At 59.4% G+C, this 57,671-nt stretch carries 47 protein-coding genes and 2 pseudogenes; 23 read left to right on the top strand and 26 right to left on the bottom strand.

Annotated features, from left to right (window positions below; all coding sequences use genetic code 11):
- The 8 genes and pseudogenes from NKI88_RS25940 to NKI88_RS31870 all read left to right on the top strand — a co-directional run.
- Positions 1-1,922 (top strand): SPM autocatalytic domain-containing protein (locus NKI88_RS25940; RefSeq protein WP_352658257.1); only part of this gene is annotated, 1,922 nt, incomplete at its 5' end.
- A 72-nt stretch (positions 1,923-1,994) separates the two neighbouring features.
- Positions 1,995-2,363, top strand: coding sequence for a hypothetical protein (locus NKI88_RS25945; RefSeq protein ID WP_352658259.1), 369 nt, complete (start codon positions 1,995-1,997; stop codon positions 2,361-2,363).
- 81 nt (positions 2,364-2,444) lie between these two features.
- Positions 2,445-3,155: a lytic transglycosylase domain-containing protein gene (locus tag NKI88_RS25950; protein ID WP_245263024.1), complete on the top strand. Its 711-nt coding sequence runs from the start codon at positions 2,445-2,447 to the stop codon at positions 3,153-3,155.
- A gap of 98 nt (positions 3,156-3,253) precedes the next feature.
- A complete protein-coding gene (locus NKI88_RS25955) occupies positions 3,254-4,453 on the top strand; it encodes an ABC transporter substrate-binding protein (protein WP_352658261.1) in 1,200 nt (399 codons plus the stop codon).
- A 13-nt stretch (positions 4,454-4,466) separates the two neighbouring features.
- Entirely contained in the window at positions 4,467-5,174 is a 708-nt protein-coding gene (locus tag NKI88_RS25960) for a thermonuclease family protein (protein ID WP_352658263.1), read from the top strand.
- Positions 5,175-5,339: 165 nt separating this feature from the next.
- The gene (locus NKI88_RS25965; RefSeq protein WP_352658265.1) at positions 5,340-6,092 is read left to right on the top strand and encodes a GGDEF domain-containing protein; all 753 of its coding nucleotides are present in this window, start codon (positions 5,340-5,342) and stop codon (positions 6,090-6,092) included.
- Between the two features lie 418 nt (positions 6,093-6,510).
- The gene (locus tag NKI88_RS25970; RefSeq protein ID WP_352658267.1) at positions 6,511-6,771 is read left to right on the top strand and encodes an SOS response-associated peptidase family protein; all 261 of its coding nucleotides are present in this window, start codon (positions 6,511-6,513) and stop codon (positions 6,769-6,771) included.
- A 691-nt stretch (positions 6,772-7,462) separates the two neighbouring features.
- Positions 7,463-7,637: pseudogene (locus NKI88_RS31870) on the top strand (sunset domain-containing protein); the annotation flags it as partial.
- Here the strand turns inward: NKI88_RS31870 and NKI88_RS25975 are convergent.
- The 4 genes from NKI88_RS25975 to NKI88_RS25990 all read right to left on the bottom strand — a co-directional run bounded on the left by NKI88_RS25975 (position 7,565) and on the right by NKI88_RS25990 (position 9,762).
- A complete protein-coding gene (locus NKI88_RS25975) occupies positions 7,565-7,756 on the bottom strand; it encodes a hypothetical protein (protein ID WP_023699954.1) in 192 nt (63 codons plus the stop codon). The pseudogene NKI88_RS31870 and the gene NKI88_RS25975 sit on opposite strands and share 73 nt — an antisense overlap.
- 1,145 nt (positions 7,757-8,901) lie before the next feature.
- Positions 8,902-9,147 (bottom strand): hypothetical protein, encoded by a 246-nt coding sequence (locus tag NKI88_RS25980; RefSeq protein ID WP_352658269.1) that lies wholly within the window; start codon positions 9,145-9,147, stop codon positions 8,902-8,904.
- 98 nt (positions 9,148-9,245) lie between these two features.
- Entirely contained in the window at positions 9,246-9,479 is a 234-nt protein-coding gene (locus tag NKI88_RS25985) for a hypothetical protein (RefSeq protein WP_023670915.1), read from the bottom strand.
- A 112-nt stretch (positions 9,480-9,591) separates the two neighbouring features.
- Positions 9,592-9,762, bottom strand: a complete 171-nt coding sequence (locus tag NKI88_RS25990) for a hypothetical protein (protein WP_352658271.1) — start codon at positions 9,760-9,762, stop codon at positions 9,592-9,594.
- A 178-nt stretch (positions 9,763-9,940) separates the two neighbouring features.
- On the opposite strand from NKI88_RS25990, the gene NKI88_RS25995 reads away from it, so the two are divergent.
- Positions 9,941-10,453, top strand: a complete 513-nt coding sequence (locus NKI88_RS25995; protein WP_023753040.1) for a response regulator — start codon at positions 9,941-9,943, stop codon at positions 10,451-10,453.
- Between the two features lie 1,080 nt (positions 10,454-11,533).
- Here NKI88_RS25995 and NKI88_RS26000 read toward each other — a convergent pair.
- On the bottom strand, positions 11,534-11,761 hold the full coding sequence (locus NKI88_RS26000) for an aminotransferase class I/II-fold pyridoxal phosphate-dependent enzyme (RefSeq protein WP_352658274.1): 228 nt from the start codon (positions 11,759-11,761) through the stop codon (positions 11,534-11,536).
- Between the two features lie 765 nt (positions 11,762-12,526).
- Between NKI88_RS26000 and NKI88_RS26005 the strand changes: the two genes are divergently transcribed.
- On the top strand, positions 12,527-13,957 hold the full coding sequence (locus NKI88_RS26005; protein ID WP_352658276.1) for a coiled-coil domain-containing protein: 1,431 nt from the start codon (positions 12,527-12,529) through the stop codon (positions 13,955-13,957).
- Positions 13,958-14,246: 289 nt separating this feature from the next.
- On the opposite strand, the gene NKI88_RS26010 is transcribed toward NKI88_RS26005, so the two are convergent.
- The 9 genes from NKI88_RS26010 to NKI88_RS26050 all read right to left on the bottom strand — a co-directional run bounded on the left by NKI88_RS26010 (position 14,247) and on the right by NKI88_RS26050 (position 24,813).
- Positions 14,247-15,542 (bottom strand): HlyD family type I secretion periplasmic adaptor subunit, encoded by a 1,296-nt coding sequence (locus NKI88_RS26010; protein WP_348529083.1) that lies wholly within the window; start codon positions 15,540-15,542, stop codon positions 14,247-14,249.
- A gap of 71 nt (positions 15,543-15,613) precedes the next feature.
- Entirely contained in the window at positions 15,614-17,326 is a 1,713-nt protein-coding gene (locus NKI88_RS26015) for a type I secretion system permease/ATPase (protein WP_023681048.1), read from the bottom strand.
- 337 nt (positions 17,327-17,663) lie between these two features.
- Positions 17,664-18,572 carry a class I SAM-dependent methyltransferase gene (locus tag NKI88_RS26020; RefSeq protein ID WP_352658278.1) on the bottom strand — a complete coding sequence of 303 codons (909 nt, stop codon included), beginning with the start codon at positions 18,570-18,572 and terminating at the stop codon, positions 17,664-17,666.
- A gap of 71 nt (positions 18,573-18,643) precedes the next feature.
- On the bottom strand, positions 18,644-19,903 hold the full coding sequence (locus tag NKI88_RS26025; RefSeq protein WP_352658280.1) for a polysaccharide biosynthesis/export family protein: 1,260 nt from the start codon (positions 19,901-19,903) through the stop codon (positions 18,644-18,646).
- Positions 19,890-21,167 carry a hypothetical protein gene (locus tag NKI88_RS26030; RefSeq protein WP_352658282.1) on the bottom strand — a complete coding sequence of 426 codons (1,278 nt, stop codon included), beginning with the start codon at positions 21,165-21,167 and terminating at the stop codon, positions 19,890-19,892. The genes NKI88_RS26025 and NKI88_RS26030 overlap by 14 nt, the downstream gene beginning before the upstream one ends.
- Positions 21,164-22,168: an SDR family NAD(P)-dependent oxidoreductase gene (locus tag NKI88_RS26035; protein ID WP_352658284.1), complete on the bottom strand. Its 1,005-nt coding sequence runs from the start codon at positions 22,166-22,168 to the stop codon at positions 21,164-21,166. The genes NKI88_RS26030 and NKI88_RS26035 overlap by 4 nt, the downstream gene beginning before the upstream one ends.
- Positions 22,169-22,212: 44 nt before the next feature.
- A complete protein-coding gene (locus tag NKI88_RS26040) occupies positions 22,213-22,887 on the bottom strand; it encodes a sugar transferase (RefSeq protein WP_023681043.1) in 675 nt (224 codons plus the stop codon).
- A complete protein-coding gene (locus tag NKI88_RS26045) occupies positions 22,884-24,035 on the bottom strand; it encodes a DegT/DnrJ/EryC1/StrS family aminotransferase (protein ID WP_352658286.1) in 1,152 nt (383 codons plus the stop codon). The genes NKI88_RS26040 and NKI88_RS26045 overlap by 4 nt, the downstream gene beginning before the upstream one ends.
- Positions 24,036-24,084: 49 nt before the next feature.
- On the bottom strand, positions 24,085-24,813 hold the full coding sequence (locus NKI88_RS26050; protein ID WP_352536730.1) for a nucleotidyltransferase family protein: 729 nt from the start codon (positions 24,811-24,813) through the stop codon (positions 24,085-24,087).
- A 620-nt stretch (positions 24,814-25,433) separates the two neighbouring features.
- Between NKI88_RS26050 and NKI88_RS26055 the strand changes: the two genes are divergently transcribed.
- On the top strand, positions 25,434-26,111 hold the full coding sequence (locus NKI88_RS26055; RefSeq protein ID WP_023681040.1) for a LuxR C-terminal-related transcriptional regulator: 678 nt from the start codon (positions 25,434-25,436) through the stop codon (positions 26,109-26,111).
- Between the two features lie 101 nt (positions 26,112-26,212).
- Here NKI88_RS26055 and NKI88_RS26060 read toward each other — a convergent pair whose 3' ends face one another.
- Positions 26,213-27,931 carry a sensor histidine kinase gene (locus NKI88_RS26060; protein ID WP_352658288.1) on the bottom strand — a complete coding sequence of 573 codons (1,719 nt, stop codon included), beginning with the start codon at positions 27,929-27,931 and terminating at the stop codon, positions 26,213-26,215.
- Between the two features lie 252 nt (positions 27,932-28,183).
- Here NKI88_RS26060 and NKI88_RS26065 point away from each other — a divergent pair, with 252 nt between their 5' ends.
- Both NKI88_RS26065 and NKI88_RS26070 read left to right on the top strand, forming a co-directional pair.
- Positions 28,184-28,861: a helix-turn-helix transcriptional regulator gene (locus tag NKI88_RS26065; protein WP_023706589.1), complete on the top strand. Its 678-nt coding sequence runs from the start codon at positions 28,184-28,186 to the stop codon at positions 28,859-28,861.
- 160 nt (positions 28,862-29,021) lie between these two features.
- Positions 29,022-30,158 carry an NAD-dependent epimerase/dehydratase family protein gene (locus NKI88_RS26070; RefSeq protein ID WP_352658290.1) on the top strand — a complete coding sequence of 379 codons (1,137 nt, stop codon included), beginning with the start codon at positions 29,022-29,024 and terminating at the stop codon, positions 30,156-30,158.
- 155 nt (positions 30,159-30,313) lie between these two features.
- Here NKI88_RS26070 and NKI88_RS26075 read toward each other — a convergent pair.
- The 6 genes and pseudogenes from NKI88_RS26075 to NKI88_RS26100 all read right to left on the bottom strand — a co-directional run.
- Positions 30,314-31,384: pseudogene (locus NKI88_RS26075) on the bottom strand (acyltransferase family protein); the annotation flags it as partial.
- A gap of 215 nt (positions 31,385-31,599) precedes the next feature.
- Positions 31,600-33,771, bottom strand: coding sequence for a polysaccharide biosynthesis C-terminal domain-containing protein (locus tag NKI88_RS26080; RefSeq protein ID WP_352658292.1), 2,172 nt, complete (start codon positions 33,769-33,771; stop codon positions 31,600-31,602).
- Positions 33,772-33,840: 69 nt separating this feature from the next.
- Positions 33,841-36,042 (bottom strand): GumC family protein, encoded by a 2,202-nt coding sequence (locus NKI88_RS26085; protein ID WP_023733255.1) that lies wholly within the window; start codon positions 36,040-36,042, stop codon positions 33,841-33,843.
- A 1-nt stretch (position 36,043) separates the two neighbouring features.
- The gene (gene asnB, locus NKI88_RS26090) at positions 36,044-38,041 is read right to left on the bottom strand and encodes an asparagine synthase (glutamine-hydrolyzing) (RefSeq protein WP_023741167.1); all 1,998 of its coding nucleotides are present in this window, start codon (positions 38,039-38,041) and stop codon (positions 36,044-36,046) included.
- Position 38,042: 1 nt separating this feature from the next.
- Positions 38,043-39,299 (bottom strand): O-antigen ligase family protein, encoded by a 1,257-nt coding sequence (locus NKI88_RS26095; protein ID WP_352658294.1) that lies wholly within the window; start codon positions 39,297-39,299, stop codon positions 38,043-38,045.
- Positions 39,299-40,525, bottom strand: a complete 1,227-nt coding sequence (locus NKI88_RS26100) for a glycosyltransferase family 4 protein (protein ID WP_352513641.1) — start codon at positions 40,523-40,525, stop codon at positions 39,299-39,301. Before NKI88_RS26100 ends, NKI88_RS26095 begins: the two co-directional genes overlap by 1 nt.
- 1,001 nt (positions 40,526-41,526) lie before the next feature.
- Here NKI88_RS26100 and NKI88_RS26105 point away from each other — a divergent pair.
- Together NKI88_RS26105 and NKI88_RS26110 are read left to right on the top strand one after the other, a co-directional pair.
- Positions 41,527-43,005, top strand: coding sequence for a M10 family metallopeptidase C-terminal domain-containing protein (locus NKI88_RS26105; protein ID WP_352658296.1), 1,479 nt, complete (start codon positions 41,527-41,529; stop codon positions 43,003-43,005).
- Positions 43,006-43,093: 88 nt separating this feature from the next.
- Positions 43,094-43,306 carry a DUF768 domain-containing protein gene (locus NKI88_RS26110; protein ID WP_023670889.1) on the top strand — a complete coding sequence of 71 codons (213 nt, stop codon included), beginning with the start codon at positions 43,094-43,096 and terminating at the stop codon, positions 43,304-43,306.
- 79 nt (positions 43,307-43,385) lie between these two features.
- On the opposite strand, the gene NKI88_RS26115 is transcribed toward NKI88_RS26110, so the two are convergent.
- Positions 43,386-44,111 carry an AAA family ATPase gene (locus tag NKI88_RS26115; RefSeq protein WP_023689772.1) on the bottom strand — a complete coding sequence of 242 codons (726 nt, stop codon included), beginning with the start codon at positions 44,109-44,111 and terminating at the stop codon, positions 43,386-43,388.
- Between the two features lie 342 nt (positions 44,112-44,453).
- On the opposite strand from NKI88_RS26115, the gene NKI88_RS26120 reads away from it, so the two are divergent.
- Genes NKI88_RS26120 through NKI88_RS26140 form a run of 5 tightly spaced genes read left to right on the top strand, consistent with a single transcriptional unit; the run spans position 44,454 to position 52,083 of the window.
- On the top strand, positions 44,454-47,204 hold the full coding sequence (locus NKI88_RS26120; RefSeq protein WP_502909491.1) for an AMP-binding protein: 2,751 nt from the start codon (positions 44,454-44,456) through the stop codon (positions 47,202-47,204).
- On the top strand, positions 47,201-48,181 hold the full coding sequence (nadE, locus tag NKI88_RS26125) for an NAD(+) synthase (RefSeq protein ID WP_280790677.1): 981 nt from the start codon (positions 47,201-47,203) through the stop codon (positions 48,179-48,181). Before NKI88_RS26120 ends, nadE begins: the two co-directional genes overlap by 4 nt.
- Before the next feature lie 6 nt (positions 48,182-48,187).
- Positions 48,188-50,215: an asparagine synthase (glutamine-hydrolyzing) gene (gene asnB / locus NKI88_RS26130; protein WP_352658300.1), complete on the top strand. Its 2,028-nt coding sequence runs from the start codon at positions 48,188-48,190 to the stop codon at positions 50,213-50,215.
- Positions 50,205-51,761, top strand: a complete 1,557-nt coding sequence (locus NKI88_RS26135; RefSeq protein ID WP_352658302.1) for a class I adenylate-forming enzyme family protein — start codon at positions 50,205-50,207, stop codon at positions 51,759-51,761. Before asnB (NKI88_RS26130) ends, NKI88_RS26135 begins: the two co-directional genes overlap by 11 nt.
- A 55-nt stretch (positions 51,762-51,816) precedes the next feature.
- Positions 51,817-52,083, top strand: a complete 267-nt coding sequence (locus tag NKI88_RS26140; RefSeq protein ID WP_023670883.1) for an acyl carrier protein — start codon at positions 51,817-51,819, stop codon at positions 52,081-52,083.
- Positions 52,084-52,137: 54 nt separating this feature from the next.
- Here NKI88_RS26140 and NKI88_RS26145 read toward each other — a convergent pair whose 3' ends face one another.
- Entirely contained in the window at positions 52,138-52,830 is a 693-nt protein-coding gene (locus tag NKI88_RS26145) for a N5-glutamine methyltransferase family protein (RefSeq protein WP_352658307.1), read from the bottom strand.
- Between the two features lie 493 nt (positions 52,831-53,323).
- On the opposite strand from NKI88_RS26145, the gene NKI88_RS26150 reads away from it, so the two are divergent.
- Both NKI88_RS26150 and NKI88_RS26155 read left to right on the top strand, forming a co-directional pair.
- On the top strand, positions 53,324-53,695 hold the full coding sequence (locus tag NKI88_RS26150; RefSeq protein WP_023670881.1) for a response regulator: 372 nt from the start codon (positions 53,324-53,326) through the stop codon (positions 53,693-53,695).
- A gap of 366 nt (positions 53,696-54,061) precedes the next feature.
- Entirely contained in the window at positions 54,062-54,265 is a 204-nt protein-coding gene (locus tag NKI88_RS26155; RefSeq protein ID WP_155921622.1) for a hypothetical protein, read from the top strand.
- Positions 54,266-54,435: 170 nt separating this feature from the next.
- On the opposite strand, the gene NKI88_RS26160 is transcribed toward NKI88_RS26155, so the two are convergent.
- The 3 genes from NKI88_RS26160 to NKI88_RS26170 form a co-directional block, all read right to left on the bottom strand.
- Complete coding sequence (locus NKI88_RS26160; protein ID WP_023697125.1) at positions 54,436-54,621, bottom strand: hypothetical protein; 186 nt, start codon at positions 54,619-54,621, stop codon at positions 54,436-54,438.
- A gap of 188 nt (positions 54,622-54,809) precedes the next feature.
- Positions 54,810-55,004 carry a hypothetical protein gene (locus NKI88_RS26165; RefSeq protein WP_352658304.1) on the bottom strand — a complete coding sequence of 65 codons (195 nt, stop codon included), beginning with the start codon at positions 55,002-55,004 and terminating at the stop codon, positions 54,810-54,812.
- Between the two features lie 256 nt (positions 55,005-55,260).
- Positions 55,261-55,452 carry a hypothetical protein gene (locus NKI88_RS26170; protein WP_352513637.1) on the bottom strand — a complete coding sequence of 64 codons (192 nt, stop codon included), beginning with the start codon at positions 55,450-55,452 and terminating at the stop codon, positions 55,261-55,263.
- 1,861 nt (positions 55,453-57,313) lie between these two features.
- Between NKI88_RS26170 and NKI88_RS26180 the strand changes: the two genes are divergently transcribed.
- Positions 57,314-57,469 carry a hypothetical protein gene (locus NKI88_RS26180; protein WP_023741158.1) on the top strand — a complete coding sequence of 52 codons (156 nt, stop codon included), beginning with the start codon at positions 57,314-57,316 and terminating at the stop codon, positions 57,467-57,469.
- Positions 57,470-57,671 lie beyond the last annotated feature (202 nt).

Genomic DNA, 57,671 nt, shown 5'->3' on the forward strand with positions numbered 1-57,671 from the left:
AGAACCTTGCCGTCTCGCTCACCGACCAGGACGGCCAGAACGCCACAGGCACGCTGTCCGTCAACATCGTCGATGACGTGCCGACATTGGGAACCGTGCAAAGCCAGCAGGCAAGCACCGATACGTCGCAAACGCCGGCCGTTGGAACACTCCACTTCGTCCCCGGCGCCGACGGCGCGGGGGCCACCATGACGATCACTGCCAACACAACAGGCATCACTTCGGCCGGCCACAACCTCATCACGGAGCAGTCCGGCAGCGTGTTGACCGCCTATGCCGACAACAACAACAACGGAAGCCATGATGCAGGCGACACGGCGGTCTTTACCATCACCGTTAATCCGAATGCCGGTACGTCGGGGCAGTACACGTTCGACCTTTTGGCACCTTTGGACGGCACTGTCAGTAATGTCTCCGTTGCATCGAGCGGCGCCTTCGGCTCCGGCCCCAGCAATTCCATCGTGGTGACGGCGGGCGGTCAGAATGTCGTGATGGTGACCGGATGGGCGCCAACGGATGCCGGCGGCTCCTTCACCTCACCACACGAGACGGCATGGCTGGCCGGCGGCATGCCATCGTTGACACAAACAAGCAACGTCAACGGTTCGTCAGCAGGTTGGGGCCTCGGCAACAACAATTTCGACGGAGGCGAGTTCATGCGTTTCGATTTCGGGACGCCGGACGACTATGACGGCCCGGGCGGCTATACGGCTCCGGCCATCACCCTCGCGACTGTTAGCTATGCCAAGTTTTCGTTCGATGCGGTTACCGCCGGCGACAAGATCGAGTTCGTCGCCCACTACACCAACGGAACCACGGCTTCCTTCACTCCGGCGGTCGGTGCGACGTTGCTGACGATCACATCGCCTGCCGGAACGCAGATCGCATGGGTCGACGCCTATGAGTCGTCGGGCAAGACCAAGCTGAACCTGACGGATGTCGGGGTCACGAGCACCACGGTCGACCATACAATTCCGGTCGCGTTGCAACTCACGGATGGCGACGGGGACACAACAACGACGGCGAATTTCACTGTCCACGTGGCGGCCGGACTGATACCTTTTGCCATTGCCGCTCCGGTCGTACTCGACCTCAACCATGATGGAATCCACACCACCGATCTGACGCACTCCACCGTTTCGTTCGACTATAACGGCGATGGCGTCGCTTCGAAAACCGCCTGGGTCGATACGCATGACGGTATCCTGGCGATCGATCTCAATGGCGACGGCAAGGTGAACAACGGTTCGGAGATCGTGTTCACCCAACATGCCGCCGGCGCTGCGACCGACCTTGCCGCGCTCGAGCAGCTCTATGACACAAATCATGATGGCAAGCTGACTGCCGCCGACCACGACTTTGCGCAATTTGGTGTCTGGCAAGATGCCAACGGCAACGGCGTGTCGGATTCGGGCGAGTTCAAATCTCTGGCCGCCTTGGGTATCGTCGAGATCGGCCTCGATAGCAACAATCAGCACTCGGTTTCGGCGGACGGCTCGGTCTTGACCTATGGCGAAGCCACCTTCACGACCGCCGACGGTCAGATAGCCGCGGTCGGCGACATCGGCTTCGGCAACTACGATAACGCTAGCTCCGGAAGCACGGCCGCCATCGCCGGCACTTCGGGAGCCGACACGTTCAAGATCGACAATCTAAACATCAAGGATCTGATCGCCGACTACCATGCCGGTGAAGGGGACAAGATCGACTTGAGCGCGTTGTTCGACAAGGCGCCGACCGGCAACATGGCCGACTATGTGCATTACGACACCGCGACCAGCACCGTGAGCGTCGATACCAGCGGCTCGGGCAACGCGGCCAACTTCGTGGATGTCGCCGTTCTGCAGAATGCGCCTGCCACCGGCACGATCAACATCCTCTACGACGACACACAACATCAACAGCACACGGCCACGATTTAGCACTTATGCGTGGCCGTACTCTCATGCTACATATTAGCGAAACATAAAACCGCAGTTTGGAGAGGGACTTAAATGAAGCGTTGTGCAAGATTGCTGGCTTCGGCCGCGGCGCTGCTGTTGGCTGGATCGACTGGCTTCGCCGCCGACATCATCGAAGGGCCGGTGGCCGACTATTGCCGGACCGTCGGCACATCGAACCTGGTCCTGACCGACAACATCGTCGATCTCAAGGCCGAGGTGGTGAAGCTGATGGACGAGTCGGTGGCCGTCGCCAACAGCTCGGAATGGATCAATTCTTCGCGCCCCGCCTTCATCTGGGCGTCGGAAGCCAAGGTCGCCTGCGGCATGGCCTATGGCTACCTCAAGACGAACTACAAGGACGAAGACACCCTCAACAAGTGCGAATGCTTCCACGACCGCATGGTCGAGTACATGAACTGACCGGAAGGGATCCGGCAGTGCCGGTTGGCTGACCCGATGGTCGGCGGACGATTGACGAGGGCGATCGCCGGAGCGATCGCATTGACCGGTTTTGGCCAGCTTGCCACGCAAGCCCGCGCCAACTGGCTGGAACGACCTAGCCTGGAGAGACCAGCACCGTTCGGCTTGAGGCGGCCGGTTCGCTGCGACGCCGCCTCCGAATGGACTCGCGCGACATTCAAGGCGTTTGCGACATGCCAGGCATCGCTCTACGGCTTGGAACCGGTGCTGGCGCACGCGGTGATGGAGATCGAAAGCGGATTCGATCCCGATGTGCACGGCGCCGATGGTGAGGTCGGGTTGATGCAGGTAATGCCCGCGACGGCCCGAATGCTGGGCTTTCGTGGCTCGCTCGACGAGCTTGGCGCGCCGGCGACCAACATCGCGCTCGGCGTCAGATATCTGGCGCAGGCAAACAGCCTTGCCGCAGGCGATCTCTGCACCACCGTCATGAAGTATCGTGCCGGGCACGGTGAAACCCGGTTCTCCGAACTTTCGGTCCGCTACTGCCGGCGTGCGCGTGCAATCCTGGCGAGAGAAGGTTTTGCGGTGGCCGGGCCATTGCCGGTGGCGACGTTCGGATTCTCCGCATTCCCGACAGCAGGAGACGATGGTGCCCCTGCCCCGGCGAGGCGGATTTGTGTGCGCCGACTGTTCGTGCCGGGCCCGCGATACATGAAATGCGCGGACTATCGAAGCGCCGGGCAAGCCAGAATGATCAAGGCGCTCCGGGCAAGACTTTTCGACGGCTGAGCCATAATCCAGCAATTGCAAAGACGGCGAGGCAAGTCTGCCGTAAGATGAACGGATGAGACCGGGACAAATACCCGGCGGGATATGAGGGAGGCATCATGGATTCTGGCCGGCAGCGACACGGTTTGTGGACGTGGGCGATCGTCTTTGCGTTCGCGGGCATGGTGTCGGGCTGCCAGTCGAAGGGCAGCGTCTCGGACGCGCTCGACCCGGCGGCGATCGCCGCACCTGGAGCGCCGGCCGCCGGCACCGCTGCCAGCCCGGCCCAAGCCACGCGATCGCTCGGCACGGGATCGACGAAGGTCACGATGCTGCTGCCTTTGTCGGCCCCGGGCAACGCCGGCGAAAACGGCAGGAAGATGCTCGATGCGACCAAGCTGGCGATGGCCGACCTTGGAAACGTCCTGCTCACGGTCACGGTCGAGGACACCATGGGCGACAGCGCGCACGCCAGCGAATTGGCGGTGAAGGCGATCACCACCGGAGCCACGATCGTCATCGGCCCGGTGGAACTTGCCGCGGCTCAGCACATTGCCAAGCTGTCGGGATCGAAGCGGCCGCCGGTGCTGGCGCTGGCCGACAATTTCGCCGGCGGCCCGGGCGTCTATGCGGTGCGCCTCAACGAGGCCGACAGCGCGGCCGCGGGCGCAGCCGGCCTGGCGGCCAAAGGCAGCAAGAAGTTCGTGTTGCTCGTCGCGGCAGGAGCGAATGCCGGCGCGGTTGAAAAGCGGGTCGCCAACAGCCTCAGCATCTATGGCGCGACGCTCGCCGTCACCATTCCGTATCCGGCCGGCGATGGCGGCACCAAAGTGGTCAATGATATGGGCTCGCTGGTCGAGGCTCCCGATGCCATCATCATCGCCAGCGGCGACGACAATCCGGCGCAGATCCTTGCGGCGCTCAAAACGAAAGGCATTCCTGGAAAAGCAATTGCCGTCGTTGGAACCAACCGCTGGCTGGAACATCCGATGGAGCCGCTGTTTGAGAGCTCCTACATCGCCACGCTCGACCCAACCGAAACCGGCCCGATCGCCGACCGCTTCAAGACGACCTACAATTATCCAGCCGACGCCAATGTCGCCTACGCCTATGATATGGTCGCCCTGACAGCAGGAATTGCAAGTTCGGCCGGGCCTGACGGCTTCAGCAAGCAGGTGCTCGAAAATCGGAGCGGATTTCGCGGATCGACCGGCCTGTTCCGGTTTCGGGCGGATGGCTCCAGTGAGCGATCCATGCCCTTCTATCAGGTTCGAAAAGGCGCACTCAAGCTGGTCGCCAAATCGACATCGGGGTATTGAGGGGCAAGGAACCTTGCTTGAGTTGATGGGCTGGCTGAGGCACAATCGCTTGATAGCGCTCGGAAGCCTGCTCCTCCTGGCAGGGGTCTTGTTGATCATCCGGGCCGCAGATCTGCTTCCGAACAATCGGCCGGCGCCACGTCAATCCATCGATCATAGCCAGGCAATGCGACCACCTCCGAGCGCCGCCAATACGCCATGGCGAGGACGGGCACGCAAGATTGCTCAGGACCTTATCGCGCCGCCACAGCTTGATCCGGCGCAAATCGAACGGGTCGAGCCGCGCCCGCCGCTCAGCGACCTTGGTCTGGCTTCGCCTGCAGGGATGCGGATGCCAAAGGATTGGAAAGAGGTCCTGCTGTACCAACCGGTTGCCACCTCGTCGGCAACCTTCGAATCGATGGGGCGCAAGGTAGCCATCAGCGGGATCCAAGGCATTGACCTGGATGCGACCTGTTCCTTTCGTGGCATCGCCTGGCCTTGCGGCCAGCGTGCGCGCGCGACGTTCAATTCCTGGCTGCGCGGCCGGGCGCTGAAATGCGTCGTGCCGCCGGAAATCGATCGTTTTGCCATTGCGGCACCGTGCAGCTTGGGCAAGCAGGATGTCGGCGCCTGGCTTGTTTCCAATGGCTGGGCGACGGCCCTGGCGAGTGGCATCTATGGCAAGGCGGAGGCAGTGGCCAGAGACGCGGAGATGGGGATATTCGGCCCGCCACAATAGCCGACAATTCGGTGTCTTTGCTTTTGCCGCCGTAGCCTTGCTTTTGAAGGCCTGATTTCAGGCCAATGGTAGGTGATTGCGCCATTACTAAAATTGTATGTTTCCTCGAAACTGAAAGTGCAGCACCTTGGCCTTATGACAGCCGATCAGGCGGGAGATTGGCTAATGATGACACCAATGGCGAATAGCTCGCCCCGGCAATGGAAAGATGTCGCATGGCTGACTGCCCTGGGATCGGCGGGAATTCTGCTCCTCTCGGTTGGCCTAAATTATCTGCTTCTGTTCTCGGAAGCCTTGACGCCGTTTGGCCGCAGCATGGTCACAGCGATCCTGTTGCCGGTCATCGTCGGTGGCCCGCTTTTGCTGTTCATTGGCCTGCAGCGGACCGAGCTCGTCCGTTATCGAAGGGAACTCAACAAGTCGGCGACCTTTGACAGTCTGACAGGCTGCCTCAACCGGACGGTCTTCACGTCGATGGTCGAAAGGAGAGCAACCAGGCCAAAATCGTCTGGTCCAAGATCTGGCGCCTTCCTGGTCATTCATCCCGAACACATCAGGTCCATCAATCTGCGCTTCGGCCTTGGCTGGGGTGACGAAGCCTTGCGGCTCATAGCCTCGACCATCCAGTCATCGGTACGCAAGGAAGATCTGGTGGGCCGGATCGGAACCTCCATGTTCGGGGTCTTTCTGCCCGGTGCGACAGAAGACGACGCCAGGGAGATCGGCGACCGTATCCGGGCGCGCGTGGCCCAAGCCTATTTCGCGCCAAAAGGAACCGCGGACACGCTGACCATCAGCGTCGGCGGCGTGGTGTTTGAAAACGAGTTGGAATTCGAGGACATGTTCCGATCGGCGGAATCGCTGTTATCCGGCATGGAGCACCAGCCTGGACTTCAACTGTCGCACCTCCACAACTAGCTGAGACGACTCGTTGCCGGAGGAACACCGCCGCAAATATGTCTTGCCGCACGGCTGCGACAGCGATCATCTTGCCCTTGTTGCCAAACCGGACGATTGACCCATGGGGCGGTTTCAACCCGTGGGAGGTCTGGCTCCTGACGGTGCTGATGGCATCGGCCGCGCATCGCTGGCAGTATTGCCGGACCGATCAAGTTCTGGTTGCCGCTGGTTGCAGCAACCTTGATCGCCTTGATGGCCGGCTATGGGACCATGCTCCTGCCGCCGAACTCCTGACAGGCTGAGACACCCGCCGCGCGAGTAGCATCAGGTTCGGCGCTCAGGGTACGAGCTTGCCGGCCGAGCACCCGCCGCGTGAACGTGCTGCTCAGGGAGAACAATAGCGAACGCGCTCATTGCCTCTCCTTCGCTGCGCGTTTTGCCCCAGCCAGGCCACGCGCCTTTCTCGTTCGCCGGACTTTGGGCTTACAATTCCAATCTCGACATAACCAGCTGCACCATCATCACAAAGCCTGCCGCAGAACCGATGAAGCAGTTGCATGATCAGCAGCCTCTCATTCTCTACCAGGCATACTATGACGCCTGGCTGGACCAGGGGACCAAAGGACCAGCCTCAAGGACATTCTCAGCCACGACATCGACGGTCAGCTGCAGTTCAACCGCGTTGGACGTGAAGTGAACACGAGCGCCGTCAACAAATTTCCCAACGACCATCCCGGCCTGGTCGGGCGGAGCCGGCGGCTTTTTCTGTTCGCCGAAATCGTCAAGCACGCCCCTGCTGGGGCGAAGCTTTCTAAAGCACGCTCCGACCACATATTTTAGGAGGGCGGGATGACAGAGCGTCAGCAAGAGATCGTCGCGAATGCATGGGCACTGGCTACGGGCGCACAACAAATCCTAGAGGCGCTTCTCATCATGCTGAAAAAGTCGGGAACGTCGCGCGACCTTCGATTGCCGGGTAGCCGGGAAGTGGACCATCAGTTAGGGGTCCGTAGCTAGAGCGTGATAAAGCAGCAAACACACTATCATAGAAACGGCGCTGCCTAGCAGCTGGTCTGCCGTCAGGCCGGAAAAATAGACAAGATGAAACGCCACCAACGCTCTACCAATCACGGTTCGGAACACTGCCGAACTAACCGTTAGTCGGCGCTAATGTTCCGGTCTGGACTCGCTACCGCTTTGGAAGCATTCTGCACTCGGGGGAGAGGGCGTGGGCAAAGTCCAGCGTCATCAAGGTGCGGATCAGGCCGACCGCTGGCGCAAGAACGCAAAGGGGCGGTGGATGTGGCGACGGCAATATCTGCCGGCGCTGGTGATGGTTCCCTGACCGGCTCATCCCAGCTGGCTGGCTGAGTGGCACCCGCACGGCCGGCGCGGGGAGCTGCGATATCAAGGGCAACATTTCCACCAGTACCGATGAGCGATTTATCACGTTCCAGGGCAGGAGCATTACTGGAAGACGACGATCAGTTTCAGTACAGCGAGCGCTGGCTGTGCAGCGAGGCAGAGGCATGGGCCGCCGGCTGGCGCAAAGCAAGGCGGTAGCGCGGTAGCCACCACCATGTGCAGGCCCACCAGCCCGTCATCATGGTCCGAACCTGATCGCACCCGCCGACCTTGGTCTCAACGTCGTTGATTGGCACTGCCACGCGGCTTTCCTTCATTCGCATGGTTCGCAGACATTAGCATGATCGCATACTCTCATCATCCGGCGTCGTCTCCCTCACAAAGCAGCGCCGGTAAGGCTCGGCGCCCTTCTTGTTTGTCCCATGTGCCAAAGGAGGTCGCCGGGCCTGCCGTTGCTCATCTTTGCGGGTTGCTCCTGATGGCTCCGCTTGGCGCCGTGGCCCTGCGTCTTCCTTCAGGTAAGACCGGCGAGGCGCTTGTCAGACGGCCTGGCATGTAGGATTATGGTCCTCGTTGCGGCGACGCCCTCAATGGAGAGCGCCAATGGCCAGAACAAACCTTCCGAACAGCTTTCCCGGGCTGAAATCGAGCGCTTCCTGGCGGCAGCCGAAGCGCTGCACAAGAGCATCGCCGGGCCGCTCCTGGCGTACCACAGGGAGCACTGCCAAGCTCTACCTGAGGCCCATGGACCCCTGTTGAAGTCGATTGAGACGGTCACCGGCCAGAAGGCGCAGTTCATCCGCTGGAACGGGACAGGACCGGCACAGCCCCGGAGAAGCCTCCGGGCTGGTTCTCCTCGCGCAACTCTCGCGCCGCATCACCTCTAAGAGCAGTTCGAAGACGCTTTCGATTTCGCCGTTGATTTGGTCGGCAGGGATGCCAGGCTTCTCGGCCGCCGTCGTCAATTGGTCGCTAAGTCGCTGGCGGCGATCGGATCGCCCCGCGTCACAATCGCGGCGCGGAAGGGTTTTATTAGCTCGCCCTCATCTTGACGCCGGCGCCGGCTGCTCCAAAGTTTTGGGCATGGCTCGGGGAAGTATCAAAGTTGGCGACGAGGTCGCAGTCACGGCGATTGTGCGCGGCCGGGTGACGCCCGATCGCATAAGCGTGACGATCCCCTCCTACGACTTCCCGCATTCTGTTGTCGATTCGACTTCGAAGGCTGTAATTGGCCAGCATATGGAATTGATCGGCCCTGTCACACGCATCGACGGGGGACAAGGTAACCGTCAGCCTCCGGCCATTGGTGACTGTCGAGGCCGAGCACGTGCGCCTTGTCGAAAGACATGTGGCACTTCCACGCGGGCGAAAAAAGTCGCTGGTTGACAAAGTTTAACTTGCCTGCCCACCCAAGGAATGGCCAGTGAAACTTTACCCATCACATCGGCTCTGGTCGCCTCCGCTAGCTGCCGGCGCGTTGCGATATCGGCGCAGTAGACGGGTCGGCATTTTCCGAACTTTCCGACATCTCGTCGCGATGACGTTGGCGAAGGCGCTTCAGCAGATCGCGTGAGGCTTGGATCGCCCTGCGCGATTGATCCATGTTCTGGCGAAACGTGGCGCGTTCCTCCATGGACTTCTGCCACTTCAGCAAGGTGGCCGTAGTCGCAGTGGCCGCTTGAGCGGTTTCTATGGGCGTTGCAACCATCGCATTCTCCCTAAAAAGGCAATGGTAAACGCAATCTTTATAGGCCCAACGAAACCCTTCTCCAATTAAAAACGACCATACGGCATACGGCAAAATGGCTATTCGTCGGGGCGCTCGACGGCAGCTTCGTCGACCTCGGCCTCCATCTCGTTGTTGACGGTTTTGGTCTTGCCAAAACCGTCCATCGCCACACCGTCAAAGCCCTGCAGCCACGCGTCGGCATGTTCCTGCCAGTAAGCTGGCACCTCACGCTCCTTGCCATCCTTGCGCGCTTGGGCGCCGTACATCCAGGCGTAGGTGGCGCGTTCCTGATCTTTCTTAGGCATGGCCATTTGCATCATCCTCCCGGAAATCCAGCAGCCTTGCGTGCCGCAGCTTCTCTTCGCCTTTGAGGGTCTCGACCCAGCCAACCAGTCCGGGCTTCAGCCACTCGGCCTTTCCTTTTTATGTCCCTTCGGGACCGGGGCCGCCAACCTTGCCCTGGACACGATCCCAAAGCGCTTGCCGCTCATCGGCATTGAAGTTGACGAGTGCGCCGCCTTTGTAGAGGCCCTTTTCAGCCATGATCACCTGGGTAGCTTTGCCGCGCTCGCGCTGTGCACCGATGATTTGCATTTCCTTTTCCTCAAAGCACTTGATCTTGCGCCAAGCGCTCGTTTGCCGCTGCGATATGGACTGCCTCGAGCTTCGAGACCATGCCTTCTAGCCCGTCTCGTCGACCAGGTGGCAAACGGCGTCACCAGTGCGGCATCGCTCCGCTGAATTAAATGCGCCCGCCGGCAGGGATCATTTCGTGCAGGATCTCGCCGCGATCTTCGGTCGGCATCCCGCGCAGGTCATGATGCGTGGAACCCTGCCGGTTGCTGACCGTTCTCCGTCAATGGAAGCCCCGAACCAACAGAGCCAAACGATCCTCGTGGTTGACGGCGACGTCATCGCCCGATGCGTCATCGCGGACTATCTCCGCCACTGTGGCTACAGGGTGATTGAGGCCCATTTCGCACGTGAGGCGCAACAAGCGTTGAACTATGCGGAGTTCGGTGTGGACACCGTCTTGTGTGACGTTGACCTGCCGGGCAACATGAACGGGTTCCAACTGTCGAAGTGGGTTCGCGAGAACAAGCCCGAGGTCAAAATAGTGCTTTCTGCCGCAGTAGAACGAACTGCGATCGCGGCGGGCGACCTTTGTCAGGAAGGCCCGCACCTTGCGAAGCCGTATGAGCCGGCCAACGTAGTGGACCATATCAGGCGACTGCAGCGTGTTTGGAGCTTACGATCCAGGAACCCTGGTGCAAAGCGCAATTGATCTCTGTCCAGACGCCGAGAGGCTCGTCTGCATACCAATGGTGATTTAGCCCTGCGAACTGGACGCCGCTCAAAGGAAGAACGGCGTATAAGCCGCAGTCCTGCGTGCGGCCGCAACAGTGGACGGTTGTCGCGCGCAGGACGGAGGAAATTCGCCCTCCTGCCGCGGGCGGTGAACGGGATACCGTAGGAGCGTCAGCATAGCGCCGGCCACAGGACGGGACGCGGCACCGACTGTCCCCGTCCGGTAGTCCGCATGTTTTGGTCGAAGCCGACCGGCTGAGATCGTGCGCATTTTGGTTCTCGACGGTACGGCCGCTGATCGGCGATGATGCGAGGACCGAGTTGCCCGGAAGAAATCGATCTGGTCTTGCACCTTTTTTGCTTCCTCATTCGCGGGGCAGCTTGTGATTTTCCAGGCTGACAGACCCTCCCCTGTCTATAAGAAATTTCCCGACGCATGAGCGCACGTCCAACACAGTGCGGACTCCAATGCTCACCGGCAGCGCGAGAATGGTAACCACCTATCTTGAGGGGAGCGCCACGTGCGTAATCAACGATGCAGGCGCTGCCAACCTCGGCATCCCCGGGAATAGCAGGCTTATAAATGAATATATCGTTGATCAACGCTATCGCCGCAGCCGCCGGGAGATGGACAGACCGCGTTTCAGCTAGCTAGGGGGATCGATGTTCCAGGCTAAAGGCATTGGCATGCCCGAATTAGAAAAAAGACCTGAATCCCGTAAAGCAGCAACAAAATGCCGAAAGCTATCCAGAAGCCCGGTCGCGTAAGCAATGCCAGATCTTTTCTTAGCTGCTCCATTCACATCAACTAACATGGCCAAGCGTCGTTCCCGTCCGCTGGGGACAAATTTCAACTAAGCTAATAGGCTTCGTCGCATAATGGCCGCGCCACTGCGGATCGAGACACCTCAGCGCCCCGCATGAGCACGCGCAACTCGATCGGAGGCGCAAGGAGAAAGTTCGGAACGATTCCAAGAACCCCAAGCAAATTGAGCGCCGCAGCGGACGATAAGGTTCACGCATATCCCGGCGAACATCCGCACAGCAATGGTCAACATCAACGGCAGAAGGGCGTCCGAAAAGAAACGCATCTCTGCGTCACCGCCTCATCGAGAGTCACCGCAGCGGCATCCTGAATACAGGTCGGCGATCCGAAGAGCATGCATTGCGCAAGATTTTCCAGATGAACTGATGCCGAGACCGGCCCAAGCGTCCACCCTAGCCTCCAGCCGGTCATTGCATGAGACTTCGACAGGCTGTTCACAATTATCGTCCGCTCTCTCATTCCGGGAATGCTATTGAGAGGAACTCGCCGTCGAACACTGTGCTGCGGTAAACCTCATCGCTGATGATCCATAGATTGTGCCGCTCGGCAAATGTGGCAATGATCCTCCTTGCCGAACACATATCCGCCGGGATTGTTGGGGAGTTCAGCAAGATCGCCCGCGTTCGATCTCCTACCACTGCACGGAGAATATCCTCGGACACCTTCCGCCGCGCATTTTGCAGCGATAGTTTGACGGGTCGGGCCACTGCGCGCGTATTGCCGCTTCGTATGTGGCATACCAAGGCTCAAGGCAAAGCACCTCGTCGCCAGCTCCGGCAACGGAAGCTTAGTGTGATTGGGCGGCCACGCGGCCGGTCCCCAATTCGTTCGAATGATGCGCTTGCCTCGCCAAGGTCGCATGGTGAGTCAGCCGGCAAACCAAAACACTCAACCGCCGGTTAGGCCCGGCCGCCTGATGCGCCCCACAAGAGGCTGTGCCGGGCCGTTCGTCGGGGCTTCTGCACCTGAGCGTTAATGTGCCCAGGCAACACACCATTGACGCCAAGACGATGGCAAGAAGGGGAGTCGCGCAGTCCTCAAGAATAAGTCAGCAGGCACCTAGACCGATGTAGGGCCTTCCAATCGCAGCTCTCGGCTCCTCGCGGCGCCGGCGCCCTGGCATCGTTTGATTGAACGAAGACGCTGAGTTGAGCTCTCGATACAAAAGCATCTCAGTCCTCGTGCCTCAATGGTTCCGGGCATGCGGCTGCAGGGGATGAAGTCATGAAGTTCAGGGATTTGATCAGACGCGCCGAGGACAATGTGGAGAGGTCGTTCGACGATCTCGAAGCTGACTTGGCTAACGCTGTCGACCAGTGCCTCGATTTGGAGGATGTCGCCGACGTGCCAAACATGGCAGGCGACAACAACGAACAGGATGAAAGCGTACGGAGTGAGGGCGGTGCCGGCGACGACGATGATAGCTCGCCGATACCAGCGCATCGGCTGACCTCACACACGCAGAGCCGAATTGCTGCCGTGAGCTCGTTTAACGGCTTGTTCCACGATGCCAAGCTCCATTTCGAGGACATCAACGCAAAAATCTCCGAAATTACAGGCACATGTCAACTGACGTTCGAGTTTTTTCACATCCTTCACGCGGACATTCTCCGTGCGAACGAACTGGAGCTGGCGAATCAAAATCTGATCGCAGATCAAAGGAACTTGTCGGAAACACTCAATGACCTGAACAGACGGTACTGTGAGCGTCAAGGCACCATCGAGACATTGCAGCAGCGCCAGGCAAGCCTTGTTCAGGAGTGTGAAGTGCTCCGTGGCGCGTTGGCCGCGGCAAGGCTGGAGCTGGTCGAAGCGGCGAACACCACCACAAAGAACGAAGCGGAATTTGGCGACCTCACGAACATGCTTGCCGCCGCAAATGTCGAGGCCGACAGGCGCTCCCGAGAGAACAAACAGCTGCGTGAAAAAAATGTGAGCCTGTCTATTGACCTGGAAAAGGCCATGAAGCGGGAGGAAGAGGCACGGCATAGGCTGGATGCCTTCTCGACGATCCATGCCAACGAAGCTGCGCGAAATTCCGAAATGCTGAGTGCGCTCGGCAAGAGCGAAAAAGAGGCAATCAAATTGCACACCTCACTCGAGGTTGCGCAGGCCAAGTTATGGGAGGTGACCGAAGCAGCCAGGATTATGCAGGCGGACATGGATGGCGAGCTTAAACGCTGCCAGGCTGAGAACCGAGGATTGCGCTCAGAAGTTCAAAGCCTCCAATCGCGCTTCGAACTCGCCTCAATCGCAAACAACGAGGCCGCGGCCGAGATCGCCAGGCTCCAGCTACAATGGAGCGACGCCCTGGCGGAAAAACAGGTGACTGACGAAAGGTTGGCCGCACTCGCTGAGGAGGCCGAAACCAACAAGGTGAACCTTTCCAAGATCACCGCAGATTTTGCGCAACTGTCCATGCAGCAGGCGTCCGATCAGATTGAACTCGATGTGAGACGGCAGGAATGTGAGGACTTGCGGGTCGAAATTGCCTCGGTCAATGCTCGGGTCAGGGAATTGCTGCCCTACAAGAGGTCGCATGGAAGCGCGAACGCCTTGCCGCATACATCTGACGTGGCAAATGTAGCGGTGACTGCAGACCGAACGGTGCATGCCGCACGCCGTGTCCGCCGGAGGGCCCTCGCCGCGTCGTAGGGGCAAAGAACCTCTCCTCGTGAGGCAATTGCCCCTGTCGATGATCGTGGAACGGTATGCGCTCTTTGTTGCGCAAAAGATGACAGGACGCTAACGCTGTTGTCGGAGCAGGACTTGGTGAGGCGGCCAGGAAAATCCTGTTGGGGCCTTGTAGCCGGGACAATGTCCCAGACGAGCTCGCGCATCGTCCGCCGGCGTCACCCCTGTCCGGCATCACGTCGCCTACCAGCCAGTATGTCAGCAAGCACGCCTGCAGTGTGCCCGCGGTCGACCGCCCACACCCGCCATGTCATTGCCGGAAAGCCCTCGACATCTGGTCGGTAAGTGGCTTCAGCAGATAAGACCAGACGCTGTGTTCGTCCGTACTTATGTGAACCTCCGCTGGCATACCGGGTTTGAGCACTTTGGCATCGGTCAGACATGTGGACTTGTCTTCGACATTGATGCGCGCCGAGAAATAAGAAAGCTGGCGCTGTTGATCTTTTATCAGGTCCGCCGAGATGCGCTTGACAGACCCTTGGCAGGCAGGCGTGGTGCCGGCGTCGAAAGCCGGAAACCGGATCGAGACCCGCTGACCTGGACGAACGTCATCTATGCGCGACGGCGCAATCAGCGCGTCGACGACAAGGTTGCCGGTGTCAGGGACAATCATCATGAGAACCTCGCCCGCGGCAATCACGCCGCCGATCGTGTGAATGGAAGATTCCTGTACCGTTCCCGATTGCGGAGCGCGGATGGTGGTTTTGGCCAGTTCGTCCTGTGCCACAACCTTGCGCTCGCTGAGTTCGGTTTGCTTGGCTTCCGTTTCACGAAGTTCGCTCGTCACGTCACTACGCCTTTGTTCATCGAGCTGAAGAATCTGCAATTCGGTCTCGCTGATCCGGGCCTGCGCCTCGGCAACTGCCGCCGCGAGGCGCCCTGATTCTCCGTGCGCCCGGGTGGCATCCAGTCTGATGTTGCTAAGTCGCTCTTTGGACACCAGTTTCTTTGTAAAAAGCGCCTGTACATCGACAAGATCGCCATCCAGCAGGACCACGGATTGTTCTTCCGCGGTCTGTTGCGCCTTGAGGCCCTCAACTTGGCGTTCGAGTTGCTTTGAGCGGCTTTGCAACTGTGCCTTCTGCCCCTTGAGGGCCGTAGCGCGGCTGTCGAACAGCGTGCGCTCACCGTTCACCAGCGCAGCCAGCTCCGGCTCGCCCATTCGCGCTTGAAGGCTGAACGGAAGCTGCATCTCCGACAGGCCTTGCCGCTCTGCCTCCAGCCGCACAAGCCGAACCGTTGCCCGATCAAGATCCTTGCTAATTATCTGCAGATTGGCCCGTGTCAGCGTGTCGTCCAATCGTGCCATCACATCGCCGGCCCGTACATGATCCCCATCTTGCGCGAAGATGCCCCCTATCGTGCCGCCCGTCAGATGCTGGACCTTCTTTATGTTGCTCTCGATCACCACGGTCGCCGGCGCAATTACCGCGCCAGCAATCTTGGTCAGTCCGAGCCAGAGCCCGCCGCCGGCAAGCAACATAACCGTGACCGCCGCACCCAGGATCAGGTTGGCCCCGATTCCATCGCGCGTGCCCGAAATCATCGCGTTGCGCCGGCTCCCATTGGCGATCGGGGACGATGGAGCCATCGTCGCCTCAGACAAAAAAATATTCCTCATGCGTGACCGCTCACCCCTTTGTGCATCGCGACGGCCGCTGCCGGGCGTTCAACAGGCGCAGCAAAGGGGCGGATGACGTTGGCCAGGACCTCCTCGCGTGAGCCGAAGGCGTGAAGCATCCCATTGGACATTACGAGTACCCTGTCGATGTTGGTAAGGGCAGAAGGACGGTGCGCAACTACGATGACGATGCCTCCACGTCTGCGCACTGCCAGGATCGCGCCGGCCAAGGCGGTATCGCCATCGACGTCCAGATTTGAATTCGGCTCGTCCAGAACGACGAGAAACGGATCGCCGTAAAGTGCCCTGGCAAGCCCTACGAGTTGCCGCTGTCCAGCCGACAAGGCTGTTCCTCCCTCGCCCATGCGTGTTTGAAAACCGTTCGGCAATCGCAGGATCATTTTGTCGACGCCCGCTGCCTTCGCAGCAGCAAGCACGCCCTTGGCGTCGCCCTTCCCGCCAAATCGCGAAATGTTATCGGCAACCGTTCCATCAAACAGTTCGACGTCCTGGGGCAGGTAGCCAATATGTGCGCCAAGGTGTTCTTGGTCCCATTGGTCAAGCGAGGCGTCGTCCAGCCTCACCGTGCCGCGAAGTGGCTGCCAGACGCCCACCAGCGCGCGCACAAGCGTGCTTTTGCCAGAACCGCTCGGGCCGACAACGGCCATTCCCGTCCCTGCGGCCAGGCGGAAGCTGACATTGGCTACCGTCGGTTTTTGCTGGCCCGGTGGCGCTATAGTCAGGTCCTCGACCGCAAGCTCCGCTTGGGGGCGCGGAAGTTCCATATGTTCGTCCCGGTCAGGAAAAGCGGCCAGGGCCGTTGCCAGTTGCGAATAGCTTTGCCGGAACGCGGCGAAGCCTCGCCAGTTCGCGATAGCGGCGTCAACAGGAGCCAATGAGCGGCCCAGCAAGATGGAGGATGCGATGATCACGCCTGGCGAGGCTTCGCCTCCTATCACCAGGTAGGCACCCAGTCCAAGAACGCAGGACTGCAAGGCCAAACGCAGTGCCCTAGAGAGTGCCCCGGTGGCGCCGACGACGTCGGAAAGCCTCTCTTGGTGCCGCAGATATGCGTTATTGATCTCGCCCCAGCGGTGGGCAAGCCGTGCGGAAAGGCCCATCGCGCGTACGACTTCCGCGTTGCGGCGTCCGGATTCGGCGAGATTGCGTTGCGACACCAGCGTCTCGGACGCGCGTGTCACCGATGTGCGGCCAAGAACTTCCGCCATGACCGTGAGCAGCACGACAATGATCGCACCGCTTGTGGACAACAGACCGAGCGCAGGATGCAGGAAATAGATGATCAGCAGGTAAAATGGAATCCACGGAGCGTCGAATATAACAGTCGGCCCCATTCCGGAAAGGAAGCCGCGTAACTGATCGAGATCACGGAGGGGCTGTATCCGGTTCGCATCCTGCCCGCCAATGAGCGGCAAGGACAGCGAGAGGCCGAACACCCTCTGCTTCAAATTCCTATGGACACGATTGCCCACTCGAACCAGCAGGCGCAGGCGCACGAAATCCAGCAGCCCGTAGACCGCGTAAAGACCCAGCATTCCGATCGTGAACCCGACAAGCGTCGGAACGCTCTGCGAAGGTAAAACGCGATCGTAAATTTGCAGCATATAGACCGAGCCGGTCAGGGCGAGAAGGTTTATGACTGCCGAGAAGACGCCGACGCCTACCAGGCCAGGCACGGTCCCAAGCATTGCACCTCGCAGATCCGACGAACTCCTTCCACCAGGGTTCATAGGTTTCGACCTCCCGTGAGAGATCGTTGCGCAAGCTCACTGGCCCCACTGGGCACCGACAATCTCTTGCTGTTCAGGAGCGTATCCCCTTAGCCTTCTAATATTACGCCCCACTAACATGCTTGGACTTTAGTCAAAATGTAGCCAAATCGTGGCGCTGACCCGAGAAACCCGGAACCCACATGTTAAATCGGGGGAAAACTGCCGTTCCACCGTATTTGGGCGGGGCTTCATGCCGGGCGGAGCGGCCCAAGAAAACCGCCCCCTGCCCTTTTTTTCGGGGCATTTTCGCGCTTTAGCGCTTCCTCGCAACAACTACGAAGTGTTGCGCCATCTGGCCAGGAACGCGAAGCCTTCTGCAGGCCTTCTCGACAGGCTGCATTATCATTTCACAGAACCCTGGCAACAGGTTTCCCGGCCGAGGCAGAAAACCGTACGGTATCGTCTGCTCGACGGTGAATCCCGAGGCAGTCAGGAGGGCCTTGAACCTCGCTGCGCTCAGCGTGTTGCGAATGGTGCGTCCAGACACCCGATTGAGCAGCCGGCACGCCAGGCCGACGGGCGACGTCGCATTCATGTGAACGTTGCACACAAGCCGCCCGCCATCTTTCAGGTGCTCATTGATCGCCATCAGTGCATGCCATTTCAGTTCATCCTCTGCGTTCAGGAAAAAACGAAATGCCGTTACCACATCGAACGTCATACCGAGCTGCTCCCTTGTCAGGTCGACGTGACGCAAACTCACATTGGGCGGTACTTGCGCGCTGTCGAGCATCGTTCTGGAAACGTCGGCGCCAACCACCTCGCTGAAGAGGCCGGCGGCTACCTCGGCGATGCGGCCTGTTCCGCATGCGAAATCGAGGCAGTTTCGGCTAGCTCCGCTCAAGGGGCGAAGAACGTCGAGGATCAGCGGCTTTTCGATGTTCTCCCAAAGCGCGCCATAATAGCCGGACCTGTGTGTTTTGTTGTAGTGTTGGCCGTAGCCGGGCGCGCAATGGCTGGTCCTGTAGCCGTCCGACACGAAGCCGCCCTGCGCATTGCTCTCCTTGCTAGACGTAAATTCCTGCCAATACTCACCGGCGCGCGACCTGGACCGCACAATTCGCGCTGACGGCATATGGAAAGCATAACTTGACGACTGCGTCACCTGATCCGCGTTCGTTGAGGGTGTCAGGGTCGCTCCCTGGTTGAAAATGCGCCTCACCTTGGATCTCCGTTCAGTTGGGTTCGCCCCCCGATAGAACAGTAAGCTCCGCACGGACTGCGGCTGACGCCCTATTGGACTGCCACACTTTGCAGTTCACTGCTGAATCTGGCTTCGACAGTATCCCCCGGCAGCACAATCGCATCTTCGTCAACCAACAGCTTGCGCCATTCATTGCCGATCTTGCGTACGATGGTCACCTGGGCCCGTACCGTTTCGCCGGCAATCGGCAATGGCTGTGTGGATGCTCCGGTCGGCTGCAGCTTCTCGCTGGCGGCATGGAGCCTGGCGGTGACATCCGCCAGCCGGGCGTTGGTGTCCTTCAGATCCGTCAGCAGGCCAATCCTCCTTTGATTGTCGTTGCGTTCGTGCTGTCTGACAAAGTCCTCCTGCTGGCGCCGCGCCCTCATCAGTTCGACCGAGGTTTGAAGCGCGCCGCTTGAAGATAAAAGCAACGCGCGCCTGACATCCGCGAGCCGGGTGTTGGTCAGATTGCCTGCATCGAATGCCTTCGTCACTCGCGCCAAATCTTGCTCATCCGCCTTCACGCTCTCGCCCTCGACTCGTTCGCGTTTCTGCAAAACGCCAATTTGCTCGGCAGCGTCCGTCCGGCCCTTCTCCAGAAAATCCTGCTCTTGCCGGAAATCACTCAGCGCAACCTTCAGCGCCTCTGCTTCAGCCTGTGCCATCGCGGCTACAACGCTCGGCGAAAGAGGTGATCCCTGTGGTGTCTTCTTGTCGAAATCCGCCTGGCCCTGAAGCTCGGCGCGAATGCGGGCGGCGTGAAGGTATTCTTTCGTGTAATCTCCCCAGAGCATTTCGTAGTCGCGCTTGAGATCAACCGGATCAGGCCCGGCCTGGCCTGCCCGTGATCGCAAAAGACTGAAGCCGCCGGAGACGGCCAGCGCCTGCCGTACAGTCATGAGCGGACGGTAGGCCTGTTGTCCCGGGGTGAGCACATCGCCCGTTACATAGATCGGGCGATAGTCCGCTATGATCGCTGTGACATCGTCGGGCTCGACAGTAACTGTCTGCTCCCGCCCATCAGTCAGACGCACGTGAAAAATCTTGCTTGGCAAGACCTCTTGCATGCGCCTTTGCAGTTGGGACGCCGTCAGGCCTGCGACCATGATCATTCCAGCCTCCGGAAGGGCGATATTGCCATCCATCTGGACTACGGCGCGCTGCGTCCGATCAGGGATCGGCGCTATTCCTATCTCGACCGTATCGCCAGGTGAGAGTTGATAGGGCTCGACCTCGACTGCGCAAGCCATCGAGGTTAGCGACATCATCACGACTGCGCCAAGAACGTATCGTCTACTGAAGGTCATTTGCGACAATCTCCTTCCGGTCAAACACCGGCTTCAAAGGCCATTCAACACGACTAACGAAATCGTATACCGGGCCACCGGGCACGCCCCAGTTGCTGGACCAGACCACCTGGGAGCCGTCCGGAGAGGGAGAGGCATGCGTCTCGCTCCAGTAGTCGAAGGGCGCGTTGTGCGTGTCTGCGACACGGCGGACCTCTCCACTGCCGTCTAGACGCAGAGCAATGACTTGCTGAGCGTAAGGCGCCCAATCCGGGTGCTGCGATAGTTCGGCTGGCGTGCCGCCATAACTCAGAAACACCCAGCCGGGCCTGCCGAGCGACCTGAGTGACGCATGCATGGCCTCGCCATATTTCATCAGCGAGGTAGCCTTGCCATCAGCCAAGCGGCGCTTGATCACCTGATATTTGTCAGGATCCGATTTGCTGATCCCGACATAGATTTCGCTTCCGTCGGAATCGACCGTCATGTCGCCATGGCCCGGTCGATGGTGCTCCATCCACTTCTGGCGCAATATGCCGTCGATGGAGAAGACGAAACTCGCTTCGATTCCGTCCGGTAATTGCTGGGAACACACTATGTTGATTCCGAGTGGTGAGATCGAGCAGGAGCCGGTCGTTCCCGGGAATTCGGCAAGATCGATATCCGGGAATTTCCGCCGTTGCTTGAGATCGTAGCCAAAAACCACCGCTCGGCCGTCATTGTTCGTTGCACGCACCGCAATCCGGCTGCCGTCGCGGCTCGGATTGCCTTTGTTGGGTCCAAATTTGAGGTTGGAGTACGCTCCGGAGGCGAACAAGACGTCCTCATGATCGGTACGTGGGGCCCATGTCGCAATCTGCCGGCCCCCGACGCAGATCATCAACTCGGGATCAGTGGGATGCCATTCGCATTCGGTCGCGCGGTTGCGGTGGAACAAAGGCAAGTAGGTTTGTCCGTCGAGAAAGCACAGGCCACCGCAGCCATTGGCGATCAGGAGCAGGCTCTGGTCGGCATTCCAAGCCTGTGCGCTTGAGTAACGGTGGGTGCAGTACTTCTTCCCGCATACACCCGCCCGGCCGAGAACGCCCGGTCTGGTGATCCGTGCGAAAACCATCCCAGACCAAGGATCCCTTGTTTGGCGCACATAGCCCGGCAGGTTGTTCACGACCGCTGTGGCCGCCACCTCCGCTGCCTTGCTTTGACGGCCGCCGGCAACGTAGATGTTGGGAGATATGGCACCGGCAGCCAGCAACAGCGCCAACGCATGACGGCCGCCCAGGGTCATGTCATGTAACCCACTTCGCGCCGTACCCGGCCTTCACTAAGGCGCTCGCGCCACCACGTGATTGTTCGCTCCAGCCCATCGCGCAGGCTGGTCTGTGTCCGCCATCCAGTCTCACGTTCAAAGCGCGAGGAGTCGGCGAGCAAGGCGCGAACTTCGGAATTTTGCGGCCTCAGGCGGCTTTCATCACGACGGACCGGCTTTTTGCAATCGGTCAACTCAAGAACAATGGCCAATACGTCCGAGACGGTCGCAGCGCGTTGGCTGCCAGCGTTGTAGGCGTGGCCGAACTCGAGCTGGGCGAGACCTGCGGTCAGGAACGCTGTCGCGGTGTCTTCGACATAGGTCAGGTCGCGGATCGGGCTGGTATCCCCTACCATGATTGCAGGACATTTCAGGTCGAGGACCTGCCGGATAATGGTCGGCACGATGGCGCGTTCACTCTGGCGCGGGCCATACGTGTTGAAGGGTCGCATGATGACCACAGGGACATCGAACGACCTGGCGTAAGACTCCGCCATCATGTCGGCGCCGATTTTGGATGCCGAATATGGTGACTGTCCCTGCAGGGGGTGTGTTTCGCCGATCGGCATGGTTTGGGCAGTTCCGTAGACCTCGCTCGTGGAGGTATGGATCACCCGCTCCGTCTCCCATAGGCGCGCCGCTTCGAGGACGTTCACCGTGCCTAGGATGTTGGTTTCCACATAGGACTGGGCAGCGGCGTAGGAATATGGAATCGCAATAAGCGCCGCCAGATGAAAAACCGCGACTTGGCCGCGCATGATCCGGTTAAGGAACGCACTGTCGCGGACGTCACCACGGACGAGCCTCAACTGGCTGCGGATGGTGTCCGGCAGATCGTCTAGCCATCCATGGCTGTCGAAGGAATTGTAAAGGGCAAGGGCTGTGACATCTGCCCCGTTGCGAACAAGCGCCTCCGTGACATGCGAACCGATGAATCCGTCCGCGCCGGTCACCAGGACTTTCTTTCCATTGTAGCTCATCACTGCGCATTCCCTTGGCTGTTTGGAACGCTTCCCTTGGATATTCAAACGTCGATCGGCGGTACCGGAACCCAACCGACCACTGCCAGCACTCCCCGCACCATCCACGCGAGGTCGGAGACGATGGTGCGTCGCGGATAATATGAGAGGTCCAGTGTTGCCTTGGCGGGGAACATGACTTCCCGGTAGAACACGATCGGATCTACGGATTGGGGGAAGTAATGCGCTTCGTGCCGAAAAACGACCTGGGCTGGTCCCAGCAGGCCTGGCTTGTATTGCAGCACGGCCCTAAGCTCGCCCCGGAAACAATCGGCGAAAGCCAGGCTCTCGGGCCGTGGGCCGACGATCGCCATTTCGCCTTTGAGGACATTCCACAGCTGCGGTAGTTCGTCCAGCTTCGTCGCTGCGAGAAAGCGGCCAACGGTGGTCATGCGTGTATCGCCCACGACCGTCAGCGCAAGGCCTTGAGAGCCGCAGTTCACACCGAATTTGCGAAATTTGTACATGCGGAAGGTTCGGCCGCCGGCCCCGATGCGGGTCTGAGCGAACAAGATCGAGCCACCGCCCTCGAGCAGAAGCGCTCCGGCGATCAGCAGCATCAATGGCGCCAATGCGACGGTAGCGATGCCCGCCACCGCAAGATCGATTGCGCGTCTCGCAAAGCCGTGATCAGGATTTGGAACGAACATCCGGTGAAAGGCAGGGTCTAACGCATTCATGCAGCAGTTCCTCTTTGGGCGCCTGCTTTGAGCGCGCCTGTTTTGAGCGCGGCTGCCAGGGCAGCCACGACTGATTCGGCGGCGGCGGAAGTGATCTGGGGGTGCAGCGGAATTGTGAGCTCTCGCTCAGCGAAATCCTCTGTTTGGGGCAAACTCACGCCGGGAAAGCGCTCGCGGTAGAACGTCATTTGGTGCACCGGCGGGTAGTGGATGGTGGTCTGTATGCCCTGTGTCCGCAGCTCGTCGATGACATCCTGCCGGCTCGCGTAGCGCGGCAGGACGATCGGCATGATGTGGTAAGCCGACGTCCGGGGTTCGCTAAATGGAATGACAATGGCTGGGCAACGGTCCGCGATCAGGCGTCGGTACAAGACAGCTATGATACGCCTGATTTCGTTCCACTCTTGCAGGTTCTGCAACTGAACCAGCCCTATTGCCGCTCGCATCTCGTCCATTCGGTAGTTGAACCCGAGCATCGTGACATCATATTGCGGCGTACGACTGTTCAGCCGCTGATGCGTCCCCGTTGTCATTCCGTGCCCGCGGGCCAGGCGAACCCTGTCGAGCAGATCGGGGTCACGTGCAATCACGGCGCCCCCTTCGGCCGTTGTCATGTTCTTGTTGCCATAGAAGCTGAACGCGGCCGCGGCGCCGAAGGTCCCGACTTCCCTAAGCCCGGGCGCGTGCGCAGCGTCCTCGATGATATGCAGCCCGCGAAGCCGGGCGAACCGCTGCCATTGTTCCCGATCGGGGAGATACCCGGCGAAGTGAACGAGAATGACCGCTTTCGTGCGCGTCGTGCACCGCGCTTCGGCTTCCGCAACCGAGATCAACGGCACGTCGACGGACTCGATATCGACGAAGACCGGCGTCGCCCCTACATACAGCACCGCATTCGCCGTCGCCACGAAGGTCAGCGAAGGAACCAGTACTTCGTCGCCAGGGCCGATGCCCAAAGCATGGAGGAGAAGATGGAGCGCTGCGGTGCAGGAACCAACCGCAACGCAATCTCGCGCGCCATGCATGCTGGCAAAGGCCTGTTCGAACTCTCGTACCCTGTCCCCCATCGTAAGCCAGCCGCTATCAATCACCTGCGACAGGGCTGCCTTCTCTGGCACGCCTAGGATCGGGGCGCTCACCAAGAGCATCTTGACCTCCTGAAAGCCTTGTTAGTGGCTAGACCTCTGCATCAGACTTTCATGCGGCTGCGGCGGCAGCCGCGACCTCGATTGAGGACGACTGATCTTCCCAGGCAATTGCCTGTGCATTCTGGAAGTCATCGACACGACCGATGTCGAGCCAAAGACCGTCATGCTTGTAAACATGCACGGTCGTGCCGCCCTGCATCATCTGCAGCATCAGGTCATCGAACCCAAATGGGATCCCGGACGGAATGAACCGCAGGACATCTGGGTTCATGCAGTAAATCCCCATGCTGACGAGATGGGAAAGCGTCGGCTTTTCCCGGAAGAGCTGGACGGTATTGTCGATCTCGTCGATGACCCCGAAGTCCATCTTGATATGACGGCACGCCGTGGCAATCGTAACGGGATCCCTATGCAAGCGGTGCGCGGTTACAAACCGGCTCAGGCTTAGATCTGTGAGGACATCGCCGTTCAGAACGACAAATGTTTCGTTCAGTTCATCCCTAATCAGAGAGAGAGGTCCGACGGTGCCGAGTGGCTCCATTTCCTGGGTATATTTGATCTTCAAGTTCCATTGCGATCCGTCGCCGCAGACGCTACGGATCAAATGCCCTAGATACCCTGTCGTAATATACACGTCTTCAATGCCGTTGCGCCGCAGCCACTTCAAAAGCAACTCAAGAACAGGCCGGGCCCCTATCGGCATTAATGGTTTCGGCAGGACCGATGTAAACGGTCGAAGGCGCGTACCCATCCCACCACATTGAATCACCGCTTTCATTCGATCCTCCTGATCTGCAGTTGGCTTTGTTCGGGATCGGTGTTCCATTGTCCGGCCAGGGCATACCCTCAAATCCGGCCAAACCTCGGCGGCAATCCGAACATCATATGTGAAAAGGTATGTGACAGCCGGGGCGGCTGTCGTCGTGCATTCGAATGGTAGGGATTCAAAACGTTCAAGGTATTAGATGGCCACGAGATCAACAGCCGATAGAAGCGCGATTGGGCACTGATCATGACGGCGATAAAACGAAAGCAGTTGCTTTCAAAAAAGCTGCGATCCGCCCGGGCCGGGCCGGCCTACAGGTCCAGCGACAGCGGGTGGCGACGTAACAGAAATGGTCCTGAACAGCTGGCTTTGGACCCACAAATGGGGAACCGGCATCGTTTTGCGGACAGGCACCGCACGCCCGGGTTAAAAATCTATGGATGAGCTTCGCAATTTAGTATTATATTAGACGTTCTGGATGTGCGTGGATGGGACGCTGCGGACATCACTGTGATGCGTTGACCAGTGGATGGCCGCCATTTTAGGACCACCACGGATTGTCGATCATAGGCGAATGGGAGGTTCCAGCGGGTTTTCTCGTCGGGAACCGAGTAACGCGTTGGGGTAGTTGCATGGCTCGGATCGTCATTGCCGACGATCACGGCTTATATCGGCGTGGTCTCCGGCTGGCACTCATGGCTGGAATTCCAAGCGCCGAAATATTCGAAGCTTCGTGTTTCGATGCCGCGGTCAATCTTCTAGAGGAGCAGGCGTCCATCGATCTTGCGATCCTCGATCTGAACATGCCTGGGCTGTTCCATCAGGAAGTGCTCAGCGACTTTATGGCTGCCTATCCTGACACTCGCTTTGCGATCGTTTCCGGGGATGATTCCCGCTCGGAGATACTGACCGCGCTTTCGATCGGACTTCACGGGTATATCGTCAAATCGCAGAGCGACGAAGAAGTCGTGCTGGCTGTAAACGAAATCCTCGCTGGCCGGATCTATGTGCCATCTCTCCTATCTCGAACGTCTGCCGACCAGAGATCGCATGCCCCCCCACCTCCGGTACAAAATGCCAGCCGACGGCACGAGGGCTCGGGCGACGTCGCTAGGCTGACATCTAGACAGAAGGACGTCCTCAAGCTGATGGCAGAGGGGTACTCGAATAAGGAGATTGCCCGCAATCTGGACATTGCCGAGGCGACAACGAAAATCCATGCCGCAGCCGTGCTGCGTGAGCTTGGGGTTAGAAACCGTACCGAAGCAGCTGTGTTGCTCCAAAGCTGGCTGACGAGACAGGCGAGTTGACGTATGCCCCTCGAACCGGCCCGAGTTTGCTTGCAGGAAATCGCAGCAAAGGGCCCACACCATCCGTTAATTGGCCAATTCGGCTTCGACTTGGAGGGGCTCTATTGCAATCCAAATTCCTCAATTTCTTTGCGCGATACACGCAGCGAATATCGAAGGCCATCTTCGGTTATTTCCATATTCGGGGAATGACCGACAAGCGGCGTGCTGTCCACACCGATTATCAGTGACCCGAACCCGCGGCGTACGACTTTTGAACTCTTCCGTCGGCCCGATTCCACCCAATCGAACACGAGGTCGTCACCTTCGTCCTCGGATGCAAATCGCCACTTAACTTCGACCTTGCCATTCGGGTCACCCAGCGCACCATGTTTCACCGAGTTTGTCGTCAACTCGTGAAGGATCATCGCCAAGCCCTCGGCGGCGCCGCTTGGCACAGTGAGGGAAGGGCCACTGATCGTTATGTCGCGTGTCTCCTTGAAGGGCTGCAATTCCCGGTCCACGAGCTCATGGAGCATCCCTGACAGGTTGGCGTGACGAGAAAGGATGCGATGGGTCGCCTCCAGCGTTCGAATCCAATCGATCAACATCTCCTTGTATTTGGCAACGTCATTGTCGGGAATATCGATCATGTTGACCAGAGCTCTGATCACTGGAAACACATTGCTGAACCGATGGCGCTCTTCGCGCATTATGCGCTCGCGTCTCTTTACGGCGGCGCGAAGCAAAGTTGTTTGTCGACGTTCGGTCAGATCCGCCGCCACCCCGATGCGCATTTTGCGGTCGCCGTGCTCTTCCTGCCGTCCACGCAAAGCAATCCAGCGTGTGTGACCATCCACTTGCCGGACACGGATCTCGACGTCATAGTTCAATGCCGATGAAGGCTTTGCCGAGGCGGACAGCTTCGGCCAGTCGACGGGATGGATTACAGCCGAGAGTTCTTCCAAGCGGCGGACTGGGGCCGGAGGCAGACCAAGAATGTCCCAGAACTTGCTCGAGCCGGCGACTGTCCCATCGTCAATGTCTATTTGCCATGTTCCCAGGCGCCCGGCAGACACGGCGAGATCAAGCCATTCCTTCTGAGCCCGAAGGGCCTCGCGTGCCGCTTGTCGCTCGGAAATATCGTCAACCACCACGAATACGCTCTCATTTGGCGCCTCGTCCGGCCGGGACGAAGACAGGGCCAGGTGAGCCCAGAATGCCGTGCCATCCTTGCGCAAAACGCGGATATCCGTCGCAGACGCGGTCCCATTGCCCAAATCTTCCAAAAGTTTCCGCACAGTACCTCGATCGTCGGGGACAATGAGTTCCTGCAACTCGAGTTGGGCAAGTTCCTTGTGCGCGTAGCCGGTCATCTCCAAAAGCCGTCTGTTCGACTGCAGCAGTTCGCCATGGCGATTGGTATTAGCAAAGCCCAAGGCGGCAGCGTCGATGGCAGCGAGCCTCGCTTCTGCCACCCTGAGCGCACCGTGCAGATCTTGTCGCAGGCGGTGGAACACAGCTGCGATCAGGCTACCCGAACCCAGGAGGAAGACGGCCCCGGTCCAGTCTCCACCAGTGAGGTGACCGTCCAGCAGGTGTCGCATCCACAAGCCGGCGACCGCCATCAGAAGCGTTGCTGCGATGGCAACAAAACGGCCCTCAAGATACACGATGACAACGGTTATGGGGATAAACGCAACAAGCGGCAACGGCTGGCCGCCATATACCGTACTTATCGCCTCGAATGCTATCGATGCTGCAAACACCAACAGCGAAGCTAGATGAGCCAACGTAGTGCTCGACACATTCGATTTGAGCCAGCGCAGGTCCGAACCCATGCGCAAAGACTACAACTTTCGGTCTAGTCCGTCGAGACTAGGCCGAAGGGGTGGCACCTAATCCCAATGCCCGATTGCCATGACTTTGCCGGCGAATAAAATCATGTGTCAGGAGCGCTCTTCAGAAAGGTATATCCAAGAGACGCTGCGGAAAAACCATTCGCAGATTTCTCGCAGTATGTGGAATTCAAGTTGAAGCAGCAACTTCAACCGATTTGATTTGCGTCAGTAGCAATGGGTTGGGTGGAAGCGATGACACTGATTGAAACGCGAAACGATACGCTCGCAGGCAGGCAATACATTGTATTGAACGATACCCGCCACGAACGGCCGATAAGCCTTGTGGACCGACCGGACGCAAGGGTCGGCGGATCTCGACGACGCAGCCTGGAATCCATCACCGGCATGCTTGATCGTATGGGTTGCGGCTATCTCGTCCTGGACCGAGACAAGAAAGTAATAGAATGGAACGCTGCCGCTCGGGACACCCTCGCACGCCAGGGCGAAGCAACTGATACAGCCGTCGAGCTTGCCGCCGGGTTGAGGCGGCTGGTCGCGAATGTTCCGGTCCACCTCCAGCCGGGCTCACTCTCATGGGTAGTGATCCACAGCAGAGGCGACAGGCCGGTGACCATGAACGAGACGGGCGTCGTTACACCGGACGGGACAACCGTCGTCGCATTGCTGGACCGGGATAACAAATCGGCGGCGAACCCTCGCACGTTGCAAAGGATGTTCGGTTTGACCAGCGCGGAAACGCAGTTGGCGCTACGCCTCGCCCATGGCGACGCGCCCCTGGAGATCGCCCGCAGTTGGCATCTCAGTCGCACGACTATCCGCTCTCAGCTTGCCTCACTGTTCGCCAAGACCGACACGAGGCGTCAGGCGGAACTAGTGGCTCTTTTGGGGCGCATTTCGGTTTTGCCATGAGAAATCGACTGCTGTCTGCATCCGCTTTGATTCAGACAGCGGCGGCCCGCATTGAGCGCGCTGTCGCGTAGATCACAAGGCCGGCGGCGCCATTTCCGATCGTTCAAGGCGCTGCCGAGATAGCGCAGAACGCGGAACCTGGAAACGGGAGTGACTTGCCATGGCCGAAGCAGATTCGAAGGTCAACAAGCTGGCGGATATCGTTCACGCGCTGCAGGATGGTGCTGCGTCGAACCTTACGCACACGGGGCCGATCATCGTCACGGGCGCCGCTGGGTTCATCGGATTTCATGTTGCGTCACGCCTTTTGCGGCTCGGCGCCGAAGTCATCGGCGTCGACAACTTCACGCCTTACTACGACCTGAAGCTGAAGGAGGCGCGATTTACACGGCTCTGCGCCGAGCCGAGGTTCACGCCGATGCGATTCGACCTGGCGGACCGGTCGCTGGTGAAAGCGCTGTTCTGCGAATTCCAGCCATCGCACTTCGTGCATCTGGCCGCCCAGGCCGGGGTGCGTCATTCGCTCGTCGACCCGCATGCCTATGTGGAGTCAAACATAGTCGCATTTCTCAACGTTCTGGAGGGCTGCCGACACGCGGGCGTCAGCCATCTCGTTTATGCCTCGTCGAGCTCCGTATACGGCGCCAATCGACGCATACCCTTTTCTGAGCATCATGGTGCCAATCATCCGGTGAGCTTCTACGCCGCCACCAAGGCCGCCAACGAATGCATGGCGCATTCCTACAGCCATCTGTTCGGCTTGCCCGTAACCGGACTGCGCTTCTTCACCGTCTATGGTCCCTGGGGCAGGCCCGACATGGCAGTCTATACTTTCACCCATGCCATCGCCGAGGGCCGAACGATCGAAATCGCCAATGCCGGGCGCGTATGGCGGGATTTCACCTATATCGACGACATCGTAGAGGGGGTTGTTCGCGTGCTCGCCAAACCACCGTGTCAGGATCCCGGTTGGGACGGTCGCGCTGCCGATCCTGCCACCAGTTCGGCGCGATATAGGCTCTACAATATCGGCAATGATCGGCCGGAAGAAATCAACCATCTGATCGCGCTCATCGAGACGGCCCTTGGTCGCCGCGCCGTTCGCGTCAACGTACCTTTACCGCCAGGTGACGTCCTGGAAACCCGCGCCGATGTCAGGGACCTGCGCCGCGCCGTTGGCTTCGCACCGGCGACAACACTGGAGGACGGCGTGCAACGTTTCGTGGAATGGTATCGGGAATTCCATGCACGCCCTGTCGGACAGGTGCGACCAGCTGGCCTTCCGGCAACGGCATAGTGAGCACAACGCCGCCTTTTCCCAGGTGTGGCAGGGTCGCGGCTCGCCTTCAATCTGTCTTCGGATACGCCGGCACTGGAAGGGACGTGCCCGACCCCCAGAAGGCGCCGCGCATAGCGGGTGAGCGGCTTCTCGAACAGACGGTGGGTGATAAATGCCACGCCCAGGGTTATCGCCAAGGCCGAACCGATGAAAGCCCACGGGCCGAGCACAAAGATCAAGCCTGTACGCCAGAAAATTATGCGCATGGCGAATGGATGCATGAGGTAAAGAGCGTATGACGCATCGCCAACGCCAGCGGCCCACTTCGCCGCCAGGCTGTCATGCCTCAGTTTACCCGGCGGTGCCAAGGCAGCACTCCAAACTATTAGAGACGCCGGAATGCCATACACGACGGGGCGACCAAGGCCGGCCGAGATATCGGGAAACGCCGCCGCAAGCATCAGGGCACCCAGTCCCGTTGCGGCGACACAGGCCCTGATTGGGCCGGAAGGCCGCAGGCCCGAGGCGCAAATGACCCCGATCATCGCGCCGAAAGCAAATTCGAGGATGATCGGATTGGTCCAGAAACCCCAGGGCTCTGGCAAAGGAGCCGCAAGAGCGCCCGAGAGCACCATCCCAACCAGGATCGTGAGCAGGACCGTAACTGCCCACCGCATGGGCAGCACGATCGTCGCCGTGAACAACACGTAAAACAGCATCTCATAATTGAGCGTCCAACCCAACTCGTAGACCGGCTGAACGACGCCGTCAGGGCGACTGGCCGGAACGAATAAATAGGATTCGACTACAAACCTGAAATCGACGTAGCTCTGGTTGAGAAAATTTGGGGCGGCCACCGCTACCGCAATGTAGAGCGAGGTGAGCGCCCAATATAGCGGGACAATTCGCGCGATCCGGCGGGAAATGAAGAGACGCGCGCCCCCGGGCTTTGCGAACAGCTGTCGCGACGTATGCACCATGATAAGGCCGGAAATCACGAAGAAAATATCGACTCCAGCGCTCCATGGTATCGGATTCCAGCTCTGAAAGGTGCGGCCGGCCTGTAATTCCAGGGTGGCCGCATCATGCTGGGCGTGTCGCAGCGCGACCGAACTAGCCGCGAGGGCGCGCAGGACCTGAACTTGGGTGAGGGTTTCGCGTTGGCTGCGCTCGACAGGCGTCGATCTCTCCGAGCGACGGCGCACTGCAGGCGCCGAGGCGCTCGCCATTCGGGCTTGTTCCATGGATGCTCCGCAGATTGTGAGCACACCCTGGGGCGCCTCCGAAACTGATGCATCCTTCAAATGACGGACACAGCCCGCGAAGTATCGGCTGCCCGCGCGGGTGTCCGGAACAGAGATACGCCGAAGCGTCTGTGCAGCCCTATGGCCTTTGTGCGATCCGGGCTTCGTGACTTCCTGCCCGAACGACGGCAATCACCGTAGCCAAAACAGTGCTCTCATTTGCTCGCCCTCAAGAACCAATGCCATTGACGGGCATCGACCGCGCTCGGCCTGATCGACAGCAAGGCAAAAACCAAGCCTGGCATGATTTTCAGTCGCTTGCGGATATAGACGGCCATGGCAATGCTCCAGATGCTCAGTGCAAGTGCGACACCCACCGCAGCGCCAAGCAGGCCGTACACCGCAACTCCGGCTGCACAGGCAATGATATTGGCCACAGCACCCGCTATCATCGTCGTTGCCGCAGCCCATTCATTTCCAGTCATGGTCAGGAGATTCTGTTGGGGCCCGCACAGCGCGACAAAGACATATCCCAAAATCAGAACCCGTGCGATCGGCGCTCCCGCGCTATAACCCTCACCGAAATAGCTCAAGAACGGCTCGACGATCACCATCATCGGGACGGCCACCAGGATGGCACCGCCAGCAGAAAGCAGGGTTGCGCGCGCGAACAGCTGTTGTAGGCCTCTGCGATCGCCTCTGACGTAGAGATCGGCTGCTGTTGGCGAAAACATGGTTGCCACGGCGATACGGGACAGGCCCACGAGCATCGCGACATTCAAGGCCAGCGCGAAAATACCCGCTTCAGCAATATGGCTTGTCCAGCCCAAAACCAGGACTCCTGCCCGACTGACGAAAACATCGAGCCCGGTGATGAGCATGAGCGGGGGGACGGCAAGCCACCATTCCCTCGAGGCATAACTTGGCTTGGCGTGTCCCAGGTCGGGTGGTTCAAACCTCCTCGCGATGATGAACACCAGGGCCGCTGTGAAAGCGGAACTCACAAGCACCGCCAGCGTCACCGAGGGCGCATCCACTGTTCGAAATCCCGACAATGCCAGGAGGGCTACCAACACGAGCAGGAGCCCGTCTCGCATGATGCGCTCCGGCAACAACGCCGAGACAACGCCGCCGAAAGCACGCACAAGCGTGGCTCCGAGAGCATAGGCGGTAACCAAGGGCACAGCCATCATGCCGAGCACGATGCTTGTCTCAAGCCCTCTTTCCGTTGGATCTGAAAGGAACAGGACTGACGCAGCGCCGATCATCCCGAACAAGGTTGCCGCTATCAGCGATCTCTGCAGCGCAAATCTTATCACCCCGCGGGCCAGATCAAGCCTGCCACTGGCCCTATAGGCCGGGAGGAAACGCAACAATGATACATTAAAGCCAAGCGTTGCCAGATAGGCGAGCACTGACGTCCAAGCCTGAACGTAGGAATAGATGCCGTAGTTGTGAGGTCCGATAAGGCGTGCAATTGCCAACTGGGCAAGACTGGTCAAACCAGCGCCACCAATATAGATCAACAAGGCGAAGATGCTTGCCCAAGCGAGCCGCGATCCCATGTCCTTGTTGCGCGGCGGTGTGGTTGCTGAACCAGTTGTTACGTCTGCGCGATGAGATGGCAACTCAATTTGCTTTTCGCCGACCGCCCTATCGAAGCGCGACAATGCAGAAAGTATTTGTCTCTCAATCCGACAAATACTTTTAAAGGTCGATGGACCATCGGTGTATTCGACGGAGATGATTTCCCGGCCAGATGTTGTCAGGAGGTCATGCATCGCTTCAAAAACGGCGAACGAGCGCATGTTCATGTTCAAGTCGGCCTCGAAAATCCGTTCCGCCGGCGGCTCAAGCTCCATCCGCCTACGAAGGCGACTTTCCACGACCGCAGCTGGCACCAAGAGCCTGACGGTGAGATCGGCCGCCGGTGCGAGGCTGAGCGCCTTTTCCAGCGTTCTGGGGTTGGTGCTCCCATTGAACATCGCAAGCGAACCAATCGCTTGAACATATCCTTGATCGAAAATCGTAATTTCGGGCGATTGCTCCGCAGACTTCCAGCAACGCGAAAGGTGCAGGATGTATCGCCAGATTCGCGCGCGCCATATTCGGTTTTTTGGCGGTATCATCCTCACCATTGCAAAGGAATTGGAAATATCATCGGCTCGCCCTGCCGAAAAAAGCAATATTCTGGCTGTTGAAAATATCGCCGATACGATCCGTGATATGAACAGAAAGATTCCGAGATCATATTTGGCGGCCCTGGTGCTTGGCTTGTAGCTGAGGGCGACCTTGGCGTGATAGCCTTTCCCGCGCAGCTGCTGCGCAAGCGCATGTGCGAAGGTTGTTTTGCCGGATCCTGGAGGTCCGAAAAATTCAATGATCATCGTGTAGCTGGCTCGATTTAGGGACGCGATCGCTCCCTGGAGATTCTGTTGAAGATCGCAGACGCATCTTCAAACCCTCTCCAACAGAAGATCGGCGTTGTCTCCGAGCCTGGAGCCGGCTAGCCTCTTCAGGTTCACCCGGGTGAGCACACTCCCTACTGGAACGGTGGCGGATCCGCCGGCCCCTATTGCATCCAGAGCACCACGGGCAATGCTGCGCCTCGTCCTTGCCCAGCGAACGGCAAAAAGCACCGAATCGGCCCAGCGCTTAAGCAGCCTGGTTTCAGGCCCCCCGAGGCCCAGGGGACCGTTCATGATGACCACGTCGTAGGCCGAACGCAGCTCCTCGGTGAACTGGCATTTGTCGACGGTGGACAGAAGCGTCAGGAGATCATCGGAAGGTGCTGGAGCGGCCATGAGGTCGATACCGATTTCCGGCATCCTCGTGATTGCATCCTTCAGCACGCAACGTTCATTCACATAGTCGCCGAAGGAGTTCCGGGCCTTGTCGGTGCTGAATTCACCACGAAACCCGTTCGTGAGCCGTACATCCTTGCGATCGAGATCGAGGAAAAGCACTCTTCCTCCCAGCCGCGTTGCCGCCAGCGCCAGGCTCCATGCCAACTCGGTCTTCGCATCGTCCTGGATGCTGGACGTCACGAGAATGATATGCGGCGGCTGCCCCTTCCCCTGAGTTGGCGCCGCAGTGACGAGCAGCGAAGTCACGGCGCGGCTGAACGGCAAGTTCTGCTGGCTCAGAACCAGATGCCGTAGCTTTCTGGCGTTAAGTCCCGCAACCCTGGGAAGCAGTCCTACGCACGGGACCCCAAGCTCGGCCTCGGCTTCGGCTTCACTGCGCAAGGTTTGGTTGAAACCGTTGCGGACTAGGACAATGACCGCCCCCATGAGACCAAAGACGACCATGCCGGGGGGAATCAGGAAAATTGGCGACAATGTCATGGGGGTCGACGGCGGCCAGGCGGTCGAAAGGACCGCTACGCCTGGGGAAGGAGCGGCGATGCGACGTGTCAAGTCCTGCTGCCGGCTCAGGAGTTCGTTGTAATGCTGCGTCACGATGGCTACCCGAGGCTCAAGGGAACGCAGCCCCGAAAGTTGGCTCGCCGTGTCGGCCACGGCCGCGTCGAGCATCGCTTTGCGACTTTCAAGAGCCGTAGCCTGGGACCGGTAAACATTTGCCTCGGCAGCGATTCGGGCAACGCTTTGCTCCATTTCGCGGGCGATCGCGTTGCGCAGATCGCCGTCGGCGGCGGCACCCGACTGGCGTGTCACCAGGTCCGTCAACACGGGCGACCCGATTTCTTCAGCGATGGCCGTGACCGGGGCGCCCGCCTTGCGCAGGTCCTCAATACGGCGAAGGCGCGCTTCCGACGCGGAAAGACTGGCTTTCGATAGGAATATCTGCCGGCCGAGTTCCGCTGTCTCACTGGCTGCGTTGTTGGCCGCAGTCTGATCGACGGCGCCATGCGTGAGCCGGTATGTCTCCAGCCGATCTGTCGCTTCGACAAGATCCCTTTGTACTTGCGGAAGGCTGGCGACTATCGAATCCAGATGAACCTGATCCGATGCTCGGCTTTTTTGTACCAGATCTTGAATGTAGACTTGGGCGAACGTGTTCGCGACAAGTGCCGCACGCGCCGGACTTGGATCGGTGAACCCGATGGTGATGACGCGCGATCGCAGCTCTTGTCCGACCCTCATTCCCTTGCGTAGCGCCTTCAGCTCGGGCGCGTCCGCTGCGTCCGGATTTTCCGCCACTGTCTTATCCTGTCTCCAGGCCCTGTTCAGGAGGTCGATGAGGAACGAGCCAGCCGCGGGCGGGACGGCATTGACGACGCTCTTTCCGTTACCGTCGACTGGTTGGGCTTTGCGCAGTGCTGCCAGGACCCGACGCAGGTGGCCTTGCGAGGAGAGCATCGTCAGATGATCATCGATGTTCGATTCCAGCGAGTCCTGGGCGGATGCCACGCCACCCGAAGCACTGCTGCTCGGGGCGTCGATAATGACCTGCGTCGTTGCCTCGAACAGCACCGGGCGGGTGAAGCCTGCCAGTCCGGCCAGGATGCCGCCCAGAAGGGCCATGGCAAGCAAGAACCATTTTCGCGTCGTCAGGATGATGACGAGCTGGTGGAAGGGTGACGATTGCGTTGGCTCGCGTGGCGGCCGCATCAAGCGCAGATTGGTTTCAAGTGTCCCAGCTTCCATCTGCTTGGCGCGCGGACGCCGGGCGCGGTTGGCTATGGAACCTTCCATCTCAATCCCCTGTCAGTTCGATATGGTAAGAAGGGTGCGTGGCGACCGTCGATGGCCGCATGGCTTCGTTGCGCCACGCCTGAAACATGAGCACCGGCCACAGGTCGCGGAAATTATCTTGGCTTCCATGCAGATGATTGCGCCAGCATGCGTCGACCTTCTCACGGTCGATGACCCCGTCCCCGGAGCGGCCGATCGTGGCAATGATATCGGTTGCCCAGCCGCGCAAGGGCCCTTTCAACCAAGTCCCGACCGGAACGTCGAAACCTTGCTTGGGCCGGTCGACCAGTCGGCGTGGTACATAACGATCAAGCAGTCGGCGAAGCAACCATTTGCCCTTCCCGTTTCGGACTTTGGCACGGGCTGGCAAGCGCCAGGCGAATTCAACGACGCGATGGTCCAGGATCGGGCATCGCCCCTCGAGGCTGTTGGCCATAGTGGCTCGATCGAGCTTCACCAAAATGTCGCCCGGTAGGTAGCCTGTCATGTCGGCGAATAGGAGCCGCGAGAGCAGGCCGTCGAGCTTTGTCGTGTCGGTAGGTGCTGTCGACGGCTTGCGATGAACAAGGTCGTTGGCTGAAGATTTGGTCAGTTGCAGAAGGAGTTCGTCCTCATCTCGCGCCGCGAGCAGGCGGGCAAGGCGAGCCAGGCGGTCACCGCGCAAGCCATGCCGCATATTCGATGAAAGCGGCAGATTGCCGAAGATATCTTTCTGAGAGGCTTGGGCCAGCAACCCAGCCCCCGATGCCAACAGCCGGCGAAATGACAATGGCAGCTCATGCTGCTTTGTGAGGCGGGCTGCCAGGAAGTGTCGAGAATAGCCTGCGAAGCACTCGTCGCCACCATCGCCTGAAAGCGCCACGGTTACATGTTGCCGCGCGAGCCGCGACACCAGCAGCGTCGGTATCTGCGATTCATCGGCAAACGGCTCGTCCCAAATCCGGGGCAGCTCCGGAATGACCTCAAGCGCGGCGGCCGGCGAGAGATGAAGTTCCGTATGATCGGTGCCCAGATGCCGAGCCACCGCGGCCGCATGGGGAGCTTCATCAAACCCACCTTCGCCGAACGCTATGGTGAACGTACGAACGGGGTTTCGGGACTGTGCCTGCATCAGCGCGACGACAGTCGAGCTGTCGATTCCGCCCGACAGAAAGGCGCCCAGCGGCACATCTGCAATCATTCGTTCCTTGACGGCCAGGCGGAGCAGGCTGTCGAGCTCGGTTGCGAGGTCCTCGTCGCTGGCAGCTATCGGATCGCGCTGTCCCTTGCAGGCGACATCGGCCAGCGACCACCAAGGGTGAATGCGATGCGCAAGCGAACCGGTGCCTCGGGCGTTGGCGAATTGGGCCGCAGTGACCGACAGGACTGATCCAGGTGGCAGCTTGAACACGCCCTGCCAAATGCAACGGTCATCCGGCACCCAGCCTTTGGAAACCATTGTCGTCGCCGCATCGACATCGAGTTCCGGGGTGAAGCCTGGGAAGCAAGTGATCGCCTTCAACTCCGAGGCGAAGACGAGCGCATCACGTGTCAAGGCGACATAGAGTGGCTTCTTCCCCATTCGGTCGCGGGCAAGCTGAAGCGTTCGGTTCTTCAGGTCCCACAGCCCAAAAGCAAACATGCCAGCGAAGCGCGCGAGGGCTGAATCAAGGCCCCAGCTTTCGATTGCGCACAGCATGACCTCCGTGTCGCTGGCGCCGCGGAAATGATGGCCCGCCCCTTCCAGTTCACGGCGCAGATCGCGAAAATTGTATATCTCGCCATTGAAGGTGATGACATACCGACCGCTCGCGGAGAGCATTGGCTGGCGACCCGCTTCGGACAGGTCGACGATGGCCAGTCGCCGGTGGCCGAAGGCTACTCCCCCTTCACGGCTCACCCAGAAGGCCTCACCGTCAGGTCCGCGATGACGAAGCGCCGTCGCCATCGGTCCGATGGCCCTGAGCGCACTTGCGTTGGCTGCATCGGGCGCCAACAAAATTCCGGCGATCCCACACATTCTAGCATCTCCTCTGGCGAACAATCGCGGGGATCGCTTCCGGCGTCCCAGCGGCAAGGCAGAGGGTCAGACAGAACCACACGATCGGATGGCGGATGACCAAATGCGGAGCACTGAAAACGGCGATCGATGCCACGAGCGCCACCAGAGTGTCCAGCTTCGCCCGCCAGGCGGACAACGCAGCCGAGCCGAAGATCCACATCAGGGCTAGAACCGAAATCAGGCCGCCCTGAGTGTAGAGATCCAGGATGGTGCTGTGCGCCTCGAAGGGCCGCGGCAAAAACTGTTGATTGACCACGGGCGGACTATCTAGGTGCGGGCCCGGACCCAGTCCAAGCGATCCCGATCGTGCCCCCTTCTCCAAGGCTGCATTCCAGAGGTAGAGGCGAAGCGCCGCGGTTTGGGCAGTCGCTTCCCCGCCCTTGTCTTTGGTCAGGCTCTTGGCGAAGTCTTCGGCGCTGGAGGCCTCGCTGAGGGCATAGGGCGCTATAGACAGGGCCAGCGGCAGGAAGCCAACGGCCATCAGGACGGCAAGCTGCCTTGAAAGGCTCGCCTTATTGCCGTCGCTCGTCAGCCAGGCCCGGACCCGCAGCCCGAGAAGGATCAGACAAGCCAGGACCGTGGTATAAAGGTAGGTATCGCTTTTTGTCAGCCTTCCGACGTAAACGGTGAATATGAGGCTGCATAGGGCAAGGCATCTTCCCCATTTATTGCTGGTGGTTGTGGCAAGATGCAAGGCCAGTGGACCGAGTAGGGCGCAGTAGAGCGCAAGCTGGTTCGGATTGTCGGACCATCCGCAGAAGCGGTCCCAGTACCAAGGCTCGACCCCAGCCTGATGGAGCCAGCCGAAGCCAAGCCCTACCTGAATGATGAAGCCCGCATTCGCGATAGCAACCATCCACCAGGCGATACGACGCAAACGGAAAGACGCGTTGGGCTCCGCAGCGGCCAGACAGGTGACGCACGCCAACAGCACATAGGCCAGCGTGTCGTGCAACAACGGATCCAGGAACAACGTGGTTGTCAGAAAACCGATGATGTAACCCACGCCCATGGCAAGCGCCAGGATCAGCCAGAAAAGCCCAAGCTTGGCCAGGGCCGGCGTAACCTCCAGTTGGCCGCCAGCAAGGATTCGCGTCATCGACAGCATTATCCAGAGCGTGAGGCATAGTTCGCTGTAGCCGAAGGGCAGCCCTGGGATGCTGAGTTGCGCCGCGTAGGACATCGCGACGCCGAAGGCCAGAAGCGCATCACGCATCATTGCCGCGCCTCGCCCAGTCGATGGGGGCTCGGCACCGCCTCTTCCCTCGGATTCGCCTGCGCAGCTTGAACAAGCCTGCTGCGATATCTGCCACCCAGGATTGTCTTGTACAGGTCGCAATACTGGTCGATGACCCACGACAACGAGAACCGCTCCCGCACGAATCCGACGGAACGGCTGCCCATGGTCTTGCCACGGGCGGGGTCGGAAAGAAGATCGACTATCCGGGAGGCCAAGCCATCCGCATCGCGCGGCGCCACGAGATAGCCGTTCCAGCCATCCTCAACCACATCGTTGCAGCCCGGCATATTCGAGGCGACGATCGGTAATCCGGACAATCCCGCCTCCAGCAGGACACGCGGAATTCCCTCGCGATATTGCGTCGGAAATGCAAACAGATCCGCCATCCCAAGGAGGGCTGGAATGTCGCGCCTTGGCCCCAATGCGACAACGTGGGGAACATGGCGCTCGATATCGGCTCTGCTGACGGCAAACGGACCTTCGGAGTCTTGCGGGCCGACAAGTACGAAACGCGCGTTGGGCCTCTCGCGGATAACGCGAGGAACCGCCTCGATGAGGGTTGGAATCCCCTTCTGCCGCGTGAGCCGGCCGACAAATATTATGACCTGGGCTGATTGTAGGCCAAGTTCCTCACGCATCGTGGCAGCCGAAGGACCACGATACCTTGCCATCGAGAATGCATCGGGGTCGATGCCAGAACTCCGGATCAGTCGCCCTTTGCCGCGAGCCACCAGCCGGTAGCGCTCGAAGAAGGCCTGATCATCACTATTCTGGAAGACGGTCATGGCTGTCCAACGAGACGCCACCCCCTGAAGGCCGCAAAAGAAAGGACGCAATGCCAGGGCCCGCGGCTCCCGCGACGAGAATGTCCAACCAAGCCCGTTGATGGTGCGAACGACGGGAACGTGCCCGCGCACCGCCAGTGGAGTTAGGATATTGGGCTTGGTGTCGAAACTTTGAATGATGTCCGGACGCAGTTCGGACATCAGTTCACGGATCGCGCTGACAGCACCCCATTCTGCACCGCCGCTGCCAAAGCGGTCGAACCCAAATCGGCGATGGGCAATGCCATGGGGTGAGAAGGCGGCTCCGAGATCACTCGAAACGGCAGTGACTTGAAAACCCCTTTCGCGAAGCGCCAAAAGAAACGGGATTCTTAGTCTATGATCCTCGCCTCCAACGCAAACCAGATGCGGACTCATCCTGTCGCTCCTGGATGCGATACCAATCGCGTAAAACAGCTGACCCTATCCGCGGTTTCCATGGCCGGTTTCATCGCCCCTGAACACACAACAGCCAGTCCCACGCTAGGAGCAGGCTTTCGTGCTGTCCTCGTCTGTTTGCATGAAGCAAGCTGATCAACGATGCGGCAATGCAGCCACAATCGCTGTCACCTCGGTCAGTGAGTTGGATTCATCCGGTCTGACGGTGCAAGGACGGCACCTTCGCGTACGACACGGCGGGCCGGATATAAAAAAGGGCTGTGTTCGAAAGGTCCGCGCGCCGCGTTCAAAGCAACTTCCGCCCGCCTTCTCACGCCGGATCAACATCGCACCCCAGATGGTGTGATGACTCGCACCGCCAGTTCTCCCGACCGCTTCGTCTGGAACAGGCTTTCACCCGGTCTCTGGATATGGTCGGACCACCAGCCGCCTCTTCCCGCGGATGGGCGACCGCGTTGCCATGCTCGCCGTCATTCGGACCGGCACGCCCGCCTTTCCGTTGAACCCGGTGGGATCCAGTTCAGTGCCTCTCCGCAATTGCCAGCGGCGCGCGTCTCGCATGACCTTTTGGAGTACTGCCTTGCTCATTTTGGCGCCGAGGCTTTTCACGAGGAGCATTGAGCGGCTGCAATGGGAGGGCTTCGTCAGGACGCGATTCCTTTGCGGTCTGAGCTCGAAGAAATCCTGCGGAAGCGCGCATTTGGCGGTGGCTCAACCGAACGTTCATTGGCCGATTGCCGCCACTGCAAACGCACAAGGCGCTCCGGCAGACTTCGCTGCAATGCTTTCGTTGCAGGCTTGAGCACCCCATACTTGGATCATCTACATACCTCTGAGGCAAGCGTAGCATCGAGGCTGTTGTGTTTTTCGGACGCTGATCAAAGATTCTATCAAGGGGCGCCGGTATTTGATTTGTCGCTAATGGATCCTTTCCCTAGGCAGGTGTGGGGCGCCTACCGAATCGGACGAAGGGTATGTCAATGACAACACTCCATTACGCCTCGGGCGGGTCGGCCTCCGAGGTCGCGAAAGCCGGATTCAATCTTGTTGATGTATCTTCCTTGGACCAGCTCAACGCCTTGCCGGCCGGCCAGAAAGGCCTGGTGTGGCTCAATGAAGCCGATGGTGCAACCTCCTCCTTTATCCAGAAGGTCACGCCCTTCATCGGCAATCCGAAAGTGTTTGGCTTCTTCCTGGTCGATGAGCCGGACCCGACCGGCAAATGGGGAACTTATGCCACCGCCGCTGATCTGAAGGCGGAGTCAGACTGGATCCACAGCCACCTGCCCGGCGCCAAGACCTTCATAACCATGATGAACATGGGGTCTTCCGCTAACCCCGACTTTTCAAACACATTCAATCCTGACAACACGCATATCGACTATTACGGCTTGGATCCCTACCCGGTACGGACCGGAACAAGCACGATTGATTACAACATGATCGACAGGACTGTGGCGGCGGCCGTCGCCTCGGGCATCCCGCTCAGTCAGGTCGTTCCCGTGTATCAGACCTTCGGCGGCGGCGACTGGACGACCGACACGGGCGGTCGCTATGTCCTGCCCAGCGTTGCTCAGGAAAAGACCATGTTGGACCACTGGGCCAAGGTAGCGCCTTCGCCGGCCTTCGACTATGCCTATGCTTGGGGTTCTCAACAGGGCGACACGGCGCTTGAGAGCTCGGCGACGCTGCAGGCTCTGTTCCTTCACCACAACCAGAGCACCGCAAGCGGTCCTTCGGCCAGCGAACCGACGCCGCCGCCTACCAGCACAGTGCCTCCGCCCACAAGTGTCCCTCCGACCAGCACCGGCGATCACATTTTCTACGGCACGGGTAGCGCGGATGTGCTTCGCGGCACCGCTGGCGCGGACACGATGATGGGCCGCGGCTACAACGACACCTACTATGTCAACAACGCCGGCGACAAGGTGGTGGAACTGCGGCACAGCGGCAACGATAGCGTGCTGGCATCGGTCAGCTACGCGCTGTCGGCCGGCTCGCAGGTCGAGCATCTTGCGACCACCAGCAAATTGGGAACTGCCGCCATCAAGCTCACGGGAAACGAATTCGCCCAAACCATTGATGGCAATTCCGGGAGCAACACTATCAACGGCGGTGGCGGGAGAGACGTTCTGACGGGACATGGCGGCAACGACGTCTTTGTCTTCGATTCGGCTCTCAAGGTCGGCAATATCGACAAGGTCACCGATTTCAAAGTGGGCCACGACAAGATCCAACTCGACCACACCGTGTTTGCCGGCCTGCATACAGGCGCCCTTCCCCCTTCGGCGTTTTACGCCGGCAGGGCCGCGCACGACAGCGGCGATCACATCGTCTATAACAGCACGACCGGCGCGCTTTCCTTTGACAGCGACGGCTCGGGCGGCGCACATCAGATCCAATTTGCCACTCTATCGCCACACTTGGCTCTGACGGCGTCCTCGTTCATCGTGACGTGACCGCGGGAACGTCAGCCTGAGCAAGATGGTCTGACGTTCTTGAATATGGCTGACGGAACCAAGAAGCCCCGCCGAGCTTGTACTTGGTATGAGCGCGCGCGGCATCGAATTCCTGCAGAAATGGGTAGAGGATAAGATCCCACTCTACACCAAGGCCGATCCGGCTCTTGCGGCGAAACTTGCGGACCAAGCAACGGCGGATGCCATCAGAGCGGGAATCCGCCCAGAGGAAATCTCTGAGGAAGTCGGAAGCATGTTGACGACCATGCTCGAAGTGCTCGATCAGCACGATTCGACATGATTGCGCGCTTGGCGGCAGATGCTGCCCGGCTTGGCGCCAAATGCATAAATGTGTCATGGATCATAGGTCATGGGCCAGCCTAGGCAGCATGACCAACATGCTCTCCCAGAACGCGCGCGACGACCCCGTCCACGTCGTGAGGTTCAGCACCATTGACTTGTATCAACGGCCATCGGTCCTGGCGCAGGCACTCGCCGACCTCTCTTGAGATTTCGGCCTGCCTTAATCCTTTGTCCACGCCAAGTTCGAACAGCATAACCTCGAGGAGCGGTTGCTGCGCATGCCTATCCACAAGACGGCGGCGTAACGTTTCCTGCGGCGCGTCAAGTTGCACAACGAGATCCGGCCGCGGCAGGAACGCCAGGCACTTGCGGACCGCGTCGAGGCTTGGGGTTCTAGCCAGCACACCCAGCGCACACAAAGCCTGAATCATGCCCTCTTCGAAGATGAAGCATCCGGGCGACTCCCGCGCTTGGAGCCAGGACTGGCACAGTTGGGCGATGTCGACCTTCATGCGCCATGACCACACGCGGCTTCGAAGAGGGATCGATGCCAGAAGCCGGGCCGCGACACTGTCCTTTGGCAAGGTCGACAGCAAGATAGGACCGGATGTGGCAATCTTCTTGCCAATTCGCCCTATGCCGTGGCGGATTTCCGGAGCGTCATCCTGAGCCGATCCATGTTCAATCAGGCGATACCCATTTACTGTCTTCACATTGATGCCGTGTCTCGCCAGCCCTTGGCAGAGGCCGCGAAGCAGCGTGGTTTTACCCGCGCCAGGCGGCCCAAACAACTCGATGATCATATGCTCAAGCGTCTCCGAAACGAGCAGTCATTCCCCTACGGATCAAGCTTAGCCGGATTTCCGATCACACCAACGTTCATTTGAATGATTGTTCCAGTCAGTGAATCTGGGCACCGAGCCCGGATTCTAGCGGAGATGCCGATCGCTCCGTTTGCCTGGGCAAGCCGTCTTGCGCTCGACGGAGCTTGCAAGGAAAAACGACCGGTGCTGGACACAGATGGCAAAACTTCTGAAGGACGCTCGGGAAGCGCTGGCTAGGCAAGATCGAGGCATCATCCGAATGATTGATGAAAAGATCTCCGCGGCGAGCGATGTTCGACCGTCAGCTTGGCGGGGCCCTGAATGTCCTCAGTGTGTTTGCATTCGGAAGTGGCAAATCAAAACCTACAGGTGGATCTGCGACCCACCCGAAAGTGGTCAGTCGTTCCCGAATATGATCTTGACCAAGGGGGGCCAGTCTGGCGCCGTTACCGACAGATGGGTGCCAAATTTGCGGACACTCCAATCTTCGACCACCTTGGAGATGTCGCCAGGCGGTATCCTGACAAGCTCGCAATCAGCGACGGCGCGAACCGCCTGACTTTTTCTGAGCTTTTCCGGGCGGTCGAGACGCTGGCAACTCATATCGCTGCCGTCGTCCCCGAAGGGCAGGCCATCGGCATCCTGCAAGCAAACTCCGCTTGGTATCCTGTGGCGATGTTGGCGACCATGGCGGCGGGACGGCCTTCGGTTCCGCTCAACACAAGAGATCCCGCCTCTCGCATTTTCGATATAGTCAGTGCCGCGGGGCTCGGCGCGATTATAGGCGCCGAAAATGTTCGCCCGGTCGAATTGGCCCAGGAGATCGTCTGGATCGATATTGCCGCCGCCGTGGCGCCCAACGATCAACACCCAGAACAGCAGCATAAGCCCCCTATCGTTTCGGTCGATGCGCCTGCATTGGTGCTTTACACTTCAGGTAGCACCGGGCGCCCCAAGGGAATCGTCAACAGCCAACGCAGCCTGCTATGGCGGGTCCGGCAATATGTCGATGCGTGCCATATCAGTGCGGATGACGTTTTCCTGCCGCTGACCGGGCCAGCCACGATCGCCGGTTGCCGGGAAATCTTTGCGGCGCTGCTGACGGGCGCCACATTGCATCTTCTCGAGGTGGAGGCTGTTGGCCTGCGCGCTACGCGCGCTCGATTGCAGTCCGAAGGTGTGACGATCGCCTATCTTGTGCCGGCACTGCTTCGAGCCCTCCTGGCTGAGGCGCCCGCCGACGCTTCCTGGCCGCTCAGAGTGGCCCGGATCGGTGGGGAGAAAGTGTCATGGACGGACATCGCTTTGCTGCGCAAAGCCGTTTCGGACCAGTGCCTGATCCAGATCGGCTACTCATCGACTGAAACCATCGGTTCGCAATGGTTCTTGCCGCCTGACTGGCCCGAGCAAGACGCGTCGGTTCCCGTCGGCAGGCTGCTCCCTGGTATGACATTCGCTATCGTCGACGAAGCGGAGCGCAATGTAGGGCCAGGCGAAAGTGGAGAGCTTCTGATCAAAAGCCGCTATGTCCTGCTTGGTCATTGGGAGAACGGTGTGGTCGTTCCCGCGCAGCCGGACCCCGACGATCCCGAGGCTCGGCTTTTTTCGACCGGGGACCTCGTTCGGCTCGACGATGATGGCATCTTGAGGATCGTCGGCCGCAAAGGGCGCCAGATCAAGATCAATGGTCGACGCATCGAGCCCGCCGAACTCGAACGGGTCTTGCGTTGCGCGCCTTCGGTGGCGGATGCCGTGGTGATGGTAACGGCCGCGCAGGAACTCATCGCCTTCGCGGTTCCCCAGCGCTTCGCAGGCGGCGCTTTTGCAGACGACCTTCGCCAGCTCCTCAGAATGACCTTGCCGGCACCATTGCGTCCCTTGCGATTGCACACCGTTGACGCAATCCCACGCCTGTCGGGAGGTAAGGTCGATTTGGCAACACTGGCCGAGATAGATCTTTCGCACGGAAGGAGGGCGCGAGCCGCCCGGTCGTCCACTCTCGATGCTCCGCCCGCCGGAGGAGCAAAGGACACGCGTCAAATAGTGCAGCACGCGTGGACGCAGGTTCTCAACACAGGCACTGCCACGGGAAACTGGGATGATGCTGGAGGAGATTCGCTGCAGCTGCTGCACTGCGTCATGGCGATCGAAAACGCCATCGGGCAAGAGCTGGGCCTCGAAGCATTCACCGTCGGCATGAGCTTGGACGAGATGGTTGAGGCGGTCGTCTCTGCACGGTCGGGCGAAGGGCGCGAAAAGAAGCACCACCCCCCGGTTCTTTTCCTGTTTCCAGGGTCCGTTGGCTATGGTCCGAGCCTCGCTGCGTTCGCAGCCGCCATGGGGAAAGTCGCCCGTGTAAACCCGATCCGATATCCGAGCCTTGCGGCGATACTGGACGGACACAACACCCTCAGCGCCATGGCTGGCGCCGCACTCGAGCAGATAAGCCGCATCCAACCTGCGGGTTCCGTGCGACTTCTCGGCCATTCTCTGGGTGGCGCGGTTGCATTCGAGGTTGCCGCACGGCTCATGAAGGCCGGGCGAACGGTGCGGTTCCTGGGCATCCTCGACACGAGCCTTCTGGACGAGCCGAGCAACCATTGGGAGACTCTTACCCGTACGTTCTATCGTATTCGCACCAACCGCATATCCGCGCACCGGATGGCTTGCAGAGCCCTTGCGAAGATCACCGTCGCCGTGGGCGGCGAAGCGCGTCTGGCCAGGATTCTGGACAGATTTGCCAATGGAGAGTTCAACCCGACGATCTTCAGGACCAAACTGGAACTGCAGGAGGTTTTAAGGGCGAAGTCATTCTTCCAGTGGCTTGAGGCACCGAAACCGGCTCTGCCCCTCTCCGGTACCTTGTTCCGATGTCGCAGGGAGGGAATGCCGCGGGCCTTGGGCTGGGACAGCGTCTTGGCACACCTGGACGTCATTTCGATCACGGGCAGCCACATCGACCTTGTCGTCGAACCAAACCTTGCCACCAACCGTCCGCTTATCGAGACGGCCATCGTGCAGACCTATTCCCCCGCCGAATCTCGCAAAAGGGAGGACTTGTCATCGACATAATTCCGGAATTCAGCAAGGACATGCTGACGCTCGATGCCCGCGCGGAGGTCGATCGCATCGTTGACACCTTGCGCACTCAGGTTCTCGGCACCCTGCATCGTCGCGGCGTGGTTGTCGGTCTTTCCGGCGGTATCGACAGCTCCGTCGTCGCGACCTTGTGCATGCGCGCGTTCGGGAAAGACAAGGTCCTGGGACTGTTCATGCCGGAGCGGGATTCTTCCGGCGACTCCCTGAGACTTGGCCGCCGCGTCGCGGCACAGCTTGGCATTGAAAGCGTCCTTGAGGACATAGCACCGGCACTGGAGGCCATTGGGGCCTACCGCCGGCAGATCGATGCGATCCAGACCGTCGTTCCCGACTATGGGGAAGGGTGGAAATGCAAGCTGGTGATCGCGTCGGTTCTGGAGAGCAGCGGGCTCAATATAACCCGCCTCACGGTCCAGGATCCGCAGGGTAAAGTAGATACCGTGCGTCTGCCGCCAGCTGCCTATCTGCAGATCGTTGCTGCGACAAACTACAAGCAGCGCCTGCGCAAGATGACGGAATACTATCACGCCGACCGCCTCAAATACGCGGTTGTCGGCACTCCAAATCGCCTCGAGTACGACCAGGGCTTTTTCGTCAAGCAGGGCGACGGAGCCGCCGACGTGATGCCGATCGTTCACCTTTACAAAACCCAGGTTTATCAACTCGCGGAATATCTCGAGGTGGATGATGAAATCCGGCAGCGGCCACCGACCACCGACACCTTTTCCATGACCCAAAGCCAGGAAGAATTCTATTTCGCGCTGCCCTATCACCTGATGGATCTATGCCTCTACGGCCTGAACCACGGGGTCGCCAGCAATGAGCTCGCGGCGGTTGCTGGCCTCACCGAGCCCCAGCTTCAGAAAGTGTTCAAGGACATCGAAGCGAAACGAAGGGCGGCCCACTATCTTCACGCGCGGCCTTTGCTGTCCGCCGAAGGCGGAGATTGACCGAGCATGTGCGGCATCGCTGGAATCGTGGCGCTGAATGCCACAGCGGCTTCTCCTTCGCGGCAGGCGCTGATGCAGATGATGGGCGCGCTGGCGCATCGCGGTCCCGACGGGCGCGGTCTCTACCGGGACAGACGCGCGGGGCTGGCGCATGTGCGCCTGTCCATCGTCGATCTTTCTAGTGGCCAGCAGCCGATGGCGGATACAGGCGATACGACGTGGATCGTGTTCAACGGCGAGATATTCAACTACGTCGAATTGCGTGAAAAACTCACGGCACTCGGCCACCGCTTCCGAACCCGCAGCGACACGGAGGTCGCGCTGCACGCCTATCGTGAGTGGGGAGAAACGGCCTTCGAGCGGATGAACGGCCAATGGGCAATTGCGATCTGGGATTCAGTGGCCAATCGTCTCATATTGTCGCGCGACCGCTTCGGCATTTGCCCGCTGTATTTCAGCGAGCATGCGCACCGGCTTTATTTCGCCAGCGAAGTGAAAGCCATTTTCGCGGCCGATCGAACCATACCTCGCGCCCTTGATCCAGCCGGCATCGATCAGACGTTCACGCTCTGGACGGTCGTTCCGCCGCAAGGAGTTTTCCACGGAATCAACGAACTCGAGCCGGGTCATGTCCGCATCTATCAGGATGGCACCGTTCGTGAGCGGATTTTTTGGCAGCCTTCCTATCCCGACAATTTCGGATCGCGGCAGGGCGAGTTCACCGGGTCCAGCGATGACGCGGTGGACCGCGTGTCTAGCGCTCTTGAGGCCGCGACGGCGCTCAGAATGGTGCGCGCCGACGTGCCTGTCGGGTGCTACCTCTCCGGAGGGCTGGACAGTTCGCTTGTGGCCACGCTCGCGAGGCGCTTCGCGGGCGAGCGCTTCCAAACCTTCTCCTTGCGTTTTGCCGACGCCGAATATGACGAGACCCGCTTCCAGCGAATGGTTGCCGAGGCGACCGGCAGTGAGCACCATGAAGTGGTCGTTTCGCGCAGAGATATAGCCGGAATCTTTCCGGAGGTAATCCGACACACCGAACGCCCGATACTGAGGACTGCCCCGGCGCCACTCTTCCTGCTCTCGCGCCTGGTGCGCGAGCGTGGAATCAAGGTCGTGCTGACCGGCGAAGGCGCTGACGAAATGTTCGCCGGCTACGACCTGTTCCGCGAAGGCAAGGTCCGCCGCTTCTGGGGGCGCCACCCGACTTCGACACGACGCTCTCGGCTCCTGGAACGCCTTTACCCCTATCTCACCCGCTCGCCGGTGCAACAGCAGGCGATGGCGCGTCAGTTCTTCGGGCGAAATATTCAGGCTTACGACGCGCCGGGCTTTGCTCATGAAACCCGCTGGCAAACCACCAGGGCCATCAAGCGCTTGTTTACGGCCGATATGCGGGCTCGAACGCAGGGCCGCGACGCCGTGTCCGAGTTGCTCGCCCGTCTGCCCGCGCAGTTTGCCCGTTGGAGTCCCCTTGCGCAGGACCAGTATCTCGAGGTGCAAACACTGATGTCGGGCTATCTGCTTTCCTCGCAAGGCGACAGGATGCTGATGGCTCACTCCGTCGAGGGGCGCTTCCCGTTCCTGGACGATGAACTTGTGAGGCTCGCGAATTCGCTGCCACCCTCCTTCAAACTCCGCGGCCTCGACGAAAAGCACGTGCTGAAGCGCATGGCGGCACCCATCCTGCCCTCCGAGATCGTAGCCCGCAAGAAGCAGCCCTTCCGCGCGCCCAACGCGCTTTGCTTCGTCGGCGCAGACGCTCCGGATTACGCTCGCGAGGCGGTTTCGCAGGCGGCCCTGCGCGAGGCGAATGTCTTCGATCCAAAGGCGGTCACGCACCTGCTTGCCAAATGCCAGGCCAGAACTGGCGATGGCGACCTGTCCAATGCCGACAACATGGCGCTGGTCGGCGTGTTGTCGACCCAACTTCTTCATCAGCAGTTCGTCGCGGGTTGTCCCAGTGCAACGCTCGAATGCACGCTCAGCGTCGACGTCGACTGCGAACATCGGGAAGAGCGCCTGTATGTTGCATGATGCCGTACCACTGCTGCATGACTACCTCGCCCATTCCGCCGTCCGACACGGAAGTAAGGTGGCGCTGGTGTGCAACAGGCAGCGTGTCACTTACCTCGAACTCGAAACGCGAGCCAACGCGATCGCCCGGGACCTGGCCGCATCCGGAGTCGTTCGTGGTGATCGCGTGATGATCTTCGCCGACAACACCGTCGAGACGGTGGTTAGCTTCTGGGCGGTGCTAAAGGCGAATGCGGTGGTGTGCATCGTCAACCCGCTCACCAAGAGCGACAAGCTCGATTATCTGCTCAACGACTGCCGGCCGACGGCGCTCATCACGGACGGCCATCTGCAAGCGATCTTCCGCGAGCCGGCGCGCGGCTGCCCGTCACTTCTGCGGGTGATCGTATCGGGACCGATCGACGACGTCGAACTCGCCCAGCTGCCGTTTGCCGTGCGCTGGGACGCCGCCCTCGCCAATGGCGCGGATACGCCGCCGGCACGGCAGTGCATCGATGTTGATCTGGCAGCCATCATCTACACGTCCGGGTCGACGGGCGAACCCAAGGGCGTGATGCTGACGCACAGAAACATGATGGCCGCGTGCGCGTCTATCGCTTCCTACCTGGCGATTGCCGAGGACGAGGTGATCCTCAATGTCCTACCCCTCGCCTTCGATTATGGACTGTACCAGATGATCATGGCTTTTCGTACCGGCGCCCGGCTGGTGCTCGAACGCTCGTTCGCTTTCCCGGCACAGATCCTCGGGTTGATCAGGCAGGAGGGAGTTACGGGCTTTCCCGGCGTGCCCACAATCTTTGCCGCACTCTCCGAACTCAGGTCCCTCAAAGACCAGGATTTCTCGAGCATCCGCTACGTCACAAACACTGCGGCAGCCCTACCCCTCAAGCATATTTTCATGCTTCGCGAGCTGTTTTCGGGTGCACGCATCTATTCGATGTACGGTCTCACCGAATGCAAACGTTGCACCTATTTGCCGCCAGAGGACCTCGAGCGAAAGCCATTGAGCGTAGGGATCGCAATCCCGAATACGGAGATGTGGATCGTTGACGAGCATGACAGGCGGATAGGCCCAGGCGTTGTCGGCCAACTCGTCATTCGCGGCGCAACGGTGATGAAGGGGTATTGGGGCAAGCCCGAGGCAACGGCCAGGAAACTCAAACCCGGCCCGCTGCCCGGCGAGCAGGTCCTATACACCGGCGACTACTGCCGGATGGATACGGAGGGTTACCTCTACTTCGTCGGCCGTGGGGATGAGATCATAAAGTCGCGAGGCGAGAAGGTGGCGCCAAGGGAAGTGGAAAACGTACTCATGGACATTCCAGGAGTCCGGGAAGCGGCTGTCATCGGTGTTCCCGACGAGCTCCTCGGGCAAGCGGTGAAAGCCTTTGTGGTGATGGAGCATGGAAGAGCCATTGGCGAAAGGGAACTGCAGAAGGAGTGCCAGAAGCGTCTGGAAAACTTCATGGTCCCGAAATCCATCGTCGTTGTGGCGAACCTGCCGATGACGGACACGGGAAAACTCAAGAAAACGGCGCTGTCATGATGCGGGGCCAGAACCAAGTCGCTGATTTAATGGTGACGCCACGGAGGACGAATTCATGTTGACCATCAAGGAACGCACCGGAATATACAGCGAGCAGATTCGTAGTTTCTTGGTTTCAAATTTCTACGTCAGCGACGTCAAGGCATTGCTGGATGACGCATCCTTGCTCGATCAAGGCATTGTCGACTCGACGGGTGTGCTTGAGATTATCGGCTTCATCGAGGAGACCTTTGGCATTACCGTCGAGGATAGCGAACTTCTGCCTGAAAACCTCGATTCCATCCAGGGGATCGAGCAATACATCATCCGCAAAATGAACTGATGAGTAAGCGTAACGCCCAGAGCAGCCCCGTATTTGGTCTGATTGTCGCAGGATTCATGCCTGCGTCTTGACTTGCCCCAGAACCACCCGGCCCTCGCCCGCTTCGTTCGAGACCGAACGGATGTTCTCGAATGCCTTGCTGCGTTCCAGCAGACCCGCTACCTGTCGGTCTTGGCCAAGCCCGACCTCGAAGAGCAGGATGCCGCCACGCCGCAGGTATCGCGGTGCGTCTTTCAGTACGCGCATATGAATGCTCAGGCCGTAAGGGCCGGCTGCGAACGCCTCGCGCGGCTCAAGCTCGATCAGATGGGCGCGGTCGCCCTCGAGCCGCTTTTCAGAAATGTAAGGCGGATTGCAGACGACTACGTCGATAGTTCCGTCTAGCCCAAGGCCGATGAGAGAGTCGAACAAGTCGCCCTGAAGCACCGAAAGACGCTCAGCCATGCCGTGATGTGAGGTGTTGCGGCGTGCCGTTTCGACGCATTCATCGGTGAGATCGCTTGCCCAGACAAGGGCGCTGGGCACATGGTAGGCGATCGCGCACGCCAGATTCCCAGTGCCGCAGCACATATCAACTATGCGCGGAGCCGGCAGGTTCATCTGATGCAACACACCAAGCGCGGTCTTGCCGAGCAACTCGGTCTCAGGTCTGGGGACGAGCGCACCGGGCGAAACCAGCAGTTCAAGTCCCATGAACATGGCGCGGCCGGCGCCATAGGCATCAGCTACACTGAACTCTTTGCTCATGGCCGACCCCATCGCTTGATCTCCACAGTATAGATCTGCGGCGCTCATGCGCCAGCCAAACCTGCTCCGAAATCATGAATTCTCAAGCCTTTCCTTCGAAAAACTGCAGGCACAAACTCGGTGCATCGCACTTCTGACGCTCATTGACCGACCGCAATCTCAGGTCGCCCAAGATGGAGAGAGAGAGAGAGAGAGGTGCTGCTGATGCTTTGAAGAGCCAATGGCGCGGTACGGAGGCTTTTAGATTTTGCGGATCGTGGAGAGGGTAAATGCCTATCCAACTCTGATGGAGCGGAGGCGGACCGCAGCTCCATTGACGCGCTAATCTTCGGCTCCGGTAATTCAGCAAGTGGTCGGTGGAAGCGCCTCCGCTCCAGCATCAGCCTCACCTTGCTGCATGGAGAGGTTACCTATAGGTTTGCGGACATGTCGAAACAACTGTCCGAAGGTCTCGGATCGACATCTCATTTCCGGTCAATCGCAGAGAGGGGCCGTGAGCGAAAGCGTGAGTGTTCTGATTGTTGAGGATCAATGGCTAGTCGCGCAGGACACTGCCGCGCGGCTGCGTCGCGCCGGTTATCAGGTGGTCGGACCTGTGCCGTCGGTATCCGCCGCTCTGCGTCTTGTCGAATCGGACAAGATTGACGTGGCGTTGCTAGACATCCAGCTGAACGGTGAAACGGGTCTGCCGGTGGCGAGGATATTGCAGGCGCGAGGCATCCCCTTTGCCTTCTTGTCGGGATTTGGCCCCGCCGACGTTCCCGCGGCTTTCCGCGACTGCAGATTCCTGCCGAAGCCGGCAACCGATGCTGTCATCCTTGCTGCTGTCAGCGAGTTGGCGTCCCTGCGCACAGCTTCGCGCTGACATTCGCTCCGTAGCATTACCGGAGTTGCGCCCTGGCGACCTGGTAGGCCGGGCGAGGTCAGTTTCACAAAAGGCAACATTGGCGCTTTGGCCACGAGGACGGCGGACTACGACCGGCGAGGACGGAAATTCAGCGTTCAAAAAGCATCCGCCGGGTTCCACTTCTCGGCCTGTTGGCGGCGATTTGGACTTAGGTCCGATCCCGTCGCCAGAGGTCGGATTGCGGAACATCTGCCAAGGACCCACGTTCGGGGCTTGAGCACGGAGGTGCCGGCCGATCTCGAAGCGCAAGTTTCACGGGCAACTGTTGGGGAGTGTCGTAGTGCCGATTTCAAACGATATGGGCGACGAGTACCTGGAACTGGAATGTCCAAACTGTTCTCATGTCATCATAAAAAAGGGATCGTGGTTGAAGGTGATATCCAACTTCAACTGCACCCAATGCCATGCAAAAATCAGAATTGGTTATATGACCAAGCTCGCGCTTTTCGAGAAAAAAAGGCAAAGCATGAACCCGGCTGCGCAGTGAGCGTCCTGGCGGCCCGACAGTCGTTTGGGGTGGTGCGTTGAACCGTCGGGCCTGACCGGCCCGATGGCGGGGGAGCCAGGCCGGCTGGGTGAATCGTATACATTAGATCATGCTTATCAAGCCCAAATACGCGGCGCGACATCGCCTGGTGGGCAACGGTGACCCGCGCCCGTATACGCGCTAGCAGGAACGTCGGCGGTCAACATGCCACTCATTCGTAAAGAGTGCGAACAGCTTCATCAAACAGCTCCACCTCGGCTTCAACCTTTTCAGCCGCTTTATCGACCTTCTCGAAACGCTTCAGCATTCGGTTGTGGAGCATGGACAAGCGTGCGGCATGGTAGACCACGCTGCGCTTGTAACCTTCAGAGTCGAGTGGTTCGAACAACATTGTCATGGCAGCAATCCTCAATGTTTTCCGTCCTGCAATCCTTCCCTAGTAAATCGTCAATTAACTCTTTCGTTCCGCTGGTGATGCGAAGGCGCCCGAATGAATAACTCGTTGCGCTGTCTCCAGACTGCACGAGCGTGCTTCGTCTGTCTGCGGTTGGGCCCCAAGGCTTGCGCTTGCCTCGCCTGTTCGGCTCATGCTGCGTCAGTCACGACATCGACGGCCAGCTTCAGTTCAATCGCTTTGGGCGTGAGTTGAATACCGGCGCTGCCAAGAATTGCCGAATGATCATCCTGCTGTGGTGGGACCGCCGAACCCGTCAGGAGCGACGAACCGAGCCGGCTTGGATAGTCGCCCCACCGCGAGGACGCGAGCGGATCGAAGATCACGTCGGCAGGTGCTCTGCCCTCTCTGGGAAGCCGGCGCCGCGCGCACTCACTGAAAAAACCCAAACAGAATAAGAGCGAGAAAGGCAAACAGCAGCGCTGCAGCCGCTAGCAACACACCTTTGTTGGAGCCCCGCCGAGGTTGAGGGTCAGGCACGAGTTTTTTCCGGTTTGGGAGTTCATTCATTGGACATTAATTTGCGGCTGCAAATTAGGTTCCGCTCATGCTTGGATGCCTACAATGCCGCCCCACAGCGCCCTACAGGCGCACGACCTTCGCTAGCCCTAGGCGTATCCGCTGGCCTTCTGCAAAGGATAACGCGAACGATTCCTGATTGAATGACCGGGCAATTTCCTGATCTTTCTCAACCACGCGGACGAACCATTCGCCGCAGGTTTCTGTCACTTCGACGCAAGGGACGGCCTTGCGGAATGGAGCCGCGTTATCCATCACAGCCGACCTACGAGCAATGGCAGCATCAGTTTTATAAGGCCACCGAATTCGGGATTTCAATGCAAAAGTCGATACGTGATCATGTAATTTACGGGATCAAGTAATTAGTGAGCAGCGGATCGCATTTGAAGTGCGCTAACGATCACCTATGTGCTCACCGAAGCATTGGGGTTCGGCCGACACGGTGATTTTGAACGCCTACGGCAATTCCTTCTCTGAGAAAGTCGCTGACCGGCATGATGGCGCACTGAACCAAGATGGGGGGCATGGGGCCCGGCTGCAAGCTGCATGGACTTCGGAAGACGCTGGGGAAGTACCTGGCCAAGGAGGGCGCGACCTCGAAACAATCGGCAGGCATTCTCGGCCACGACGTCCTGGACCACGTAGAGCTTTACAGCAAGGACGGAGCAGGAGCGGCTCGCCGTGGATGGCATGGCGAAGCTTCTGAAGCGGTTTGTCTAACCCACTGTCTAACCAGGTTGTCTACCCTCGACGCAAAGCCTTGTGCATGAAGGCGACTGGTGGCCCGGAGGGTGTCTAAAAATCGTTGATTTGTTAGTTTTTTCTTGGGCCAAAATCAGAAATCTTCCCGTATCGTTCCGTATGTTTCCCGTGACGCTATGAAGTCCACTCCAGCTAACCTCGTTTGAGAACGTTCTGAGGCATGCTCTAGAACGGCCGCAGTGGTGCGGGAAGCATTACGAGGTTTTGGACGTACCTGCTGATGCCGTTGCTGCGTTCAAAGTTGCCTTTGCCAAGGGCGTCTATTTTAACAGCCACATCCGCAATCGTTATACAGTCCGGCTCGCGCCAGAGCGCTGACATCTGGAGACGCCGGGCTTGTGCAGGGATGGCCCGCGCCTGCTTCCGAGCGCGGGCCGACTATGATGAGTGAGGGGCCATCTTGGTCACCGGCAGGACCGCTGAGAACGAGCCGGGTGTGACCGAACAGCCTCGGAGCGAGGATGTTCCCGGCTGACGCAAAAAGACTGAAGGCCGCAATTAGCACCAACTTATTAGGTCCGGATCATTTTAACGAATCGTTGACCGCGCTGTCCCAGAATAGGACGGCGCGGTCAAACCCCAACCTTGGCTGCGCAGGCGGCTTCGGCACTCAGTTCCACCCCCGAGCTGTCGGAGCCGCCACTCACACCACACTTATACCAGCAATGGTTGAATCAACCGTTACTGCACGTGCTTTCTATGGCGCTTCTCTGATCGTTAGACTTTGACGGAGCAAACAGGGGATTCACAGATTCGAGCGATGGAAACGATCTTCGATGACATCGCCAAGTCCCTCAGAGCGCCCCGCACAGACGCATGGCGCCCTGTACGCGCCTTCGCCATCGACATGGCCGCGGCAAGCTGTTCCTTGGCGTCGCCCTGGACCTTGGCTTCGGAATGGCGATCGCGGGTTATACCCGACTATCGGTTCGGGCGGTCCGTAGCCAAAGCGTTGTAAAGCACCAAACACGCCAGCAACGAAATGACGCTGCCCAGCAGGTCGCCTAGGGTCGGGCCGAAAAAATAGACAAGATCGAGCGCCAGTACCGCCATCGCTCTCGGACACTGCCGGACATTAACCGTTAGTCGCCGCTAATGTTCCGGTCTGGATAACCTGTTCAATCTTTTGGTTGAACTTGCGCCATTCGCCAACAATCCAAAGTTGGGCGAAGCAATCAAGCTTGCGAATGAATACGCCTCCGGAGACGTCCCCATCGGCCAAGAGGTTTTGAGGCCATCGGAGCGTCGCGGAAAGAAATGATAGAGAGTTGGCGAAAGAGGCGGAACGCTATCCGGTCTGGCAAGCTCGCTCCCACACCACGCAACATCATCCAAAGTACCGCGAGGAATAGGAATGGCTAAAGTCCGCAAACGCACCCTGCCCTCCGTCGAAGTCCGCTGGCTGGCCGACTATTTCGATGCCGGCGGCAATCGCCGCTCCAAGCAGTTCGACAAGCGCAAGGATGCCGACGGCTATCCGGTAAAGGTGCGACGTGACCTGCAGCTATGATTCGAATCCAGGTTCCCCAGAAAGCGATTTTTCCGTTTGATCATTAGAATATTTCGTGTCAGTCGGACGCACGGTCGGTAATTTTTGTTCCCGTTTCGAGCTTGCGGATGGCGCTTTCGCCGAGCGCCGGATCTCGGTTGAGGAAGGCTGTGGCCGGTGATCGTTGCGATTTCCGGCACCCAGGCCTCGACGAGCGCCAGGC

The sequence above is a fragment of the Mesorhizobium sp. M0317 genome, from assembly GCF_040321555.1.
GTDB lineage: Bacteria > Pseudomonadota > Alphaproteobacteria > Rhizobiales > Rhizobiaceae > Mesorhizobium.

Coding starts and splice junctions, on each gene's coding strand:
- NKI88_RS26035 (WP_352658284.1), bottom strand. CDS start 22,168: ATGAGCTACAATGGAAAGAAAGTCCTGGTGACCGGCGCGGACGGATTC.
- NKI88_RS26015 (WP_023681048.1), bottom strand. CDS start 17,326: ATGCTTGGGACCGTGCCTGGCCTGGTAGGCGTCGGCGTCTTCTCGGCA.
- NKI88_RS25980 (WP_352658269.1), bottom strand. CDS start 9,147: ATGGTTGCAACGCCCATAGAAACCGCTCAAGCGGCCACTGCGACTACG.
- NKI88_RS26120 (WP_502909491.1), top strand. CDS start 44,454: ATGTCCTCAGTGTGTTTGCATTCGGAAGTGGCAAATCAAAACCTACAG.
- NKI88_RS26160 (WP_023697125.1), bottom strand. CDS start 54,621: ATGACAATGTTGTTCGAACCACTCGACTCTGAAGGTTACAAGCGCAGC.
- NKI88_RS26095 (WP_352658294.1), bottom strand. CDS start 39,299: ATGCGTGATGCGCTTCTGGCCTTCGGCGTCGCGATGTCCTACGCGGCG.
- NKI88_RS26145 (WP_352658307.1), bottom strand. CDS start 52,830: ATGAGCAAAGAGTTCAGTGTAGCTGATGCCTATGGCGCCGGCCGCGCC.
- NKI88_RS26060 (WP_352658288.1), bottom strand. CDS start 27,931: ATGGGTTCGGACCTGCGCTGGCTCAAATCGAATGTGTCGAGCACTACG.
- NKI88_RS26170 (WP_352513637.1), bottom strand. CDS start 55,452: ATGGATAACGCGGCTCCATTCCGCAAGGCCGTCCCTTGCGTCGAAGTG.
- NKI88_RS26000 (WP_352658274.1), bottom strand. CDS start 11,761: ATGAGAGAGCGGACGATAATTGTGAACAGCCTGTCGAAGTCTCATGCA.
- NKI88_RS26085 (WP_023733255.1), bottom strand. CDS start 36,042: ATGGAAGGTTCCATAGCCAACCGCGCCCGGCGTCCGCGCGCCAAGCAG.
- NKI88_RS26115 (WP_023689772.1), bottom strand. CDS start 44,111: ATGATCATCGAGTTGTTTGGGCCGCCTGGCGCGGGTAAAACCACGCTG.
- NKI88_RS25955 (WP_352658261.1), top strand. CDS start 3,254: ATGGATTCTGGCCGGCAGCGACACGGTTTGTGGACGTGGGCGATCGTC.
- NKI88_RS26100 (WP_352513641.1), bottom strand. CDS start 40,525: ATGAGTCCGCATCTGGTTTGCGTTGGAGGCGAGGATCATAGACTAAGA.
- NKI88_RS25945 (WP_352658259.1), top strand. CDS start 1,995: ATGAAGCGTTGTGCAAGATTGCTGGCTTCGGCCGCGGCGCTGCTGTTG.
- NKI88_RS26005 (WP_352658276.1), top strand. CDS start 12,527: ATGAAGTTCAGGGATTTGATCAGACGCGCCGAGGACAATGTGGAGAGG.
- NKI88_RS25985 (WP_023670915.1), bottom strand. CDS start 9,479: ATGGCCATGCCTAAGAAAGATCAGGAACGCGCCACCTACGCCTGGATG.
- NKI88_RS26050 (WP_352536730.1), bottom strand. CDS start 24,813: ATGAAAGCGGTGATTCAATGTGGTGGGATGGGTACGCGCCTTCGACCG.
- NKI88_RS26065 (WP_023706589.1), top strand. CDS start 28,184: ATGACACTGATTGAAACGCGAAACGATACGCTCGCAGGCAGGCAATAC.
- NKI88_RS26135 (WP_352658302.1), top strand. CDS start 50,205: ATGTTGCATGATGCCGTACCACTGCTGCATGACTACCTCGCCCATTCC.
- NKI88_RS26040 (WP_023681043.1), bottom strand. CDS start 22,887: ATGAATGCGTTAGACCCTGCCTTTCACCGGATGTTCGTTCCAAATCCT.
- NKI88_RS26070 (WP_352658290.1), top strand. CDS start 29,022: ATGGCCGAAGCAGATTCGAAGGTCAACAAGCTGGCGGATATCGTTCAC.
- NKI88_RS26080 (WP_352658292.1), bottom strand. CDS start 33,771: ATGATCATTGAATTTTTCGGACCTCCAGGATCCGGCAAAACAACCTTC.
- asnB (WP_023741167.1), bottom strand. CDS start 38,041: ATGTGTGGGATCGCCGGAATTTTGTTGGCGCCCGATGCAGCCAACGCA.
- NKI88_RS26045 (WP_352658286.1), bottom strand. CDS start 24,035: ATGCTCTTGGTGAGCGCCCCGATCCTAGGCGTGCCAGAGAAGGCAGCC.
- NKI88_RS26010 (WP_348529083.1), bottom strand. CDS start 15,542: ATGATTTCGGGCACGCGCGATGGAATCGGGGCCAACCTGATCCTGGGT.
- NKI88_RS26025 (WP_352658280.1), bottom strand. CDS start 19,903: ATGACCTTCAGTAGACGATACGTTCTTGGCGCAGTCGTGATGATGTCG.
- NKI88_RS25975 (WP_023699954.1), bottom strand. CDS start 7,756: ATGAAGGAAAGCCGCGTGGCAGTGCCAATCAACGACGTTGAGACCAAG.
- NKI88_RS26180 (WP_023741158.1), top strand. CDS start 57,314: ATGGCTAAAGTCCGCAAACGCACCCTGCCCTCCGTCGAAGTCCGCTGG.
- NKI88_RS25990 (WP_352658271.1), bottom strand. CDS start 9,762: ATGCAAATCATCGGTGCACAGCGCGAGCGCGGCAAAGCTACCCAGGTG.
- NKI88_RS26140 (WP_023670883.1), top strand. CDS start 51,817: ATGTTGACCATCAAGGAACGCACCGGAATATACAGCGAGCAGATTCGT.
- NKI88_RS25965 (WP_352658265.1), top strand. CDS start 5,340: ATGATGACACCAATGGCGAATAGCTCGCCCCGGCAATGGAAAGATGTC.
- NKI88_RS26055 (WP_023681040.1), top strand. CDS start 25,434: ATGGCTCGGATCGTCATTGCCGACGATCACGGCTTATATCGGCGTGGT.
- NKI88_RS26030 (WP_352658282.1), bottom strand. CDS start 21,167: ATGACCCTGGGCGGCCGTCATGCGTTGGCGCTGTTGCTGGCTGCCGGT.
- NKI88_RS26110 (WP_023670889.1), top strand. CDS start 43,094: ATGAGCGCGCGCGGCATCGAATTCCTGCAGAAATGGGTAGAGGATAAG.
- NKI88_RS26155 (WP_155921622.1), top strand. CDS start 54,062: ATGTCCAAACTGTTCTCATGTCATCATAAAAAAGGGATCGTGGTTGAA.
- NKI88_RS26105 (WP_352658296.1), top strand. CDS start 41,527: ATGACAACACTCCATTACGCCTCGGGCGGGTCGGCCTCCGAGGTCGCG.
- asnB (WP_352658300.1), top strand. CDS start 48,188: ATGTGCGGCATCGCTGGAATCGTGGCGCTGAATGCCACAGCGGCTTCT.